Annotated in this window: 47 protein-coding genes and 2 pseudogenes; 32 read left to right on the plus strand and 17 right to left on the minus strand. The window is 71.3% G+C overall.

Annotation, left to right across the window (positions count from 1 at the left end):
• Positions 1–179: 179 nt before the first annotated feature.
• The 11 genes and pseudogenes from gatC (at position 180) to ACFV6X_RS07225 (ending at position 11702) form a co-directional block, all read left to right on the plus strand.
• Positions 180–476 (plus strand): Asp-tRNA(Asn)/Glu-tRNA(Gln) amidotransferase subunit GatC, encoded by a 297-nt coding sequence (gene gatC / locus ACFV6X_RS07175; RefSeq protein ID WP_004925108.1) that lies wholly within the window; start codon positions 180–182, stop codon positions 474–476.
• 5 nt (positions 477–481) lie between these two features.
• A complete protein-coding gene (gene gatA, locus ACFV6X_RS07180; RefSeq protein WP_385378878.1) occupies positions 482–1978 on the plus strand; it encodes an Asp-tRNA(Asn)/Glu-tRNA(Gln) amidotransferase subunit GatA in 1497 nt (498 codons plus the stop codon).
• Positions 1975–2214, plus strand: coding sequence for a hypothetical protein (locus tag ACFV6X_RS07185; protein ID WP_365452781.1), 240 nt, complete (start codon positions 1975–1977; stop codon positions 2212–2214). Before gatA ends, ACFV6X_RS07185 begins: the two co-directional genes overlap by 4 nt.
• Positions 2215–2230: 16 nt before the next feature.
• Positions 2231–3745, plus strand: a complete 1515-nt coding sequence (gatB, locus tag ACFV6X_RS07190) for an Asp-tRNA(Asn)/Glu-tRNA(Gln) amidotransferase subunit GatB (RefSeq protein WP_385378881.1) — start codon at positions 2231–2233, stop codon at positions 3743–3745.
• 84 nt (positions 3746–3829) lie between these two features.
• Positions 3830–4222: a hypothetical protein gene (locus ACFV6X_RS07195; RefSeq protein ID WP_385378884.1), complete on the plus strand. Its 393-nt coding sequence runs from the start codon at positions 3830–3832 to the stop codon at positions 4220–4222.
• Positions 4223–4415: 193 nt separating this feature from the next.
• Positions 4416–6674, plus strand: coding sequence for an MMPL family transporter (locus ACFV6X_RS07200; RefSeq protein ID WP_385378887.1), 2259 nt, complete (start codon positions 4416–4418; stop codon positions 6672–6674).
• Positions 6652–7227, plus strand: coding sequence for a GNAT family N-acetyltransferase (locus ACFV6X_RS07205; protein ID WP_385378890.1), 576 nt, complete (start codon positions 6652–6654; stop codon positions 7225–7227). Before ACFV6X_RS07200 ends, ACFV6X_RS07205 begins: the two co-directional genes overlap by 23 nt.
• A gap of 35 nt (positions 7228–7262) precedes the next feature.
• Positions 7263–7844 carry a hypothetical protein gene (locus tag ACFV6X_RS07210; RefSeq protein WP_385378893.1) on the plus strand — a complete coding sequence of 194 codons (582 nt, stop codon included), beginning with the start codon at positions 7263–7265 and terminating at the stop codon, positions 7842–7844.
• A gap of 194 nt (positions 7845–8038) precedes the next feature.
• On the plus strand, positions 8039–8224 hold the full coding sequence (locus ACFV6X_RS07215; RefSeq protein WP_385378896.1) for a hypothetical protein: 186 nt from the start codon (positions 8039–8041) through the stop codon (positions 8222–8224).
• A gap of 193 nt (positions 8225–8417) precedes the next feature.
• Entirely contained in the window at positions 8418–11468 is a 3051-nt protein-coding gene (locus ACFV6X_RS07220; RefSeq protein ID WP_385379299.1) for an AAA family ATPase, read from the plus strand.
• A 37-nt stretch (positions 11469–11505) separates the two neighbouring features.
• Positions 11506–11702 (plus strand): annotated as a pseudogene (locus ACFV6X_RS07225) (DUF6191 domain-containing protein).
• Here ACFV6X_RS07225 and ACFV6X_RS07230 read toward each other — a convergent pair.
• Both ACFV6X_RS07230 and ACFV6X_RS07235 read right to left on the minus strand, forming a co-directional pair.
• A complete protein-coding gene (locus ACFV6X_RS07230) occupies positions 11699–12868 on the minus strand; it encodes a PQQ-dependent sugar dehydrogenase (protein WP_385378899.1) in 1170 nt (389 codons plus the stop codon). The pseudogene ACFV6X_RS07225 and the gene ACFV6X_RS07230 sit on opposite strands and share 4 nt — an antisense overlap.
• A 209-nt stretch (positions 12869–13077) precedes the next feature.
• On the minus strand, positions 13078–14076 hold the full coding sequence (locus ACFV6X_RS07235; protein WP_385378902.1) for an aldo/keto reductase: 999 nt from the start codon (positions 14074–14076) through the stop codon (positions 13078–13080).
• 76 nt (positions 14077–14152) lie between these two features.
• Here ACFV6X_RS07235 and ACFV6X_RS07240 point away from each other — a divergent pair, with 76 nt between their 5' ends.
• The 6 genes from ACFV6X_RS07240 (at position 14153) to serA (ending at position 24150) form a co-directional block, all read left to right on the plus strand.
• Positions 14153–15103 carry a 2-hydroxyacid dehydrogenase gene (locus tag ACFV6X_RS07240; protein WP_385378905.1) on the plus strand — a complete coding sequence of 317 codons (951 nt, stop codon included), beginning with the start codon at positions 14153–14155 and terminating at the stop codon, positions 15101–15103.
• 408 nt (positions 15104–15511) lie between these two features.
• A complete protein-coding gene (locus tag ACFV6X_RS07245; protein ID WP_385378908.1) occupies positions 15512–18577 on the plus strand; it encodes a putative bifunctional diguanylate cyclase/phosphodiesterase in 3066 nt (1021 codons plus the stop codon).
• Between the two features lie 237 nt (positions 18578–18814).
• A complete protein-coding gene (locus ACFV6X_RS07250; protein WP_385378911.1) occupies positions 18815–20665 on the plus strand; it encodes an acetolactate synthase large subunit in 1851 nt (616 codons plus the stop codon).
• A 21-nt stretch (positions 20666–20686) separates the two neighbouring features.
• Complete coding sequence (gene ilvN, locus ACFV6X_RS07255; protein ID WP_385378914.1) at positions 20687–21211, plus strand: acetolactate synthase small subunit; 525 nt, start codon at positions 20687–20689, stop codon at positions 21209–21211.
• 120 nt (positions 21212–21331) lie between these two features.
• On the plus strand, positions 21332–22330 hold the full coding sequence (gene ilvC, locus ACFV6X_RS07260) for a ketol-acid reductoisomerase (RefSeq protein WP_385378917.1): 999 nt from the start codon (positions 21332–21334) through the stop codon (positions 22328–22330).
• Positions 22331–22560: 230 nt separating this feature from the next.
• Positions 22561–24150, plus strand: a complete 1590-nt coding sequence (gene serA / locus ACFV6X_RS07265; protein ID WP_385378920.1) for a phosphoglycerate dehydrogenase — start codon at positions 22561–22563, stop codon at positions 24148–24150.
• A gap of 57 nt (positions 24151–24207) precedes the next feature.
• On the opposite strand, the gene ACFV6X_RS07270 is transcribed toward serA, so the two are convergent.
• A complete protein-coding gene (locus ACFV6X_RS07270) occupies positions 24208–25752 on the minus strand; it encodes an MFS transporter (RefSeq protein WP_385378922.1) in 1545 nt (514 codons plus the stop codon).
• A gap of 85 nt (positions 25753–25837) precedes the next feature.
• Between ACFV6X_RS07270 and ACFV6X_RS07275 the strand changes: the two genes are divergently transcribed.
• The gene (locus tag ACFV6X_RS07275; protein WP_385378925.1) at positions 25838–26422 is read left to right on the plus strand and encodes a TetR/AcrR family transcriptional regulator; all 585 of its coding nucleotides are present in this window, start codon (positions 25838–25840) and stop codon (positions 26420–26422) included.
• A gap of 257 nt (positions 26423–26679) precedes the next feature.
• Here the strand turns inward: ACFV6X_RS07275 and ACFV6X_RS07280 are convergent, their stop codons facing one another.
• Positions 26680–27858 carry a PucR family transcriptional regulator gene (locus tag ACFV6X_RS07280; RefSeq protein ID WP_385378928.1) on the minus strand — a complete coding sequence of 393 codons (1179 nt, stop codon included), beginning with the start codon at positions 27856–27858 and terminating at the stop codon, positions 26680–26682.
• A gap of 164 nt (positions 27859–28022) precedes the next feature.
• Between ACFV6X_RS07280 and ACFV6X_RS07285 the strand changes: the two genes are divergently transcribed.
• The gene (locus ACFV6X_RS07285) at positions 28023–28949 is read left to right on the plus strand and encodes a proline dehydrogenase family protein (RefSeq protein ID WP_385378931.1); all 927 of its coding nucleotides are present in this window, start codon (positions 28023–28025) and stop codon (positions 28947–28949) included.
• A 37-nt stretch (positions 28950–28986) separates the two neighbouring features.
• Complete coding sequence (pruA, locus tag ACFV6X_RS07290; RefSeq protein WP_385378934.1) at positions 28987–30618, plus strand: L-glutamate gamma-semialdehyde dehydrogenase; 1632 nt, start codon at positions 28987–28989, stop codon at positions 30616–30618.
• Between the two features lie 92 nt (positions 30619–30710).
• Here pruA and ACFV6X_RS07295 read toward each other — a convergent pair whose 3' ends face one another.
• Positions 30711–31265 carry a GNAT family N-acetyltransferase gene (locus ACFV6X_RS07295; RefSeq protein ID WP_385378937.1) on the minus strand — a complete coding sequence of 185 codons (555 nt, stop codon included), beginning with the start codon at positions 31263–31265 and terminating at the stop codon, positions 30711–30713.
• A gap of 62 nt (positions 31266–31327) precedes the next feature.
• On the opposite strand from ACFV6X_RS07295, the gene ACFV6X_RS07300 reads away from it, so the two are divergent.
• From ACFV6X_RS07300 to ACFV6X_RS07315, 4 genes are all read left to right on the plus strand, one after another.
• Positions 31328–31864 carry an aminoglycoside 2'-N-acetyltransferase gene (locus ACFV6X_RS07300; protein WP_385378940.1) on the plus strand — a complete coding sequence of 179 codons (537 nt, stop codon included), beginning with the start codon at positions 31328–31330 and terminating at the stop codon, positions 31862–31864.
• Positions 31865–32108: 244 nt separating this feature from the next.
• A complete protein-coding gene (locus ACFV6X_RS07305; protein WP_385378943.1) occupies positions 32109–32240 on the plus strand; it encodes a hypothetical protein in 132 nt (43 codons plus the stop codon).
• Between the two features lie 146 nt (positions 32241–32386).
• Complete coding sequence (locus tag ACFV6X_RS07310) at positions 32387–33430, plus strand: 3-isopropylmalate dehydrogenase (protein WP_385378946.1); 1044 nt, start codon at positions 32387–32389, stop codon at positions 33428–33430.
• A 271-nt stretch (positions 33431–33701) separates the two neighbouring features.
• Positions 33702–34790, plus strand: a complete 1089-nt coding sequence (locus ACFV6X_RS07315) for a branched-chain amino acid aminotransferase (protein WP_385378949.1) — start codon at positions 33702–33704, stop codon at positions 34788–34790.
• Positions 34791–35045: 255 nt separating this feature from the next.
• On the opposite strand, the gene ACFV6X_RS07320 is transcribed toward ACFV6X_RS07315, so the two are convergent.
• Entirely contained in the window at positions 35046–36434 is a 1389-nt protein-coding gene (locus ACFV6X_RS07320) for a cytosine permease (RefSeq protein ID WP_385378952.1), read from the minus strand.
• A 98-nt stretch (positions 36435–36532) separates the two neighbouring features.
• On the opposite strand from ACFV6X_RS07320, the gene ureA reads away from it, so the two are divergent.
• The 4 genes from ureA to ACFV6X_RS07340 are packed head-to-tail and all read left to right on the plus strand — an operon-like array spanning position 36533 to position 40615.
• Complete coding sequence (gene ureA, locus ACFV6X_RS07325; protein WP_385378955.1) at positions 36533–37237, plus strand: urease subunit gamma; 705 nt, start codon at positions 36533–36535, stop codon at positions 37235–37237.
• Positions 37234–38946 carry an urease subunit alpha gene (locus ACFV6X_RS07330; protein ID WP_385378958.1) on the plus strand — a complete coding sequence of 571 codons (1713 nt, stop codon included), beginning with the start codon at positions 37234–37236 and terminating at the stop codon, positions 38944–38946. The genes ureA and ACFV6X_RS07330 overlap by 4 nt, the downstream gene beginning before the upstream one ends.
• 11 nt (positions 38947–38957) lie before the next feature.
• Entirely contained in the window at positions 38958–39998 is a 1041-nt protein-coding gene (locus ACFV6X_RS07335; RefSeq protein ID WP_385378961.1) for an agmatine/peptidylarginine deiminase, read from the plus strand.
• 8 nt (positions 39999–40006) lie between these two features.
• A complete protein-coding gene (locus ACFV6X_RS07340) occupies positions 40007–40615 on the plus strand; it encodes a TetR/AcrR family transcriptional regulator (protein WP_385378964.1) in 609 nt (202 codons plus the stop codon).
• A 52-nt stretch (positions 40616–40667) separates the two neighbouring features.
• Here ACFV6X_RS07340 and ACFV6X_RS07345 read toward each other — a convergent pair whose 3' ends face one another.
• Positions 40668–41960 carry a CehA/McbA family metallohydrolase gene (locus ACFV6X_RS07345; protein ID WP_385378967.1) on the minus strand — a complete coding sequence of 431 codons (1293 nt, stop codon included), beginning with the start codon at positions 41958–41960 and terminating at the stop codon, positions 40668–40670.
• 391 nt (positions 41961–42351) lie between these two features.
• Between ACFV6X_RS07345 and cimA the strand changes: the two genes are divergently transcribed.
• Positions 42352–43956 carry a citramalate synthase gene (gene cimA, locus ACFV6X_RS07350; protein WP_385378970.1) on the plus strand — a complete coding sequence of 535 codons (1605 nt, stop codon included), beginning with the start codon at positions 42352–42354 and terminating at the stop codon, positions 43954–43956.
• A gap of 454 nt (positions 43957–44410) precedes the next feature.
• On the opposite strand, the gene ACFV6X_RS07355 is transcribed toward cimA, so the two are convergent.
• Positions 44411–45121, minus strand: a complete 711-nt coding sequence (locus ACFV6X_RS07355) for a GPP34 family phosphoprotein (RefSeq protein WP_385378973.1) — start codon at positions 45119–45121, stop codon at positions 44411–44413.
• Positions 45122–45408: 287 nt separating this feature from the next.
• Here ACFV6X_RS07355 and ACFV6X_RS07360 point away from each other — a divergent pair, with 287 nt between their 5' ends.
• Positions 45409–46755 (plus strand): hypothetical protein, encoded by a 1347-nt coding sequence (locus ACFV6X_RS07360; protein ID WP_385378976.1) that lies wholly within the window; start codon positions 45409–45411, stop codon positions 46753–46755.
• A gap of 84 nt (positions 46756–46839) precedes the next feature.
• Here the strand turns inward: ACFV6X_RS07360 and ACFV6X_RS07365 are convergent, their stop codons facing one another.
• The 3 genes and pseudogenes from ACFV6X_RS07365 to ACFV6X_RS07375 form a co-directional block, all read right to left on the minus strand.
• Positions 46840–47622, minus strand: coding sequence for a serine protease (locus ACFV6X_RS07365; RefSeq protein WP_385378979.1), 783 nt, complete (start codon positions 47620–47622; stop codon positions 46840–46842).
• A 171-nt stretch (positions 47623–47793) separates the two neighbouring features.
• Positions 47794–48291: pseudogene (locus tag ACFV6X_RS07370) on the minus strand (N-acetyltransferase).
• Positions 48292–48426: 135 nt separating this feature from the next.
• The gene (locus ACFV6X_RS07375) at positions 48427–49029 is read right to left on the minus strand and encodes a YceI family protein (protein ID WP_385378981.1); all 603 of its coding nucleotides are present in this window, start codon (positions 49027–49029) and stop codon (positions 48427–48429) included.
• Positions 49030–49428: 399 nt separating this feature from the next.
• On the opposite strand from ACFV6X_RS07375, the gene ACFV6X_RS07380 reads away from it, so the two are divergent.
• Together ACFV6X_RS07380 and ACFV6X_RS07385 are read left to right on the plus strand one after the other, a co-directional pair.
• Complete coding sequence (locus tag ACFV6X_RS07380) at positions 49429–50961, plus strand: acyl-CoA carboxylase subunit beta (protein WP_385379302.1); 1533 nt, start codon at positions 49429–49431, stop codon at positions 50959–50961.
• Positions 50962–51018: 57 nt separating this feature from the next.
• Positions 51019–51216, plus strand: a complete 198-nt coding sequence (locus ACFV6X_RS07385; RefSeq protein ID WP_385378984.1) for an acyl-CoA carboxylase subunit epsilon — start codon at positions 51019–51021, stop codon at positions 51214–51216.
• Positions 51217–51392: 176 nt separating this feature from the next.
• Here the strand turns inward: ACFV6X_RS07385 and ACFV6X_RS07390 are convergent, their stop codons facing one another.
• The 6 genes from ACFV6X_RS07390 to ACFV6X_RS07415 all read right to left on the minus strand — a co-directional run bounded on the left by ACFV6X_RS07390 (position 51393) and on the right by ACFV6X_RS07415 (position 57600).
• A complete protein-coding gene (locus tag ACFV6X_RS07390) occupies positions 51393–51974 on the minus strand; it encodes an ATP/GTP-binding protein (RefSeq protein WP_030216560.1) in 582 nt (193 codons plus the stop codon).
• Positions 51955–52527, minus strand: coding sequence for a DUF742 domain-containing protein (locus tag ACFV6X_RS07395; protein ID WP_365450648.1), 573 nt, complete (start codon positions 52525–52527; stop codon positions 51955–51957). The genes ACFV6X_RS07390 and ACFV6X_RS07395 overlap by 20 nt, the downstream gene beginning before the upstream one ends.
• Positions 52528–52621: 94 nt before the next feature.
• Complete coding sequence (locus tag ACFV6X_RS07400) at positions 52622–53035, minus strand: roadblock/LC7 domain-containing protein (protein ID WP_054219305.1); 414 nt, start codon at positions 53033–53035, stop codon at positions 52622–52624.
• A gap of 10 nt (positions 53036–53045) precedes the next feature.
• A complete protein-coding gene (locus ACFV6X_RS07405) occupies positions 53046–56255 on the minus strand; it encodes a nitrate- and nitrite sensing domain-containing protein (RefSeq protein ID WP_385378987.1) in 3210 nt (1069 codons plus the stop codon).
• Between the two features lie 390 nt (positions 56256–56645).
• Positions 56646–57221 (minus strand): ATP/GTP-binding protein, encoded by a 576-nt coding sequence (locus ACFV6X_RS07410; RefSeq protein ID WP_218515851.1) that lies wholly within the window; start codon positions 57219–57221, stop codon positions 56646–56648.
• Positions 57202–57600, minus strand: coding sequence for a DUF742 domain-containing protein (locus ACFV6X_RS07415; RefSeq protein ID WP_385378991.1), 399 nt, complete (start codon positions 57598–57600; stop codon positions 57202–57204). Before ACFV6X_RS07415 ends, ACFV6X_RS07410 begins: the two co-directional genes overlap by 20 nt.
• Between the last annotated feature and the right edge of the window lie 71 nt (positions 57601–57671).

The following is a 57671-nucleotide window of genomic DNA, read 5'->3' on the forward strand; positions in this document are numbered from 1 at the left end:
GGGGTCGCGGGGGTGGCCGGGCCCGGGGGGGGCCCGGCCGGGGGGGGCCTGGGACTTTTAGGGGGGGCCGGCCGGGGCGGCCGGCCGCCGGGGCCCCAGGGAAACCGTTTAACAGGTACGCGCCCCCGCCCCATAGGATTGGGCCCAAACCACTCACACTCACCCCAGAGGATCGCTGCATGCCTGGCATCACGCGCGAGGAGGTCGCCCACCTCGCCCGGCTGGCGCGTCTGGAGCTGAAGCCCGAAGAGCTCGACCACTTCGCCGGCCAGCTGGACGACATCATCGGCGCGGTCGCCCGCGTCAGCGAGGTCGCCGACCAAGACGTACCGCCGACCTCGCACCCGCTCCCGCTGACGAACGTCATGCGCCCGGACGAGGTCCGCCCCTCGCTCACCCCCGAGCAGGCGCTGTCCGGCGCCCCGGCCCAGGAGCAGCAGCGTTTCAAGGTGCCGCAGATCCTGGGGGAGGAGTAATCCGCATGACGGACGCAATCATCACCCTCACCGCCGCCGAGACCGCCGCGAGGATCGCCTCCGGCGCGCTCACGGCCGTCGAGGTCGCCGAGGCCCACCTGGCCCGCATCGAGGCCGTGGACGAGAAGGTCCACGCCTTCCTGCACATCGACCGCGAGGGTGCCCTCGCCCAGGCGCGTGCCGTCGACGCCAAGCGCGAGCGCGGCGAGAAGCTCGGCCCGCTGGCCGGCGTACCGCTGGCGCTGAAGGACATCTTCACCACCGAGGGCGTCCCGACCACGGTCGGCTCCAAGATCCTGGAGGGGTGGATCCCGCCGTACGACGCCACTCTCACCAAGCGTCTGAAGGACGCCGACGTCGTCATCCTCGGCAAGACCAACATGGACGAGTTCGCCATGGGGTCCTCGACCGAGAACAGCGCGTACGGACCCACCGGCAACCCCTGGGACCTGACCCGCATCCCCGGTGGCTCCGGCGGCGGCTCCTCCGCCGCGCTCGCCTCCTTCCAGGCCCCGCTCGCCATCGGCACCGACACCGGCGGCTCGATCCGCCAGCCGGCCGCCGTCACCGGCACGGTCGGCGTGAAGCCCACCTACGGGGCCGTCTCGCGCTACGGCATGGTGGCGTTCTCGTCCTCCCTCGACCAGGGCGGGCCCTGCGCCCGTACGGTCCTGGACGCGGCGCTGCTGCACGAGGTGATCGCCGGGCACGACCCGATGGACTCCACGTCGATCGACGCCCCGGTCCCGCCGGTCGTCGAGGCCGCCCGCAACGGCAGCGTCGAGGGCATGCGCGTCGGCGTCGTCAAGCAGTTCCGCGGCGAGGGCTACCAGGCCGGTGTCATCCAGCGGTTCGACGAGTCGATCGTGCTGCTCAAGGAACTGGGCGCCGAGATCGTCGAGCTGGACTGCCCGTCCTTCGACCTGGCCCTGTCGGCGTACTACCTGATCGCCCCGTCCGAGTGCTCCAGCAACCTCGCCCGCTTCGACGGTCTGCGCTACGGCCTGCGCTCCGGTGACGACGGCACGCGCTCGGCGGAGGAGGTCACCTCCCTGACCCGCGAGGCGGGCTTCGGCCCCGAGGTCAAGCGCCGCATCATGCTCGGCACGTACGCCCTGTCGAGCGGCTACTACGACGCCTACTACGGCAGCGCCCAGAAGGTCCGCACGCTGATCACGCAGGACTTCGAGAAGGCGTTCGAGCAGGTCGACGTGATCGTCTCCCCGACGACGCCGACCACCGCCTTCCCGATCGGCGAGCGCATCGACGACCCGATGGCGATGTACCTCAACGACGTCTGCACCATCCCGACGAACCTGGCGGGCAACGCGGCCATGTCGCTGCCCTGCGGTCTCGCCCCGGAGGACAACCTGCCGGTCGGGCTGCAGATCATCGCCCCCGCGATGAAGGACGACCGCCTTTACAAGGTGGGCGCCGCCGTCGAGGCCGCCCTCGTGGAAAAGTGGGGACACCCGCTTCTGGAGGAGGCTCCGTCGCTGTGAGTGCACTGACCAAGGCCAAGGGCTTCAAGAAGTCCAAGTCCGGTACGTACCTGTCCATGGCCGCCACCGCGTTCGGCGCGATCGGCGTGGCCAAGCAGATCAAGAAGGCCCGTGCCGAGAGCGACACGCTGCGGCTCGTCGACGCCGTCGTGACCGCCGCCGGTGTCGTGACCGGCCTCGCCATGCTCTACCGCGAGCTGAAGCGGCTGGGCGACGACGACGTCCTGCTGGGCTGAGAGGGAAGTTTTCACCGTGACCACCACGACCGACCTGGTGTCGTACGAGGACGCGCTGGCGTCGTACGACCCCGTCATGGGCCTTGAGGTCCATGTCGAACTCGGCACCAGGACCAAGATGTTCTGCGGCTGTTCGACCGCGCTCGGCGCCGACCCGAACACCCAGACCTGCCCCGTCTGCCTCGGCATGCCCGGCGCGCTGCCGGTCGTCAACGCGACCGGCGTCGAGTCCGCGATCAAGATCGGCCTCGCGCTGAACTGCGAGATCGCCGAGTGGTGCCGCTTCGCCCGGAAGAACTACTTCTATCCGGACATGCCGAAGAACTTCCAGACCTCCCAGTACGACGAGCCGATCGCCTTCAACGGCTACCTCGACGTGCAGCTGGAGGACGGCGAGACCTTCCGCGTGGAGATCGAGCGCGCGCACATGGAGGAGGACACCGGCAAGTCGACGCACGTCGGCGGCGCCACCGGCCGTATCCACGGCGCGTCCCACTCCCTGCTCGACTACAACCGCGCCGGCATCCCGCTGATCGAGATCGTCACCAAGCCGATCGTCGGCGCGGGCGAGCGCGCTCCCGAGGTCGCCCGTGCGTACGTCCGTGAGCTGCGCGAACTGATCCGTGCGCTCGGCGTCTCCGAGGCCCGCATGGAGATGGGCCAGATGCGCTGCGACGTCAACCTGTCGCTGATGCCCAAGGGCGCCGAGAAGTTCGGCACGCGCAGCGAGACGAAGAACGTCAACTCGCTGCGGTCCGTGGAGCGCGCGGCCCGCTTCGAGGTCCAGCGGCACGCGGCCGTGCTGTCGTCCGGCGGCACGATCGTGCAGGAGACCCGCCACTTCCACGAGGACACGGGGTCCACCACCTCGGGCCGCGTGAAGGAGGAGGCCGAGGACTACCGGTACTTCCCGGAGCCCGACCTGGTCCCGGTCGCGCCGTCCCGCGAGTGGGTCGAGGAGCTGCGTGGTGGGCTTCCCGAGCTGCCGCTGGTGCGCCGCAACCGGCTCCGCGACGACTGGGGCATCTCCGGCACCGAGATGCAGGCGATCCTCAACGCCGGTGCGCTGGACCTGATCGTCGCCACGATCGAGGCCGGCGCCGACGCGGCGTCCGCCCGTAAGTGGTGGATGGGGGAACTGGCCCGGAGCGCCAACGAGTCGGGCAAGGCCCTGGACGAGCTGGCGATCACGCCCGCTCAGGTCGCCCGTGTCACCGAGTTGGTGACCACCGGCGACCTGAACGACAAGCTGGCCCGCCAGGTCATCGAGGGCGTCCTCGCGGGCGAGGGCACTCCCGACGAGGTCGTCGACAAGCGTGGCCTGAAGGTCGTCTCCGACGAAGGCGCCCTCGGCACTGCCGTCGACGAGGCCATCGCCGGCAACCCGGCCATCGCGGACAAGATCCGCGGCGGCAAGGTGGCCGCGGCCGGCGCCCTGGTCGGCGCGGTCATGAAGGCCACCCGGGGGCAGGCCGACGCGGCCCGCGTCAAGGAGCTGATCCTTCAGAAGCTGGGCGTCGGCGAAGGCTGATCCACCGTGTTGATCGGGGGGCGTGGCGATCTTGCCGCGCCCCCCGTCATTTGCGCAGGTGCGAGCCCGCTACGCTCGCCCGCCATGAGTGGACGTGCTGATTCCGAGACGCCCCCCGAGACTGCCGAGGCCCCGGCCGAGGCCGAGCAGGCCGCCGAGGACGCCGAGGACACTGAAGACGCCGAGGCCGAGCAGGCCGCCGAGGACGCCGAGGACGCCGGTGATCCGGTGGGGGAGGCGCGGCGGGCCCGCTGGGCCGCCGCCGGAACGGGCGGGCTGCTGACGGTCGTAGGGGCGGCGGCGTCCGTACTGCGGGCCATGGACGCCGCACCGGCGCTCGTACCGGCCGCCTACGCCCTCGGGGCGGCCGTCTGCGCGGGTGCCGCGGCGCTCGGGTCGCGGGGGCGCACCCGGCGGGCGCTGTGGCTGCTGGTCGGTGGAGTGATGGTGATGGCGTTCGGAGACCAGGTCGACTGAGGGGCGACAGAGTTCAAGCGAGTGTCCTGTGAGCTGCCTCCCATTCCCGTGAATAAGCGCACGAAATCACCCAACGATCAATTCTCCCTGTAACAGTGGCTGTGCATTGCTCATGCGTTCTTTGCGGGCCGTTCAGTACATGGACGACTGTTCCCGGTCAAAGATCCACAAGTCATATCTTGGGAGCACGTTCGTGGCAGCCCTCGCCCGGTGGTGTGTTCGGAACCGTTTGGCCACGGTTCTCCTGTGGCTCCTCGCCTTCGGCGGGGTGACCGCGGCCGCCGCCGTGGCCGGAACGGCGTACTCGAACGACTACCAGGTCCCCGGCACCGAGTCGGACAGGGCAGGGCAGCTGCTGAAGGAGGGCTTCCCCGACCTGGGCGGCGCCGCCGGAACGGTCGTCTGGCACACGGGGTCCGGCACGGTCCGCGCCGCCGACGTCGAGCAGACGATGACCCGCGCGCTCCAGTCCATGGCCCAACTGCCCGGCGTGGCCACCGTGGTGAGCCCGTACGACGGTCAGGGCGCGGCCCAGATCAGCGAAGACGGCCGCACGGCGTACGCCGCCGTCGCCTTCGACGCCCAGCCCGAGAACATCGTCGAGTCCGAGGCCAGGGCCGTCGTGGACATCGCCGAGGACGCCGAGGCGGACGGGCTCCAGGTGGAGCTGGGCGGCACCGCCCTCGGGGTCACCGACACCTCCGGCGGGCATGTCGCCGAGATCGTCGGCGTGGCGGTCGCCGCGGTCGTGCTGTTCGTCGCCTTCGGCTCGCTGATCGCCTCCCTGCTGCCCATCGCCACCGCGCTGGTCGGCGTCGGCACCGCGTACGCCGGGATCGCGCTGCTCGGGCACGCCATGACCGTGGCCGACTTCGCGCCCGTGCTGGGCGTGCTGATCGGGCTCGGCGTGGGCATCGACTACGCGCTCTTCATCGTCACCCGGCACCGGCGCGGACTGAAACGCGGCCTGAGCGTGCCCGAGGCGGCCATCGCGGCCGTCACCACCACGGGACGGGCGGTGGTGTTCGCGGGCGCGACCGTTTGCATCGCGCTGCTGGGGATGCTGATACTCCAGCTCGGCTTCCTCAACGGCGTGGCCATAGCGGCCTCGCTGACCGTGCTGCTCACCGTCGCGGCCTCCGTCACCCTGCTGCCCGCACTGCTGTCCTTCGCCGGGATGCGCGCGCTCAGCCGCCGTGAACGCCGCCGGCTGGAGGAGCACGGCCCCGAACCCGAGCTGCCCACCGGGTCCGCCGCCCGCTGGTCCGCCTTCGTCGAACGGCACCCCAAGAAGCTCGGCGCCGTCGCGCTCGCGGTCATCACCCTGCTCGCCCTGCCCACCCTCTCGCTCCGCCTCGGCACCTCCGACCAGGGCAACAACCCCGAGTCGACGACGACCAGGCAGGCGTACGACCTCCTCGCCGAGGGCTTCGGACCCGGCGTCAACGGCCCCCTCACCCTCGTCACCAAGATCCACGGCGCCGAGGACCGGCTCGCCGCCGACAGCCTCGGCAGCGCCCTGCGCGACACCGAGGGCGTCGCCGCCGTGGCCCCGGTGATGTTCGACTCCGGCGGCCACACCGCGTACCTCACCGTCGTACCCGAGTCGTCCCCGCAGTCCGCGAGCACCAGTGAGCTCGTCGACCGGCTGCGCACCGAGGTGCTGCCACGTGCCGAGGCCGGCACCTCGCTCGACGTGCACGTCGGCGGCGTCACCGCCGGCTACGACGACTTCGCCGAGGTCATCGTCGACAAGCTGCCGCTGTTCATCGGCGTCGTCATCAGCCTCGGGTGTGTGCTGCTGCTGCTCGCCTTCCGGTCCGTCGGCATACCGCTGAAGGCCGCCGCGATGAACGTCGCCGCCGTCGCCGCCTCGTTCGGGGTGGTCGTCGCGATCTTCCAGTGGGGCTGGGGCAGCGATCTGCTCGGCCTCGGCCGCGCGGGCCCGATCGAGCCCTTCCTACCCGTGATCCTGGTGTCGGTGCTCTTCGGGCTCTCCATGGACTACCAGGTCTTCCTGGTCAGCCGAATGTACGAGGAGTGGCTGGAGACCGGTGACAACCGGCGGGCCGTCCGGATCGGCCTCGCCGAGACCGGCCGGGTGATCAACTCGGCCGCGGTCATCATGATCTCGGTCTTCCTCGCCTTCGTGCTCAGCGGCGACCGTGTGATCGCCATGTTCGGCATCGCCCTGGCCGCCGCCGTCGCCCTTGACGCCTTCGTGCTCCGCACCCTGCTCGTTCCCGCCCTCATGCACCTGCTCGGCGGCGCCAACTGGTGGCTGCCCCGCCGGCTCGACAAGTACCTGCCCCGGATCAGCATCGAGCCGCCCGAGTGCCGTGCCGCGCAGGAAAATCTCCCGGTCGTCGAGGCCGAACGTGAGAAGCTCACGGACGTCGTGGACGTACTGGAGAAGGAGCGGCGTTCGGATGTACGAGATATCCCTGGGTGACAACGGAGCCCGGCTGCGCCCCCTGGAGCCATGGCACGCCGAGGAGTTCCTCGCCCATCTCGACCGCGGGCGGGACTTCATCACCCAGCACATCCCGTTCGGCTCCAAGGTCACCGACCTCGACTCCGCCCGTGGGCTCCTCCAGTCGTACGCCGACAAGCGAGCCGCCGACACCGGCTCCCTGCACGGCGTCTGGCTGGACGGCAAGCTCGTCGGCGGCGTCCTCTTCCGCGTCTTCGACGCCGCCACCGGGGTCTGCGAGATCGGCTGCTGGCTGGAGCCGGCCGCCACCGGACGCGGCCTCGTCACGCGCGCGTCCCGGGTACTGATCGACTGGGCGTTCGGCGAGCGCGGAATGCACCGCGTGGAATGGCACGCGGCGTCCGGCAACACCGCCAGCATCAACGTGGCGCGACGGCTGGGCATGACCCGGGAGGGCGTGCTGCGCGAGACCTTCCCCTGGCGGGGCGTGCGGCAGGACTACGAGATCTGGGCGGTACTGGCGCCGGAGTGGGCCGGGGCACGCGCGCGTGACGCTCACAGCGATCATTAAGGAACCTCTCAGACAGCGTCCGTACGGTGCGGGGCATGGGAACCAAGACTGTGGACGAGACCCCCGCCGAGACCCCCGCCGAGACCGGCACCGAGGCCGGGGCGAAGACCGACGAGGAGCAGGTCGGGACGGCGGACGTCACCGCCACGGCGGACGGCACCAGCCCCGCCGCCGAGGACGGTGACGAGCGGCCCGAAGCGGTCCAGGCCGCGCAGAGCGGCCCCACGGGCGTCGGCCAGGGCGCCGGTGCCGTCGTCTCCGCCGCGCTCGGCGTCGTCTCGCTCACCGGCAGCTGGGTCGGCACCGTGGCCTCCGCGCGCGAGTCGCTGATCGGCCAGATGCAGACCTCGCAGTCCGCCGACGTCGCGACGATGGTCAAGGAGGGCTACGGCGACGCCTGGGCCGCCAACGCCCTGTGGGCCGGTGTCTTCGCGCTGGCCGCGCTGATCGCCGGTGTCGTGGTCCTGGCCCGCCCCGCGTTCGGCACCCCCGGCAGGCCGCAGGCGCCGTGGATCAAGTCGGTCGCCTGGGGCGGTGTCTCCCTCGGCGTGATCGGCCTGCTCCTGGCCGTCCTGAAGTACACCGGCGTCCTGCTCGGGCTGCCCGCAACGAGCTGAACCCCGCAGTTCCTGAGGGGTCTTAGGGCGCGCGTGAGGCACTTACACGCTCCCTGGGACCCCTCACACGCGTCTAAGGCCCCGCCCGCCTCGCAAGATGCGGAATTCTCCCGATGTGGCGGACCCCCCTGGGGAACGAAGGTGGAGGCATCGCGGCAAGCGATGACACCCACCGGATCTCCAGGGGAGACGAGATGTTCGAGTACGAGCTGTCCCAGGCGCGTTCCGCCGACCTGCTGCGCCGGGCGGCGCACGAGCGCAGGGCCCGGGAGGCCGTGCGCCTCGCCCGCGCAGCCCGCCACGAAACCGCGCCCCACACCGCGCAGAGCGAGTCGCATACCCGCAGCAAGCGACGGCACCGGCCGCCACGGGTCGCGTGAGCACGGGAGCTGGGGCCTCATGAGCGCGGCCGGGCACGGGGGGCCGCCGACGCGCGGGGCGGCGGGGGGCCGGGCGACCGGCGCCCGCCGCCCCGCAGTCGCGGCACGTGAGGAGACCGGCGCCCGCGAAAGGCGCCCGCGGGCGCCGCGTCCCCTGCCGAAAACCGGTGCCGGGTTGTCGGACCCCCGTGCGATGCTCGGGGGCGTGGAGACCAGGTCCGTCAGTCCGGTGTTCGTCGGCCGCGCCGAGGAATGGGACACGCTGAACGACGCGCTCGCCCGTGCCGCGGCGGGCGAGCCGCAGGCGTTGCTGCTGGGCGGTGAGGCCGGTGTCGGAAAGACCCGCCTCGTCGAGGAGTTCGCCACCGCGGCCGCCGGCAAGGGTGCCGTGGTCGCCCTCGGCGGCTGTGTCGAGATCGGCGCCGACGGGCTGCCCTTCGCCCCGTTCTCCACCGCGCTGCGCGCACTGCGCCGTGAGCTGCCCGCTGAGCTGGCCGCCGCGGCAGCCGGCCAGGAGGAGGAACTGGCCAGGCTGCTGCCCGAGTTGGGTGACTCGGGCGCGAGCCGCCACGACGAGGAGGGCATGGCCCGCCTCTTCGAGCTCACCGCCCGCCTCCTGGAGCGCGTGGCCGCGTGCCGTCCGGTCGTCGTGGCCCTGGAGGACCTGCACTGGGCCGACGCCTCCACCCGCCATCTGCTCGCCTATCTGTTCCGCACCCTGCGCACCGGCCGCCTCGTCGTCCTCGCCACCTACCGCTCCGACGACATCCACCGCCGCCACCCGCTGCGCCCCCTGCTCGCCGAACTCGACCGGCTGCGCACGGTCCGGCGCATCGAGCTGCCCCGCTTCAACCGCGAGGAAGTGGCCCGCCAGATCGCCGGCATCCACGCCGCCGAACCCGAACCCACCAGGGTCGAGGCGATCTTCCAACGCTCCGACGGCAACGCCTTCTTCGTCGAGGAACTCGCCGTCGCCGCCCACGAGGGCTCCTGCAACGGCCTCACCGACTCGCTGCGCGACCTGCTCCTGGTCCGTGTCGAGGCGCTGCCCGAGAGCGCTCAGCGGGTCGCCCGGATCGTCGCCGAGGGCGGCTCCACCGTCGAGTACCGGCTGCTGGCCGCCGTCGCCGGGCTCGCCGAGGACGACCTCATCGAGGCGCTGCGCGCGGCGGTGAACGCCAACATCCTGCTCGCCGCCCCCACCGGAGACGGGTACCGCTTCCGCCACTCCCTGGTCCGCGAGGCCGTCGGCGACGACCTGCTGCCCGGCGAGCGCTCCCGCCTCAACCGCCGCTATGCCGAAGCCCTGGAGGCCGACCCGAGCCTCGTCCCCGCCGACCAGCGCGTGACCCGCCTGGCCAGCTACTGGTACCAGGCGAACGACGCCGCCAAGGCCCTGCCCGCCGTCCTCGCCGCATCCGTCGCCGCCCGCCGCCGCGACGCCTACTCGGAGCAACTGCGGCTCCTGGAAAGGGCGATGGAGCTGTGGGACGCCGCCCCCGCGGACGTGCGTGCCGGGCTGCGCCCCGTCGACTACACCGCCTCCTACCCTCCCTGCGGCTGCGACACCGCGACCACCCCGCTGCGCTATCTCGACCTGATGGCCGAGGCCGCCGTCGCCGGCCGCTTCTGCGGCGAACGCGAACGCGCCCTGAAGATCATCCGGCGTGCGCTGAGCATCCTGGACGACGAGGACGACCCGCTGCGCGCCGCCTGGTTCTGGACCCAGCGCTCCCGGCTCGTCCAGGCACTGGCCCGGGGCGACGGCTGGCAGGAACTGGCCACCGCGCAGGACCTCCTGCGCGGCCTGCCGCCCTCCGAGGTGCACGCCGAGGTCCTCACCAACGTCGCCAACTGGTCGATGCTGCGCCAGCCCGGCCCCGAGGCGCTTGCCGCCGCCGAGCGGGCCGTGCAGTACGCGCGCATGGTCGGCACCCGCGAGATAGAGCTGAACGCCCGCCTCACCCTCGGCAGCCTCACCGCCGACGCGGGCAACACCGAGGCGGGACTCGCCGAGATGTACGAGATCAAGGAACGGGCCCTCGAGGAGGGCTTCCCCTATGTCGCCGGACGCGCGTACGTGAACCTGCCCGCCGGACTCGAAGCCGTCGGGCGCTCCCGGGAGGCCACGGCGATCCTGGAGGAGGGCACCGCCTTCGCCCGGCGGTTCGGCCTCCTCGACACCGAGGCCTGGGCGTGGTCCAACCTCTCCGAGTCGCTGGGCAACCTCGGCCGCTGGCAGGAGGCCGCGCAGGCCGCGCGGAACGTCTTCCGGCACGGACGCAGCGCCAAGCCCCAGGGCTCCGGCGCCATCTGCTTGGCGCAACTCGCTCTGGGTCGGGGCAAGGTGGCCGATGCGCAGCGCCAACTGGAGGCCGCCCACGCCGCGTTCGGCTCGCACGACCCCATGCCTCAGCAGTGGCTGCCCATGGCCGCCATAGCCGTCGGCATCGCCGCCTCGGAAGGCCGCCTCCTCGACGCCCGCGCCGAACTCAACGCCGCCCTGGACGCCGGCACCCCGCCCGGCACCCAGCAGTACGGCTGGCCCCTGCTGGTGGCCGCCGCCACCGCCGAGGCCGACGCCCGCACCCTGCCCGCCGCCGAGCAGGGCCGCGCCGAGACGCTCGACCGAATCCTCAACGCCGCCAAGACGCTCAGCACCAAGGCGCCCATCTGGCTCGCCCACGAGCAGTGGGTCCGCGCCGAACTCCAGCGTGTCGAGGGCAGCGCCACCGCCGACACCTGGACGCCGGTCGTCACCGCCTTCGAGCAGCTGGAGCGCCCCTACGACCTCGCGCGCGTCCGCCACCGCCTCGCCGAGGCGCTGCTCGCCACCGACGCCGCGGATCACCGCGACCGCGTCACCGAGCTGCTGCGCCTCGCCCACGCCGTCGCCGACCACCTCGGCGCCCGCCCCCTCACCGACGCCGTCGCCCTCCTCGCCCAGCGCGCCCGCCTCAGCCTGGCCCCGGCCCCCGGGCCGAAGTCGGCCGCCGACCCCGCCGAGACCCTCGGCCTCACCTCCCGCGAACGCGACGTGCTCCGCCTGGTCTCCGACGGCCTCACCAACCGCCAGATCGCCGAGGAACTCTTCATCTCCCCGAAAACGGCCAGCGTGCACGTCTCCAACATCCTGGCCAAACTCGGCGTCTCGGGCCGGGGCGAGGCAGCGGCGGTGGCGCACCGGCTGGGCCTGTTCCCCTCCGGGACGCGCATGGCGCGGACCACGCCGACGGCGGGCTGAGGCTTACGCTGAAAGCGACCCGGCCGAGGGAGGCCCCGTGTTCAACCTCTTCGAGGAACTGTTCGCACCCGGCCGTAAGCACACCCGGGACGAGCAGAACCGCCTGGAACTGACCCGGGAGGACGTCGGCGACAGTGACCCGGGCCGGGGCCCCAAATAGACCTCGCCTCCGGGAAGGTGGTCGTCCGGCCTCCGGAGCCCGCCGAGGACGAGGAGCCCCAGGGGCGGCCCTAGCTGACCTCCAGCTCCAGAATCCGGTCGTCCCCGGCCTCCGGGGACCCCCTGCCGTCGGTCTCGCTCGTCACCAGCCACAGCTTGTCGCCGCCCGCCGCGAGGACCGTGCGCAGACGGCCGTGCTCACCCTCCAGGAAGGCCTGGGGGTCGGCCGAGGCCTTCGTGCCGTCGAGGGGGATGCGCCACAGGCGCTCGCCGCGCAGGCCCGCCATCCAGACGGAGCCCTCGGCGTAGGCGATGCCGCTGGGGGAGGCCTCGTCGGTGCTCCACTCGGCTGTCGGGTTGCGGTACCGCGAGTCGTCGGTCCTGCCCTCCACCTCCGGCCAGCCGTAGTTGCCGCCGGGCTCGATCGCGTTCAGCTCGTCCCAGGTGTCCTGGCCGAACTCCGCGGCGAACAGGCGCTGCTTGCTGTCCCAGGCGAGGCCCTGCACATTGCGGTGGCCGTACGAGTACACAGTCGAGTCCGCGAACGCGTTCCCCGGGGCCGGCTCGCCCTCCGGGGTCATGCGCAGGATCTTGCCGCCGAGTGACTCCTTGTCCTGGGACAGGCCCTCCTCGCCGCTCTCGCCCGTGCCCGCGTAGAGCATCTTGTCCGGGCCGAAGGCGATCCGGCCGCCGTTGTGGATGAAGCCCTTGGGAATGCCCCGGAAGATCGTGTCGGGGGCGCCCAGCTGCTGGCCGGAGGGCTTGTCACCGTCGTACAGCATGCGCACGATGCGGTTGTCCGAGGCCGAGGTGTAGTACGCGTAGACCATGTGGTCCGAGGCGTGGTCCGGCGAGAGGGCGATGCCCAGCAGACCGCCCTCGCCCTCCGGCGAGACCCCGGGCACCTCGCCCAGCTCGGTCTTCTTTCCCGTCTCCGTGTCGACGCGCGTGATCGTGCCCTCGTCGCGGGAGGAGACCAGCAGGTCGCCGTCGGGCAGGGCGGCGAGGCCCCAGGGGCTCTTGAGGCTCTCGGCGACCGTGCGCACGACCTTGACCGTGCCCTTCGCCGGCGGGGTCTCCTCGGCGGGCTGTCCGGCGGGGGAGGACTGCGCCGCCGTACGACCCGGCGTCGCGGTCCCGTCCGGGGGGCCACCTGCCCCGTCGTCGGAGGAGCAGCCGGCCGTGAGCAGGAGGGTGGCCGTGGCCAGGACGGCCGTCACAGCTCGACGTTGCACGATCATGGTCCCTTCGACGCGGCGAGTTCTACCTGTCATACACCGCTCGCGCCTCACAGGTTCCCGGTCGGGCGATCCCGAACCGAGGACGACGCCGGCGGATCGCGAAGTCCCAGTTCAGTCGATCGTGCTGGGGAGAGCCGGACTCAGCGCTCGGGAAAGCTGGATTCAGTCCTCAGTCCTCGCCCGCAGTCCTCGCCCTCAGTCCTCAGCCGTCAGTCCCAGGACCCCTGTGCCCCCGGAAGCCCCGACACCTCCGCCAGATCCTCCGTCGTCAGGCGCACCCGCTCAGCCCCGGCGTTCTCCGTCACCCACCGTTCCCGCTTGGTCCCTGGCACCGGCACCACGTGCCGTCCCTGGGCCAGCACCCAGGCCAGAGCCACCTGGGCAGGGGTGACGTCCTCGCCGTGGCGGGCGGCGACGCGGCGCAGACCGGCCACTATCGGCTGGTTGGAGGCCATCATCTCCGCCGTGAAGCGCGGGTGGCGGGCGCGCATGTCGTCCGGTTCGAAGCCCTCGCCCGGGATGAGCGTGCCGGTCAGGAAGCCGTTGCCGAGAGGCATCGCGGCCAGGAAGCCGATGCCGCGGGCGTCGCACCACGGCAGCAGCGTGTCCAGTGCCTCCGGCGACCACACCGACAGCTCCGCCTCGACCGCGCTCACCGGAAAGACCTGCTGCACCCGCTGCAACTGGCGGATCGTCGCGTCGTGCAGCCGCGTCCCCAACCGGCGTCCGCCCCGCGCCCCCATGGCGCACAGCCCCAGGGCCCGCACCTTCCCCATCTGCACGAGTTCCGCCATCGCGCCCCACGTCTCCTCGACGGGGACCTCCGGGTCCGCCCGGTGGAGCTGGTAGAGGTCGATCACGTCCGTCTGCAGCCGCCGCAGGGAGGCGTCGCAGGCACGCTTCACATACCCGGGACGGCCGTTGGCCACGATGTGCTGCTCGCCCACCAGCAGCCCCACCTTGGTCGACACGAAGGCATCGGACCGCCGCTCCTTCAGCACCCGCCCCACCAGCAGCTCATTGGTGAAGGGGCCGTACATGTCGGCCGTGTCCAGGAGCGTCGAGCCCAGATCGAGCGCCCGGTGCACGGCCCTCAGCGACTCGTCGCCCCGCTGCCGTGACGTGCTGTACGCCCAGCTCATCGGCATGCACCCGAGTCCGACGGCCCCCACCGCGAGCGCCGCCGCGCCGATCGTCCTGCGCTCCACCTGCCCGTAACCCTCCCTCTCCTGGCCCCCCAACCTAACCTCCGCCCGGCCCCGCCCCTCACTTAGCCTCATGACCATGACTGCTGACGTGTGGCTGCCCATCCCGCCGGAGGACATCGAGGGACTCCCGGACGGGCCGACGTACCGCTTCTGGAACGGGGGCGAAACGTTCCCCGCGGACCCCGGCGACTGCTCCTTCTACGTCGTCCCCTACATGAAGCCCTCCGGGGTCGGCGTACGGCCGCTGTCCCGGATGACCTCCGTGGAGGTCGTGCAGACGCTCTCCGCCGGAATCGATCATGTCGAACCGGGGCTGGGAGACCTGCCCCCGGGGGTGCGCCTGTGCAACGCGCGCGGGGTGCACGAGGCGAGCACCGCGGAGCTCGCGCTCACCCTGATCCTCGCCTCACTGCGCGGGATTCCGGACTTCGTCCGGGCGCAGGACCGGGGCGAGTGGCTCAGCGGTTTCCGGCCGGCGCTCGCCGACCGGAATGTGCTCATCGTCGGCTACGGCTCGATCGGCGAGGCCATCGAGGACCGGCTCACGCCCTTCGAACTCGCGCGGGTGGCGCGCGTCGCGCGCTCAGGGCGCACCACGGCGCGCGGTCCCGTGCATCCGCTCACCGAACTGCCCGCACTTCTGCCCAAGGCGGATGTCGTGATCCTTTCCACGCCGCTGACCGAAACAAGCCGGGGGCTGGTGAACGCCGAGTTCCTGGAGCGGATGAAGGACGGCGCGCTGCTCGTGAACGTCGCCCGTGGGCCGGTCGTGGACTCCAAGGCGCTGCTCACGGAGCTGGAGAGCGGCCGGATCACCGCGGCCCTCGACGTCACCGACCCGGAGCCGCTCCCGGCCGGACATCCCTTGTGGCAGGCGCCCGGCCTGCTGATCAGCCCCCATGTCGGCGGTCCCACGTCCGCGTTCCTGCCGCGCGCCAAGCGGTTGCTCGTGGACCAGTTGCACCGTTTCGTGAACCGGGAGCCGTTGCGCAACGTGATCCTTACGACGGGCGCGGAGGATGCGTAGAGCGGTCGGCGTGGGCGACGTGTGACCTGACTCGGGCACCCTCCGCAATCGTCCGGACGCGGTCCGTTCCACGTTCGTGCTGGTGGTCACGGAGCGTAGAGAAGCTATGTCCCTGAGTGACGAGACTGGTGTATCGTCCCGACAGGGGCTGCGCCGTGCACCGTTCGGCGCCGGGGATGGACATTTCAGACTGCGAGGGGGGCGACGGGCGATGCACGGCCTATGGACGAACGATCCGACGAGGCGGGGCCGCCGACGGCGGCCCTGGCGCACGGCCACGCGAGGGCGAGGCCAGCACGCCAGCCACGGCGGGCACCACCAGCGCAGGCTCAACAGCCGCAGCCAGCAGGCACAACGCGCGCCCCGGGACCCACGGGGCCCGGGAGTGGTACGGACCGGGAGGCCTCGGTGAACTCGCCCTCGCCGACCACGACCACCCTCGACCAGGCGCTGCGACGGCCCTCCGCGCCGGGCGCCCTGCTGCCCCGGCCGCCGGCCACCCGCGGCGGGTCGAGCGTGTACCAGCAACTCGTCCTGGCCCTGCTCTGCGCGGGCTACGCCGTCGGCTCCGCGGTCGGCTGGGGCTCGCCCCATCTCGCCCTCGTCATGGGCGACTTCGGGCTGAGCGCCGCCGCCGCCGCGGCCGCCGTGTCGTGCTTCCTGTACGCGCACAGCCGGCGCGTCCGGTTCCGCTCCGCCTGGCTGCTGTTCGCCCTGTCCTCGGCGATGGCCGCCCTGGGCAACGGGGTCTGGGGCTGGTACGAGGTCGTCCTGGGACAGCCCGTGCCCAGCCCCAGCTACGCCGACCTGTTCTTCCTGTGCTTCGCGCCGCCCGCGATCGTGGGCCTGCTGGTCCTCGCCAAACGGCCGGTGACCAAGGCCGGCTGGGTCTGCCTCTCCCTGGACGCCTGGCTGATCGGCGGCTCCCTGGTCACCCTGTCGTGGAGCCTCGCGCTCGCCCAGGCGGCCCAGGGCCGCGGCCCCGGCGTGGCGCACGCCGCGCTGTCGCTGGCGTACCCGCTGCTGGACATCGCGCTGGTCAGCATGGTGCTCGCGCTGCACTTCAGGCGCTCCGGCGCCAACCGCTCCGCGGTGAACACCGCGATCGGCGCACTCGCCCTGACCGTGATGTGCGACGCCCTGTTCACCTCACCGCTGCTGCACGACAACTACCACTCGGGTCAGCTGCTGGACGCGGGATGGTTCGCCGGCTCGCTGCTTCTGGCGTACGCCCCCTGGACCACCCGGCGCCCCGGGCAACCCGGGGACGAGCCGCACGCGCGTGTGGTGCACGAGCACGTGCCGGGGCAGCGGGGGAGCGCCCCACCGCACCCGCCCGCGCAGCAGGGCGAGCACAGCCGGTATCCGGCCACCCGGCCGCTCACCGGCTCGCTGGCCGCCCTCACGCCGTACCTCGCCGCCGCCGTCTGCACGCTGGGGATCCTCTACAACGTTCTCAATGGCCGCAGCGTCGACCGCGTCGTGCTGCTCACCGGCGGCACGGTCGTGCTCGCGCTGGTGGTGCGCCAGGGGATCATGCTGCTCGACAACATCACCCTCACCCAGGAACTGGCGCAGAAGGAGAACCACTTCCGCTCCCTGGTGCAGGGCTCCAGCGACGTCATCATGATCGCCGCGCCCAACGGCATCCTCCGGTACGTCTCGCCGGCCGCCGCCGGGGTCTACGGACGCCCCGCGGAGGACCTGGTGGGGAGCGAACTGGCCGAGCTGATCCACCCGGAGGACCTGGGCTGCGTGGTGCACGAGGTGCGCCGCTTCCTCGCCGCCAGCCCCCAGGAGGAACCCACCACCCGCATCGAGTGCCGATTCCGGTCCGGCGATGGGGGCACCTCCCGCTCGAGCGAAGCCGAGAGTGGGGGAGGCTGGCTGAACGTCGAGTCGACGGTCAACCGGCACCACGGCGGCCTGATCTTCAACAGCCGGGACGTCACCGAGAGGGTCCGTCTGCAGGCGCAGTTGCAGCACAACGCCGAGCACGACCCGCTCACCGACCTGCCCAACCGCGCGCTGTTCACCCGGCGCGTCCAGCAGGCCCTGTCCGGCCGCCGCAGCACCGACCGCGGCGCCGCCCTGCGAGGCACGGCCGTGCTCTTCATCGACCTGGACGGGTTCAAGGCCGTCAACGACACGATCGGGCACCAGGCAGGGGACGAGCTGCTCGTCCAGGCCGCGCGCAGGCTGCAGGAGGCGGTCCGCAAGGGCGACACCGCGTCCCGGCTGGGCGGCGACGAGTTCGCGGCCCTGATCGTCGGCGACGGCGCCCGGGACCGGTCCGCCCGTGAACGGCACATCCTGGAGCTCGCCGACCGCCTCAGGGTGACGCTGTCACAGCCCTACCTCATCGACGGCAACGATGTGCGTGTCGCCGCGTCCATCGGCGTCGCCTTCGCCGAACCGGGCCTCGGCGCGGGCGAGCTGCTGCGCAACGCCGACCTTGCGATGTACCGCGCGAAGTCGGCCGGCAAGGGCCGCGTCGAGCTGTACAAGCCGCAGATGCAGCAGGACGTCGTACGCAAGGCCGAGCTGGCCACCCGGCTGCGGGCCGCGCTGCACGACGGCGAGTTCACGCTGCTGCACCAGCCGGTCGTGCGCCTGGAGGACGGCCGCATCACGTCGGTCGCCGCGCAGGCGCGTTGGCGGTCGTCGCAGGGGGTGCTGTTCACGCCCGCGGAGTTCCTGCGGGTGGCGGAGGACAGCGACAGGACGGCCGAGCTGGGGCGCTGGGTGCTGGAGGAGGCCGTGGAGCAGGCCGCCGAACGCGCCGCGACCGGCCACGCCGTACCGGTGACCGTCCGGATGGCCGCCCGCCGGCTGCTGGACCGGTCGCTGCCCCTCGGCTCCGTCGAGGCGCTGCTGACCCGGCACGGGCTGCCGTCCGGCGGGCTGGTCATCGAACTGTCCGACATCGATGCCAAGATCTGTCTGGAGGACCTGGAGCGTCGCCTGGGCACCCTCAGGAGGCTCGGGATCCGGATCGCGCTGGACGGCTTCGGCGGCGGCTGCCCGGCCATCACGGCGCTGCGCAGACTCCCGCTGGACGTGCTGAAGCTCGACCGGGGGCTGGTCGAGGGCGTCGTCGAGTCCGCACGGCTGCACAAGATCACCAGCGGGCTGCTGCGTATCGCCGGCGATCTCGGTCTGCAGTCCGTGGCGGACGGCGTGGATCTGCCGGAGCAGGTCGTCGCCCTGCGCGCGATGGGCTGCACGCACGGGCAGGGCATGGCCTTCTCCGGGCACCTCGACGAGTACCGGCTGCGCCGTGCGCTCACTTCCGGCCATTGTCCGGTGCCGAACGGGCCGGCCGAACCCGCCTTCGCGGGCGGCGCCGCGGGCGGGTACTCCGGCGGTGTGACCACCGTCTTCGGAGGTGGCGCACCCGTGACCACACCCGTCGGCCCACCCCTCGCCACTCCGTTGCGCTCACATGATGAGACTCCCGTCCCACCTACTTGACAGTGGGTGCGCGGCAGGGGGAGGGTCAGTGCCATGCGCACCCGAATTCTCGTACTTGGACAGCGCGTCGGCTGAGCTGGGACCCACCGGAGGACGATCCGGGACACCCAGCGACCACACCGGCGCGCTCCCCTCGCTTGCCTTACGGCACGAGGGGTTTTTTGTTGCACAGGCACCTGCCGTACTGCAGTCGTACACCGTACAAACCTCGCAAAAACCCTCAGCATCGAGAAGAGAATGCCGATGACCGAGCAGGCCACCGGGGCCCATCACCCGCAGCCGCGGCCCCGATCCGGAGGACAGTCCGCCCCCGAGCACGTCACGGGCGCGCAGTCCCTCATCCGCTCTCTCGAGGAGGTCGGCGCCGACACGGTATTCGGCATCCCCGGCGGTGCGATCCTCCCGGCGTACGACCCGCTGATGGACTCGGGCAAGGTCCGCCACGTGCTGGTGCGGCACGAGCAGGGCGCCGGTCACGCGGCCACCGGCTACGCGCAGGCCACCGGCCGGGTCGGCGTCTGCATGGCGACCTCCGGCCCCGGCGCCACCAACCTGGTCACGCCGATCGCCGACGCGCACATGGACTCCGTGCCGCTGGTCGCGATCACCGGCCAGGTCGCCTCCAAGGCGATCGGCACGGACGCCTTCCAGGAGGCGGACATCGTCGGCATCACCATGCCGATCACCAAGCACAACTTCCTGGTCACCAAGGCCGATGACATCCCCCGGGTGATCGCGCAGGCGTTCCACATCGCCTCCACCGGCCGCCCCGGACCGGTCCTGGTCGACATCGCCAAGGACGCCCTCCAGGCGCGGACCACGTTCTCCTGGCCTCCGATCATGGACCTGCCCGGCTACCGCCCGGTGACCAAGCCGCACGCCAAACAGATCCGTGAGGCCGCCAAGCTGATCACCTCCGCCAGGCGGCCGGTGCTGTACGTCGGCGGCGGCGTGCTCAAGGCCAAGGCCACCGCCGAGCTGAAGGTCCTCGCCGAGCTCACCGGCGCGCCCGTCACCACCACCCTGATGGCGCTCGGAGCGTTCCCCGACAGCCACCCGCTGCACGTGGGCATGCCCGGCATGCACGGTGCGGTCTCCGCCGTCACCGCCCTGCAGAAGGCCGACCTGATCGTCGCCCTCGGCGCCCGCTTCGACGATCGCGTCACCGGCAAGCTGGACAGCTTCGCCCCGTACGCCAAGATCGTGCACGCCGACATCGACCCGGCCGAGATCGGCAAGAACCGCGAAGCCGACGTGCCGATCGTGGGGGACGCGCGCGAGGTCATCGCCGATCTGATCCAGGCCGTGCAGAAGGAGCACAGCGAGGGCCACCGCGGCGACTACGAGGCCTGGTGGAAGGACCTCAGCCGCTGGCGTGACACCTACCCCCTCGGCTACGACCAGCCCGAGGACGGCTCGCTCTCCCCGCAGCAGGTCATCGAGCGCATCGGCCAACTCGCCCCCGAAGGCACGGTCTTCGCGGCCGGCGTGGGCCAGCACCAGATGTGGGCCGCGCACTTCATCCGGTACGAGAAGCCCGCCACGTGGCTGAACTCCGGCGGCGCCGGGACGATGGGGTACGCCGTCCCCGCAGCCATGGGCGCCAAGGCCGGCGCGCCCGACCGGGCCGTCTGGGCGATCGACGGCGACGGCTGCTTCCAGATGACCAATCAGGAGCTCACCACCTGCGCCTTGAACAACATCCCGATCAAGGTCGCCGTCATCAACAACGGCGCCCTCGGGATGGTCCGCCAGTGGCAGACCCTCTTCTACAACCAGCGGTACTCCAACACCGTGCTGCACTCCGGCCCCGACGACGTCAACCCGCAGGCCCGGGGCACCCGTGTCCCCGACTTCGTGAAGCTGTCGGAGGCCATGGGCTGCTACGCGATCCGCTGCGAGGACCCCGCCGACCTCGACAAGGTCATCGAGGAGGCGAACTCGATCAACGACCGCCCGGTCGTCGTCGACTTCATCGTCCACGAGGACGCGATGGTGTGGCCGATGGTCGCCGCCGGTACCTCCAACGACGAGATCATGGCCGCCCGGGACGTCCGCCCGGACTTCGGCGACAGCGAAGACGACTGAAGAGAGAGCTGAGTCAAGAACATGTCCAAGCACACGCTCTCGGTCCTGGTGGAGAACACGCCGGGCATCCTGGCCCGGATCGCCGCCCTGTTCTCCCGCCGCGGCTTCAACATCGACTCGCTCGCGGTCGGCGTCACCGAGCACCCCGACATCTCCCGCATCACGATCGTGGTGAGCGTCGCCGACCTGCCGCTGGAGCAGGTGACCAAACAGCTCAACAAGCTGGTCAACGTCCTGAAGATCGTCGAGCTGGAGCCGGCCCAGGCCGTGCAGCGCGAACTCGTCCTGGTGAAGGTGCGCGCCGACAACGAGACGCGCTCCCAGATCGTGGAGATCGTCCAGCTCTTCCGCGCCAAGACCGTCGACGTCTCCCCGGAGGCCGTCACCATCGAGGCCACCGGAAGCAGCGACAAGCTGTCCGCCATGCTCAAGATGCTGGAGCCGTACGGCATCAAGGAACTGGTCCAGTCCGGCACGATCGCGATCGGCCGCGGAGCGCGTTCGATCACGGACCGCTCGCTGCGCGCGCTGGACCGGTCGGCGTAACGAGGTGAGACGGGTGGCCCGCCCGACACGGGCCGCCCGTATGGCGAGACCCCGAACCTTCCCTTCCCTCCACCGTCATACGGTGGGACGCAACATCTGCACTCCAAGGAGAGACCCAAAGTGGCCGAGCTGTTCTACGACGCCGACGCCGACCTGTCCATCATCCAGGGCCGCAAGGTCGCGGTCATCGGTTACGGCAGCCAGGGCCACGCCCACGCCCTGTCGCTGCGTGACTCGGGTGTCGACGTCCGCGTCGGTCTGCACGAGGGCTCCAAGTCCAAGGCCAAGGCCGAGGAGCAGGGCCTGCGCGTGGTCACCCCGGCGGAGGCCGCCGCGGAGGCCGACGTCATCATGATCCTCGTTCCGGACCCGATCCAGTCCCAGGTCTACGAGGAGTCCATCAAGGACAACCTCAAGGACGGCGACGCGCTGTTCTTCGGCCACGGCTTCAACATCCGCTTCGGCTTCATCAAGCCCCCGGCCGGCGTCGACGTCTGCATGGTCGCCCCCAAGGGCCCGGGCCACCTGGTGCGCCGTCAGTACGAGGAGGGCCGCGGCGTTCCCTGCATCGCGGCCGTCGAGCAGGACGCCACGGGCAACGCCTTCGCGCTGGCCCTGTCGTACGCCAAGGGCATCGGCGGCACCCGCGCCGGCGTCATCAAGACGACCTTCACCGAGGAGACCGAGACCGACCTGTTCGGTGAGCAGGCCGTCCTCTGCGGTGGCACGGCCGCCCTGGTGAAGGCCGGTTTCGAGACGCTGACCGAGGCCGGCTACCAGCCGGAGATCGCGTACTTCGAGTGCCTGCACGAGCTGAAGCTGATCGTCGACCTCATGTACGAGGGCGGCCTGGAGAAGATGCGCTGGTCGATCTCCGAGACCGCCGAGTGGGGCGACTACGTCACCGGCCCCCGGATCATCACCGACGCCACCAAGGCCGAGATGAAGAAGGTCCTCGCCGAGATCCAGGACGGGTCCTTCGCCCAGGCCTGGATGGACGAGTACCACGGCGGTCTGAAGAAGTACAACGAGTACAAGCAGCAGGACTCCGAGCACCTGCTGGAGACCACGGGCAAGGAGCTGCGCAAGCTGATGTCCTGGGTCGACGAAGACGCGTGAGCCCCGGACGACGGGGCCGGAGCACAGCCCTTCGGCCCCGTTGTCCAACCCGTCGAACCACGGACGGGTGATCCTTCCGCAGAGGCGCAGGACGACCCAGGCGGCGCCACTACACTGCCGTATACATACGCGTCAGGCCCACAGCGTCGTGCGTCTTCCACGCGGCTAGCACCCCTCCACCGCCTGCGGCCGTCGGGACGGCCGTCCGCATTGGACTTGTGAGGACTCACGTGAGCTCGAAACCCGTCGTACTCATCGCTGAAGAGCTGTCGCCCGCCACCGTGGACGCACTGGGGCCGGACTTCGAGATCCGGCACTGCAACGGAGCGGACCGGGCCGAGCTGCTCCCCGCCATCGCCGACGTCGACGCGATCCTGATCCGCTCCGCCACCAAGGTCGACGCCGAGGCCGTCGCCGCCGCGCACAAGCTCAAGGTCGTCGCACGAGCCGGCGTCGGCCTGGACAACGTCGACGTCTCCGCCGCCACCAAGGCCGGCGTGATGGTCGTCAACGCTCCCACCTCGAACATCGTGACCGCCGCCGAGCTGGCCTGCGGTCTCCTGCTGGCCACCGCGCGCAACATCCCGCAGGCCAACGCCGCGCTGAAGAACGGCGAGTGGAAGCGCAGCAAGTACACCGGCGTCGAGCTGGCCGAGAAGACCCTCGGTGTGGTGGGCCTCGGTCGTATCGGCGCGCTCGTCGCCCAGCGGATGTCCGCCTTCGGCATGAAGGTCGTCGCCTACGACCCCTACGTGCAGCCCGCGCGGGCCGCGCAGATGGGCGTCAAGGTGCTGTCGCTGGACGAGCTCCTCCAGGTCTCCGACTTCATCACCGTCCACCTGCCCAAGACACCCGAGACGCTCGGCCTGATCGGCGCCGAGGCGCTGCGCAAGGTCAAGCCGAGCGTGCGGATCGTCAACGCCGCGCGCGGCGGGATCGTGGACGAGGAGGCGCTGTACTCGGCGCTGAAGGAGGGCCGCGTCGCCGGCGCCGGCCTCGACGTGTACGCCAAGGAGCCCTGCACGGACTCACCGCTGTTCGAGTTCGACCAGGTGGTCTCCACCCCGCACCTCGGTGCCTCCACCGACGAGGCGCAGGAGAAGGCCGGTATCGCCGTCGCCAGGTCGGTGCGGCTCGCCCTCGCCGGTGAGCTGGTCCCGGACGCGGTCAACGTGCAGGGCGGCGTGATCGCCGAGGACGTCAAGCCGGGCCTGCCGCTGGCCGAGCGGCTCGGCCGGATCTTCACCGCGCTCGCCGGTGAGGTGGCCGTACGACTGGACGTCGAGGTGTACGGCGAGATCACCCAGCACGACGTGAAGGTGCTGGAGCTCTCCGCGCTGAAGGGTGTCTTCGAGGACGTCGTCGACGAGACGGTGTCCTACGTCAACGCCCCGCTGTTCGCCCAGGAGCGCGGCGTCGAGGTGCGGCTGACCACCAGCTCGGAGTCGCCGGACCACCGCAACGTCGTGACCGTGCGCGGCACGCTCGGCGACGGCGAGGAGGTGTCGGTGTCCGGCACGCTCGCCGGTCCCAAGCACCTGCAGAAGATCGTCGCGGTCGGCGAGTACGACGTGGACCTCGCGCTCGCCGACCACATGGTCGTCCTGCGGTACGAGGACCGCCCGGGTGTCGTCGGCACGGTCGGCCGGATCATCGGCGAGGCCGGCATCAACATCGCCGGGATGCAGGTGGCGCGGGCGGCGGTCGGTGGCGAGGCGCTCGCCGTCCTGACCGTCGACGACACGGTGCCCTCCGGCGTGCTCGCCGAGGTCGCCGAGGAGATCGGGGCCACCTCGGCCCGGTCGGTGAACCTGGTCTGAGGCCCGGCGGGGGACCGAGGGCCGCCGCCCCTGGGCCCCCCGCTTCGGCACACGCCGTCAGACGCCGGACGGGCTGAGCTGGTCAGCCTGTCCGGCGTCTTCGTGTGTCCGCGCCCGGATCCGCCGCAGGCTCACCGCGGCCAGCACCGCCGCTCCCGACAACAGCACGGCTCCGGCGATCCCCGCCGCCTGCATCCCGTCGGTGAACGCCGCCCGCGCCGCCGTCGCCAGCGCGTCTCCCGTGCGCTCCGGCATCCGGCCGGCGACGGCCAGCGCGCCGCCCAGCGTCTCGTGGGCCGCGTCAGGGGCCGAGGACGGGATCCCGTGCCGGTACACGGCCGTACCGATGGAGCCGAGGACCGCCATGCCGAGGGCGCCGCCGAACTCCGCGCCGGTCTCCATGAGCGAGGAAGCCGAGCCGGCCCGCTCCACCGGGACGCCGCTCAGGGCGAGGTCCATGATCTGGGACATGACCATCACCAGTCCGGACGCCAGCACGCCGCACGCCACGAGCACCAGCGCCATCGTGTCCGTGCCGGCGAAGGCCAGCAGCGTGTAGCCGCTCGCCGCGATCGCGAACCCGGCGGCGACGACGTACGCGCGGTTCACGCCTTGTTGCACCAGGCGGGCCGCCAGCGGGGCGGCGAGGCCGATCGGCAGCGACGGCAGCAGTGCCCACAGGGCTGCCTCCAGCGCGCTGCTGCCGAGCACCGACTGCAGGTACTGCGTGGTGAAGTACGCGGAGCCCATCACCCCGAAGGCCGAGATCAGGTTGAGGGCGACGGCGGGGGTGAAGCCGGGGCCACGGAAGAGGGCGGGGGAGATCATCGGGGACCTGGCCGTGCGCTGGCGTTGGACGAAGAGGGCCGCGAAGAGCAGGCCGACCGTGATCGAGACGACGTAGCGGACGTTCCAGCCCTGCGAGGGGAGCTCCTTCAGGCCGTAGACGACGGGCAGTACCGCCGCCATCGACAGCGGGACGCTCAGCCAGTCGAAGCGGCCGGGGGCCGGGTCCCGTGACTCGGGCAGCAGCAGGGGGCCGAGGAGCAGCAGCAGGGCCATCGCGGGCAGGTTGACCAGGAAGACCGAGCCCCACCAGAAGAACTCCACCAGCAATCCGCTCAGCACCGAGCCCAGCGCGACGCCCGCCGTCATCACGCCGGACCACACCGCGATCGCTTTCGCCCGCTGGGCCGCGTCGGTGAACATCGTCCGGACCAGGGCCAGCGTCGAGGGCATCAGGGTCGCCCCGCCGATGCCGAGCACCGCACGGGCCGCGATCAGCGTCTCGGCGCTGTTCGCGTACGCCGCCACCAGTGAGGCCGCCCCGAACGCGGCCGCGCCGATCAGCAGGAGTCTGCGGCGGCCGACGCGGTCGCCGACCGAGCCCATCGTCATCAGCAGGCCGGCCAGCACGAAGGCGTAGATGTCGAAGATCCACAGCTGCTGGGTGCCGGTGGGTTCCAGGTCCGCGCCGATCGCCGGGACGGCGAAGTAGAGGACCGAGACGTCCATCGAGACCAGCAGCAGCGGCAGCATCAGGACGCCGAGCGCGGTCCACTCCCGGCGCCCGGCGCGGGAGGTCGTCGGATTCGTTGTCATGGCTCGGGACTGTACGACCGTATTAAACGCTTGTCTAGTACGGGCGTTTAAGACGGTTGTTTATGAACCGCGCTACGATGACGCCATGGGACACCGCGAGGATCTGCTCGAAGGCGCCAAGCGCTGCCTGCTGGAGAAGGGCTTCGCCCGCACCACCGCGCGCGACATCGTCAAGGAGTCGGGGACCAACCTCGCCTCCATCGGCTACCACTACGGCTCCAAGGACGCCCTGCTCGCCCAGGCCTACGTCTCCCTGGTGGAGGGGATGGGCGACGAGTTCGAGGAGGGCGAGGGGCGGATCACCGGTGCCCCCGGCTCCCTGGAGCGGTTCGGCCAGGTGTGGGCGAACATCATCGCCACCATGCGCGAGCCCGGTTCGCTGTGGCGGCTCAGCATGGAGATCGTCGTCATGGGCGACCAACTGCCCGAGGTGCGCGAGCATCTGGCGCAGGCCCAGCGGGAGGCCGGGCGCGGGCTCATCCCGCTGCTCATGGGCGGGCGCGAGGAGGACGTGCCGGACGAGGCCGTGGACAGCCTGGGCAAGTTCTACATCACCGTGATGACCGGGCTCATCGCCCTGTGGACCTTCGACCCCAAGACGGCACCGACGGCGGAGGAACTCACCGAAGGGCTGCGCCGGGTGATCGCCGCGGAGGCGCGGCAGGGCTGAGCGGCCGCGGCGCCCGGTCCCCGGGGCCGGCAGGGCGGCCACCAGGCAGAAGGCTCCACTTGATCCGGCGGGACCTCGGCACGACCGTCGCGGGCACCGTCGTGCCGCCGCACCGGGAGGGCGGTCAGGTGCGGTACGTGCGCCGTCCGCGGCCGCCAACCCGCGCCGGCACTTCCACGCCACGGTGGGAACGTCGCCGAGCGCCTACGGGGCGAGGTTCTGGGGGAACGGGGAGGCGGGGTGAAGGCCTCCACGGCTCACAGCCGCGTCCCCTTCAGCACCATGTGCAGCAACAGCCGGTCCTCCCCGTCGTCCAGGTCGAGTCCCGTCAGCTGTTCCACCCGGGAGAGCCGGTAGTACAGCGTCTGCCGGTGGATGCCCAGCTCGGCGGCCGTGCGGGCGGCCTGGCCCGCACAGTCAAGGTAGACCTCCGCCGTGCGGGCGAGTTCGTGGTGGCCGGGGGACAGGAGCGGGGCGATAGCGGGGTCGTGGGCCGTCTCCGGGGGGAGGGCGGTCAGCAGGCGGTACGGGCCGATGCGGGACCACTCGGCGACCGGGCCGAGGTGGGGCTGGGCGAGGGCCGCGCGGGCGGCGGCCGCCGCCTCCTGCCAGGCCGTGCCCAGGTCGGCGAGGCCGGTCAGCGGATCGCCCACGCCCGCCCGCGCGCCCTCCCTCAGCAGCCGGTTCGCCGCCGTCAGGGCAGGAGTGCGGACGTCCGTGGAGCGCAGCCGGACCAGCACCGCGAGGCTCTGGCCCGTCGTACCCCAGGGGATCGTGCACAGCGCCGTCGTGTGCGGCACCGCGCGGGCCGACGGGGCGTCCTCCGGGTCGGCCGACGGCCAGGGCGCCACGCACACCACCGCGTGCGGGCCCTCCCCGCGCGTGCCGAGGGCCGTGCGCAGGGCGGCCACCGCCATGTCGCGCTGCCAGCCGCGCTCCGCCGTCAGCACGGCCCGGAACTCCCTGGTGAGATCGGCGCCCGCCTGCGCCTCGTCGGCGAGCAGCGCGCCGATCCGGCCGGTCACCTCCATGGCCGCCGCGAGCTGGGCATCGGTGGGGCCGGGCTCGCCGTCGAGCAGCCAGACGTAACCGAGGACGACCCCCCGATGCCTGACCGGAAGGCAGATACGGCCCCGGTGGACCCCGGCCTCGGGGGTGCGCGGGATGCGTACCGGCCCGGTCGCGCGGGTGATGCCGAAGCCCTCGAACCAGGCGCGGACCGTGGCCGTGGAGCGGCGGGTCAGGATCGAGCGGGTGCGGACCGGGTCCAGGGCGGACGGATCGAGGTCGTCCTCGCTGTCGTACGCGCCGAAGGCGATGAGCTCGAAGTCGCGGTTCTCCAGGGTCGCGGGGGCGCCCAGGAGCTCGGAGATCTCGTCGACCAGCTCCTGGTAGTCGTCCCGGTGATCGGCTGTCACCCGGGCATTCTCCCCCATTTTCCGAGGGCCTTCATACATCTGTCTGAGATCCTCGGCGCGGATGCGTGACAGCTGTCGATGGCCCACGATCGAAGGGATCCATAGCTTTCACGGTGGTTCTCCGTGCCGTACCCGGACCGTCGGGTACCGGCCTTGTGTTGGTTGTGTTCTGGAGGTGCCCCGTGCTGGGTCCCGTGATTCTGGCCGCGTCGCGCAGCGACCGGATGCGACGCCTCGTGACGGCGGCCCCGGTGACGAAACAGGTCGTCGACCGCTTCATCCCGGGTGAGCGGGTGGACGACGTCGTCCCGATCATCGAGGGCCTCACCGGCCGGGGCCTGGAGCTGACGATGGACGTCGTCGGCGAGGACATCACCACCCGCGAGCAGGCCGCCGCCGCCCGGGACGCCTACCTGGAGCTGATCGACCGGCTCAAGCCGCTGGAGCTGGGCGAGCGGGCCGAGATGTCCGTGAAGCTGTCGATGTTCGGGCAGGCCCTGGAGGGCGGTCACGACCTGGCGCTCGCCAACGTCCGCCCTGTCGTCGAGGCCGCCGCCGAGATCGGCACGACGGTGACGCTGGACGCGGAGGACCACACCACCCTCGACTCGATGTTCGCCATCCACGAGGAGCTGCGGAAGGACCACCCGCGGACCGGCTGCGTCATCCAGGCCTACCTCTTCCGGACCGAGGCCGACGCCCGCCGCCTCGCCGCGGACGGCAGCCGCGTCCGGCTGGTGAAGGGGGCGTACAAGGAGCCCGCCGAGGTCGCGTACCAGCAGAAGCACGAGATCGACAAGGCGTACGTACGGATCCTGCGCACCCTGATGGAGGGCGAGGGGTACCCGATGATCGGGTCCCACGACCCGCGCCTGATCTCCATCGCCCAGGAGCTCGCGCACCGCGCCGGGCGCAAGCTGGACGAGTACGAGTTCCAGATGCTGTACGGCATCCGGAGCGAGGAGCACCTCCGGCTCGCCGCCGAAGGTCACCGCATGCGCGTCTACACCGCGTACGGCACCGACTGGTACGGCTACTTCATGCGAAGGCTCGCGGAAAAGCCCGCCAACCTGCGGTTCTTCGCGCGCTCCATGGTCACCAAGGGCTGAACCCGAAACACCCGCTCATTAAGGAGTTACGGAACACATGGACGCTGTGACCCAGGTCCCCACCCCCGTCAACGAGCCGGTGCACGGCTACGCCCCCGGCTCGCCCGAGCGCGCCCGCCTGGAGGTCAAGCTCAAGGAGCTGGCCGAGAACTCCATCGACCTGACCTGCACCATCGGCGGTGAGCGCCGGATGGGCGGTGGCGAGGAGTTCCAGGTCGTGCAGCCGCACAACCACAAGTCCGTGCTCGGCACCTACCGCAACGCCACCCAGCAGGACGCGCGGGACGCCATCGACGCCGCCCTCGCCGCCGCGCCGGCCTGGCGCGCCATGTCCTTCGACGACCGCGCCGCGATCATCCTGCGCGCCGCCGAGCTGCTGGCCGGCCCCTGGCGCGAGACGCTGGCCGCCTCCACCATGCTCGGCCAGTCCAAGACCGCCCAGCAGGCGGAGATCGACACCCCCTGCGAGCTGGTCGACTTCTGGCGCTTCAACGTCGCCTACGCCCGCCGGCTGCTGGCCGAGCAGCCCCCGGCCAACTCCCCGGGCGTCTGGAACCGTCTCGACCACCGCCCGCTGGAGGGCTTCGTCTACGCGATCACGCCGTTCAACTTCACGGCCATCGCGGGCAACCTGCCCACCGCGCCCGCCCTCATGGGCAACGTCGTGGTCTGGAAGCCGAGCCCGACGCAGACCCACGCCGCCGTGCTGCTGATGCGGCTGCTGGAGGAGGCCGGTCTGCCCAAGGGCGTCATCAACCTCGTCACCGGCGACGGCATCGAGGTCTCCGAGGTCGCCCTGAACCACCGCGACCTCGCCGGCATCCACTTCACCGGCTCGACCAAGACCTTCCAGTACCTGTGGAAGACGGTCGGCAACAACATCGAGAAGTACCGCACCTACCCGCGTCTGGTCGGTGAGACCGGCGGCAAGGACTTCGTGGTCGCCCACCCGAGCGCCGACCGTGCCGTCCTCAAGACCGCGCTGACCCGGGGTGCCTTCGAGTACCAGGGCCAGAAGTGCTCCGCGACCTCCCGCGCCTACGTCCCGGCGTCCATCTGGAACTCCGGCTTCAAGGAGGAGTTCGCCGCCGAGGTCGACTACATCACCATGGGTGACGTCACCGACCTGTCGAACTTCGTCGGCGCCGTGATCGACGAGCGTGCCTTCGCCAAGAACAAGGCCGCGATCGACCGGGCCAAGGCCGACCCGAGCTGCACCATCGTCGCGGGCGGCTCCTACGACGACTCGGTCGGCTACTTCGTCCGCCCGACGGTCATCGAGTGCACCGACCCGGAGAACGAGGTCTTCACCACCGAGTACTTCGGCCCGATCCTCGCCGTGCACGTCTACGAGGACGACAAGTACGACGAGATGCTCACGCAGATGGAGTCGGCGTCGGACTACGCGCTGACCGGCTCGGTGATCTCGGGTGACCGCGCCGCCACCGCGTACACCATGGACAAGCTGCGCTACGCGGCCGGCAACTTCTACATCAACGACAAGTCGACCGGCGCCGTCGTCGGCCAGCAGCCCTTCGGCGGCGGCCGCGCGTCCGGCACCAACGACAAGGCGGGCGCCCCGCAGAACCTGATGCGCTGGACCCTGACCCGCGCCATCAAGGAGACCCTGGTCGCGCCGACCGACTACACCTACCCCCACATGGGCTGACATTTCGTCACCCCACCACCGGGCCAGGGCGCCTCTTCCCCCGGGAGGCACCCTGGCCCGCGTGCGTCACCCGTCCTCCCGGAGGACGGCCCTCAGCCCTGGGGCAGGGCCCAGCGGGCTTTCGGCAGGCGGTACACGACGTTCTCGCGCAGGGGGCTGTCCTCGGGGACGGTGGGGTCGGGGAAGTCCGCGGTCGGGTCGTGGGTCATGGTCAGGCGGGTCATCACGGCGCGGGAGCGGTCGTTGGCCTTCGTGGTGACGGCGAGGATCTCCGGCAGGTCCAGGTGCGTGAAGCCGAAGTGCAGGGCGGCCCGGGCGGCCTCCGTGGCGTAGCCGTGACCCCACGCGGTGCGTGCCAGGCGCCAGCCGGCCTCCACGCCGGTGAAGGACTGTCCCTCGTCCACCGGATCCAGGCCGGTGAAGCCGATGAACTCGCCGGTGCCGCGCACCTCCACCGCCCAGAACCCCCAGCCCCGCCCGTCCAGTTCGGCCTGGAAGCGGGCCACGGCCGCGTCGCACTGTTCCCGGGTGGGCATGCCCGGCAGATGGCGGCGGACCTCCGGGTCGGCGTTGATCGCGGCCCAGGGAGTGAGGTCGGACTCCCGCCACTCGCGGAGCAGCAGGCGTTCGGTGCGGAGTCGGGGCATCGCGCCAACGTAACGAGGGCGGGGCGGGCCGGCCACCGAATTACCCCCGCGATACTGGTCCCATGACCACCCGTACCGTCCACACCGCGGACCTCGGCCCCGCCGAACTGCGCGCCGTCCGGGGTTTTCTGTACGACGCCTTCGACGCCGACTTCGGTGACTCCGACTGGGATCACGCGCTGGGCGGCATGCACGCCCTGGTGCACGACGAGCGCGGGCTCGCCGCACACGGCGCGGTCGTCATGCGGCGGGTACGGCACGGGCCGCGGTGGCTGCGGGTGGGGTACGTCGAGGCGGTCGCCGTACGGCACGATGTGCGGCGCACGGGACTCGGGGGACGGGTCATGGCGGCTCTGGAGGGGATCATCACCCGCGCCTACGCGATGGGCGCCCTGTCCGCCAGCGACGACGGAGCCCGGCTGTACGAGGCCCGGGGCTGGCAGGCGTGGGGCGGGCGGGTCTGCGCGCTCGGCCCGGACGGCGTGGTCCGGCTGCCCGAGGAGGAGGGCTCCACCTATGTGTGGCCGGTGGCGACCGAACGGGTGACCGGTGCCGAAGGTGAACTGGTCTTCGATTGGCGCGACGGCGACGTCCTCTAGCAAAGGCGCAGGTCAGTGCCGTGTGACGTCATACGGCGTCTCAGATAGTAGGAAGTCCGAGTAATTGTGGAGACAGATGCTCCGTCCTCGCCTAGCTTTGTAGGAGCCGAACGTCTCGCCAGATCCAGCGAATGGCGGTCGTGAGCCGGGCCCCGTGCAGGCAACCCCTGCGGCCCGCTCCCCGCCCACCCGGCGTCTCGAAAACCCCTGCCGCACTCCACGCATTCGAAGGAGTCGATTTCCCATGGCCGAGACGACCGTCCGCCGCCGAATCCGTCACGTCTCCCGTACGAGTGACTCCGACCGCAAGAACGCCGCGGCCGCCCTCCAGCGAGCCCTCGACCGCCGGGACAACGGCGGCGAGACCGGCCACTGAGGCCGGCTGCGAGTCCCTGCGGGAGCCGGGTCAGAAGGGGCGCGGCGCGGACACGCCCGCGCCGACCGCCGTCGTCCGGGGGACCGCGCATGTCCATATCGCGGACACCGCATGTCATCCCATGGGACGAGGAGTAGGGTGCCCGCATGTCTCGCAGCATCAATCTCGCAGTGATCCCCGGTGACGGCATCGGCCAGGAGGTCGTGACCGAAGGCCTGAAGGTCCTCTCCGCCGCGCTCCCGCAGGATGTGAAGCTGGAGACAAAGGAGTACGACTTCGGCGCCCGGCGCTACCACGCCACCGGTGAGACCCTCACCGACGCCGACCTCGACGCCCTCAAGCAGCACGACGCCATCCTGCTGGGCGCCATCGGTGACCCCGGCGTCCCCTCCGGCGTCCTGGAGCGCGGCTTCCTGCTCAAGCTCCGCTTCGCCTTCGACCACCACGTCAACCTGCGTCCGTCGAAGCTGCTGCCCGGCGTCGCCACCCCGCTCGCCGGGGAGCCGCGGATCGACTTCGTGGTCGTCCGTGAGGGCACCGAGGGCCCCTACACCGGCAACGGCGGCACCATCCGCAAGGGCACCGAGCACGAGGTCGCCACCGAGGTGTCCGTCAACACGGCCTACGGCGTCGAGCGCGTCGTCCGCGACGCCTTCGCCCGCGCACAGGCCCGTCCGCGCAAGAAGCTCACGCTGGTCCACAAGAACAACGTGCTCACCTTCGCGGGCCACCTGTGGACGAACATCTTCAACAAGGTGGCCGAGGAGTACCCCGAGGTCACCACCGAGTACATCCACGTCGACGCCGCGACCATCTACCTGGTCACCCAGCCCGAGCGGTTCGACGTCGTCGTCACGGACAACCTCTTCGGCGACATCATCACCGACCTCGCCGCGGCCGTCTCCGGCGGCATCGGCGTCGCCGCGAGCGGGAACATCAACCCGTCCGGCGAGTTCCCCTCGATGTTCGAGCCCGTGCACGGTTCCGCGCCCGACATCGCCGGCCAGGGCAAGGCCGACCCCACCGCCACGATCCTGTCCGTCGCGCTGCTGCTCCGCCACCTGGGCCTGGAGGCCGAGGCGACCGGCATCGAGGAGGCGGTCGCCGCCGACCTCGCCGAGCGGGTCGGCAAGCCGGAGCGCGGCACCTCCGAGATCGGCGACGCGCTCGCCGTACGAGTAGCCGGCTGACCCGCGCCACTCGAAACGCCGCTGCAGAGTACCTGCAGACTTCGAAGCCGCCGGGTCGCAATCCGCACCCGGCGGCTTTTCACTGTCCCCGTCGGGTGCGACCATCAACCCCTGGGCCGCATTCATGCCGTTTTCCGTCCACGGCCACCCGCGCGCGATAATCGAACGCGGAGCCGCGGAATGAGGGAATGTTCGGACGTCCTAGCACTGGCCACTGGCAGTACGGGCGTGAGCGCGGCCCGTCACTACCAACGGTGAAGGACAACCACTGATGACGACGCCCACGATCGAGCTCAAGCCCTCCGCCAGCCCGCTCTCCGACGCGGAGCGCGAGGCAATCCTCGCCAGCCCCGGCTTCGGCCGCCACTTCACCGACCACATGGTCACCATCAAGTGGACCGAGGGCCGCGGCTGGCACGACGGACAGCTCGTCCCGTACGCGCCGATCTCCCTCGACCCCGCCACCCACGTCCTGCACTACGCGCAGGAGATCTTCGAGGGCCTGAAGGCCTACCGCCGTCCCGACGGCTCGGTCGCCACCTTCCGGCCCGACCAGAACGCCCTGCGCTTCCAGCGCTCCGCCCGCCGGCTCGCGATGCCCGAGCTGCCGGTCGAGACGTTCATCGAGGCCTGTGACGCGCTGGTCCGCCAGGACAAGGCGTGGGTGCCGGCGCACGGCGGCGAGGAATCCCTCTACCTGCGTCCCTTCATGATCGGCACCGAGGTCGGGCTGGGCGTGAAGCCCGCCAACGAGTACCTCTTCCTCGTCATCGCCTCCCCGGCCGGCGCCTACTTCCCGGGCGGCGTCAGGCCGGTCTCCATCTGGGTCTCCGACGACCGCGTCCGCGCCGTCCCCGGCGGCATGGGCGACGCCAAGACCGGCGGCAACTACGCGGCCTCCCTGCTCGCCCAGGCCGAGGCCGCGGCCAAGGGCTGCGACCAGGTCTGCTACCTCGACGCCGTCGAGCACAAGTGGGTCGAGGAACTGGGCGGCATGAATCTGTACTTCGTGTACGGCGACCGAATCGTCACGCCGTCGCTCACCGGCTCCATCCTGGAGGGCGTCACCCGCGACAGCCTCCTCGCCGTCGCCCGCGACCTGGGCTACACGGCCGAGGAGGGCCGGATCTCCGTCGAGCAGTGGCAGGGCGACGCGGAGAACGGCACCCTCACCGAGGTCTTCGCCTGCGGTACGGCCGCCGTGATCACGCCGGTCGGCACGGTCAAGCGCGCGTCCGGCGAGTGGCAGCAGTCGGGCGGCGAGCCCGGTGAGGTCACCATGCGCCTGCGCCGTGCCCTCCTGGACATCCAGCGCGGCACGGCAGAGGACGCGCACGGCTGGATGCACCAGCTGGCCTGAGCAAGCGGGGGCGCCTCCGGCGCCGAGTCGACCCCCGGCGCCGGTGCGCACCGCGCCGGGGCCAGGGCCCCGGCTTCAGCCCGACCAGCCTCGTCCTCAACCGCCGGACGGGCTGAGCACGCCGGCGCCGGGCTCGGCCGCCCACGGAGCCCGGCTCCCGGCTCCGGACCCGGCTCCCGGCCTGTCCCTTGGCCCCGGCTCCCGGGGGCCCGGCCCTGAGCCCGGGCCCCCGCCTCTGCCTGACCAGCCTCGTCCTCAATCGCCGGACGGGCTGAGCACGCCGGTGCCGGGGGCGGCCGGGACGGAGTGCGGCCGGGGTGGCCGTCCGGCAGGTCCGGGCTGGGGGATCAGGACGTAGGCCAGGCCGCCCACCGCCCCCGACAGGAGGAAGCTGCAGTCCACCCCGCCGGTCAGGGACAGCAGGGGGCCCTCGTACGACGGCAGGGACACCGCCAGTAGGCCCACTCCCGCCCCCAGCGCCCACGACACCGTGGCCGGTATGTTCCAGCCGGACCGGTACCAGTACGCCCCGCCCCGTGCCCGGCGGTTGTAGACCTGGAGCGCCTGCGCCTCGTACGCCCCGCCGCAGCGGACGAAACCGATCAGGGTGATCACCGCCCAGGGCGTGCCGATCGCCGTCAGCAGCAGGACGAACGACGTCATCGCGGCCTGCGCCTCCCAGGCGTGATGGCCGGCGAAGACACAGGCGGTGGCGACGACCGCGACCGCGCAGGTGGCCCGGGCGCGGGAGGCGCGCGGCAGGATGGCGTCCAGGTCGAGGCCCATCGAGTAGAGCATCAGCCCGGCGTTGCCGACCGAGCCCGCGGAGGCGGCGAGCAGCAGCGGGACCAGGTACCAGGCCGGCGAGGCCGTGACCAGCGGCCCGGCGTAGTCGAGGGCCGCGCGGGCGGCGTACGAGGTGAAGGTGCCGAAGAGCTGGGGGACCAGCAGCCCGAGCAGCAGGCCCAGCCAGGTGGCACGCAGCACCCGGCGGGAGGAGTGGCGGGCCGGGGAGATGTAGCGCGTGTAGTCGCCGAGGAGCGTGATGAACGCGATCGGGCCGGACAGGCCGGCGGCCACCGTGGCGAGCGCCCACGTAGGCCAGAAGCCGCCGAGCAGATGGCCGCCCGCCTGCGGGAGCGCGCGGGTGGTGAAGTCGGGGGCGTAGGCGATGAGTCCGAGGACCAGCAGGCCGGTCATGCCGATCGCGAGGACGCGCGACAGGGCGAGCAGCAGGCGGTAGCCGTAGACCGCGGCGGCGACGGTGGCCGCGGCGAGCAGCGCGTAGACCAGGCCGTACGACACCCCGCCGGCCGACAGCCCGAAGAGCCGCTCCAGGACGCGCACCGTCACGTCACCGCCGATCCACACGGTCAGCGCGGTGTAGCCGAGGGCCAGCAGCAGCCCGACGACCGAACCGACCAGCCGGCCGCGCACGCCGAACTGGGCGCCCGAGGACGTCGACAGGTTGGTGGCGGTGCGCAGGGAGATCAGGGCGAGTGGGGCCGTGACCGCCGTGCCGACGACCGTACCGACCAGGATCGCGCTCACCGAACCCCACCAGTCCAGCCCGAAGGACGGCGGCAGCCAGCCGAAGACGATCACTCCGAGGCAGAGGTTGGAGCCCGTTTGAGCGGTGTTCAATGTGACGTCCCCCGTGTCGATCCGTCAATGTTTCCATTCCGGGACCTGGTGTTTAGAGTGATGTTCTAAATCGAAGACGACAAGGAGGTGCCCGCGTCGTGAGACTGACCCCTACGGAACGTGACCGGCTGTTGCTCTTCTCGGCGGCCGAGCTGGCCCGGTCCCGGAAGTCCCGCGGCCTGAGACTGAACGTGCCGGAGGCCACCGCGCTGATCGCGGACACCGTCTGCGAGGCGGCCCGCGACGGCGCCCGGCTCGCCGAGGCCGTCGAGCGCGCCCGCGCGGCGCTCGGCCCGGACGACGTCCTGCCGGGCGTCGCCGACGTCGTCACCGAGGTGCACGTCGAGGCCGTCTTCGACGACGGTTCACGGCTCGCGGTCGTGTCCGCGCCGATCGGCGGCAGGCTGGGGGAGCGGGCGCCGGGCGCACTGCTGCCGGGGCCCGAGCACGCCGAGCCCGAGGCCGTGGTGCGGCTGACCGTCACCAACACCGCGACCGTGCCCGTCTCCGTGACCTCGCACTTCCACTTCTTCGAGGCCAACCCGCGGCTGGACTTCGCACGGGCCGACGCCTACGGGATGCGGCTCGCGGTGCCCGCCGGGTCGTCCGTGCGCTTCGGGCCGGGGGAGAGCCGCGACGTCGGGCTCGTGCCGATCGGCGGCGAGCGGGTCGCGATCGGATTCGCCGGGCTGGTCGACGGGCCGCTGGACGCGCCGGGAGCGAAGGACGAGGCCCTGCGACGGGCCGCGGCCTGCGGCTATCTGGGGGCCACGGGAACCACACCGGAAGGAGGCGAGCGATGAGCCGCTCGAAGGGACGGGAGATCAGCGAGTCGATCCACGTCGACCCGCACGCCTACGCGGCCACGCACGGCCCGCGCGCCGGCGACCGGATCCGCCTCGGCGACTCCGGCCTGACGATCCGTGTGGAGTCCGACTCCCAGCGCTACGGCGACGAGTTCCTCGCCGGTTTCGGCAAGACCGCCCGCGACGGGCTGCACCTCAAGGCCGCCGCCGTCCGCGACACCTGTGACGTCGTGATCAGCAACGTCGTCGTGATCGACGCGGTGCAGGGGATCCGGAAGGTCTCCATCGGCATCCGCGAGGGCCGGATCTGCTCGATCGGGCGGGCCGGGAACCCCGACACCCTCGACGGGGTCGACGTCGTGGTCGGCACGGGCACGTCGATCGTCTCCGGAGAGGGGCTGATCGCCACCGCCGGGGCCGTGGACACCCACGTCCATCTGCTGTCGCCGCGGATCATGGAGGCCTCGCTGGCGTCCGGCGTGACCACCCTCATCGGCCAGGAGTTCGGCCCGGTGTGGGGGGTCGGCGTCAACTCGCCCTGGGCGCTGAGGCACGCGTTCGGCGCCTTCGACGCCTGGCCGGTCAACATCGGCTTCCTCGGCCGGGGTTCGTCCTCCCACGACGCCCCGCTGATCGAGGCGCTTGCCGAGGGCGGGGCGAGCGGCTTCAAGGTGCACGAGGACATGGGCGCCCACACCCGCGCCCTCGACACCGCGCTGCGCGTCGCCGAGGAACACGACGTCCAGGTCGCCCTGCACAGCGACGGCCTGAACGAATGCCTCTCGGTGGAGGACACCCTCCGCGTCCTGGAGGGCCGCACGATCCACGCCTTCCACATCGAGGGCTGCGGCGGCGGACACGTCCCCAACGTGCTGAAGATGGCCGGGGTGCCCAACGTCATCGGCTCCTCCACCAACCCCACCCTGCCCTTCGGCCGGGACGCGGTCGCCGAGCACTACGGCATGATCGTCTCCGTCCACGATCTCAAGACCGACCTGCCCGGCGACGCCGCCATGGCCCGCGACCGCATCCGCGCCGGCACGATGGGCGCCGAGGACGTGCTGCACGACCTGGGCGCCATCGGCATCACCTCGTCGGACGCGCAGGGCATGGGGCGCGCGGGCGAGACGGTGCGCCGTACGTTCGCCATGGCCGGGAAGATGAAGGCCGAGTTCGGCGCCCCGGACGAGCACGACAACGAGCGCGTTCTGCGGTACATGGCCAAGCTGACCATCAACCCGGCCATCGCGCACGGCCTGGCGCACGAGGTCGGGTCGATCGAGGTCGGCAAGCTCGCCGACCTCGTGCTGTGGCGACCGGAGTACTTCGGCGCCAAGCCGCAGCTCGTGCTGAAGGCCGGCTTCCCGGCGTACGGCGTGGTCGGCGACCCCAACGCGGCCACCGACACCTGCGAACCCCTCGTGCTGGGCCCGCAGTTCGGCGCGCACGGCGCGACCCCCGCCGACATCTCCGTCGCGTTCGTCGCCCAGGCCGCCCTCGACCAGGGCCACGACACCATGCCGACCCGCCGACGCAGGGTCGCCGTGCGCGGCACCCGCGGGATCGGCCCGGCCGACCTGCGCCTGAACTCCCGCACCGGACAGGTCGACGTCGACGGGCGCACCGGACTGGTCACCCTCGACGGCGACCCGCTGCGCTCCGAACCGGCCGAGTCCGTCTCCCTCAACCGTCTGTACTTCCTCTAAGGACCCGCGACATGATCACCCCCGCAGCCGACGGCTTCCGCATGCCCGCCGAGTGGACCCCGCACGAGCGCACCTGGATGGCGTGGCCGGGCCCGAACCCCACCTTCGACGACCCCGAGGACCTCGCCGCCGCCCGGCACGCCTGGGCCTCGGTGGCCCGCGCGGTCCGCCGCTTCGAGCCGGTGACGGTGGTGTGCGGCCCCGGTCAGTCGGAGCAGGCCCGCGCCCTGCTGGGCGAGAGCGTCGACACCGTCGAACGCGACCTCGACGACGCCTGGATGCGGGACATCGGCCCCACGTTCCTGACCAACCAGGCCGGCGGACTCGCCGCCGTCGACTGGACGTTCAACGGCTGGGGCGCCCAGGAGTGGGCCCGCTGGGAGCACGACGCGAAGATCGGCGGGTACGTCTCGGACCTCGCGGGCGCGAAGACGTACGCCTCGCAGCTCGTCAACGAGGGCGGCGCGATCCATGTCGACGGCGAGGGCACGGTGCTGCTGACCGAGACGGTCCAGCTCGGCCCCGAGCGCAACCCGGGCTGGACGCGCGAGCAGGTCGAGGCCGAGATCCACGCCCACCTCGGCACCCGCAAGGCCGTCTGGCTGCCCCGCGGCCTCACCGGCGACTACCCGCCCCACGGCTTCGGCACCCTCGGCCACGTCGACATCGTCGCCGCCTTCGCCCGCCCCGGCGTCGTGGTCGCCCACCACCAGCCCGACCCCGCGCACCCCGACCACGAGGTCACCAAGGAGGTCATCGGCCGCCTCCGGTCGGCCACCGACGCCCGCGGCCGTGCCCTCGAGGTCGTCGAGGTGCCCGCCCCGACCGTCCTGGAGGCCGACGGCCACTGGGCCGACTACTCCTACATCAACCACTACCTCTGCAACGGCGGCGTCGTCCTGTGCGCCTTCGACGACCCGCGCGACGAGCTGGCCGCGGGCGTCTTCCGCCGCCTGTTCCCGGAGCGGACGGTGACCCTGGTGGACGCCCGTACGATCTTCGCGGGGGGTGGAGGAATCCACTGCATCACCCAGCAGCAGCCGAAGATCTAGGAGCAGCGATGGCAGGTGGGCGCAGACAGGCACCGCCGCGTGAGGAAGTCCTCGCCGCCGCCATGGAGATGATCGCCGAGCGCGGTCTCGAGAAGCTCACCATGGCGGCGCTGGGGCGGGAGGTGGGGATGAGCAGTGGGCATCTTCTGTACTACTTCCGCAGCAAGGACGAGTTGCTGCTGCGGACCCTGGAGTGGAGCGAGGGGCAGCTGGGTGCCGAGCGCGGACGGCTGCTCAGCCGTGGTGGGGGCGCGCGGGAGCGGCTCGACGCGTACGTCGATCTCTACGTGCCCGACGGGCACCGCGACCCGCGCTGGACGCTCTGGCTGGAGGTCTGGAACCGCTCGCAGAACGCCGACGAGGACGCCCGCGCCCGGCAGGCCGCCATCGAGGGCGCCTGGCACCGCGACCTGGTCGCGCTGATCGCTGAGGGGGTGTCGCGGGGCGAGTTCCGCGCCGTGGACCCGGACCGGTTCGCGGCCCGGCTGCGCGCGCTGCTCGACGGCTTCTCCATCCACGTGGCGATCGGGCTGCGGGGGACCGACCGCGCGCAGATCCTCGGCCATGTACGGGAGTTCCTGGACGACGGGCTGGCAGGGGGCGGCGACGGGGCGTAGGCCGTGTGCCGGTCCCGCGCACCACGACCCCGCGCCGCCCCCGGCTGCCGGCTCAGCCCTGGAGCCACCAGGGGCTGCTGTAGGCCACGCCCCAGTCGTTGCACGGGTGACCGGCCGGGCCCGGGGAGCCGTTGGCCTGGGTCGGATCGGAGACCCGCAGCACCACCCAGGCGCCGTCCACGGAGTTCAGCGGCACGGTGAAGGAGGTGATCCGGCCGGACGTCGTCTCGATGACGTCGACCACCTCCGGGGCGCGGCTGCCCGGGCGCAGCACCTGGATGTGCAGCGGCCTGCCCGCCCACTCCGCACCCCGGTCGAGGTCGACCTGGAAGGTCACGTCACCCGCCGGGAAGGGCAGCTGACCGCCCATCCGCACCCCCGCGGCCGTGGCGTCCAGCCGCAGCCCGGAGACCCGGGTGGCGAAGAACCGGCGGGCCCGCATCGCCTCCAGCACGCCCGCGCGGGTGTTCTCGGTGACCCACAGACCGCTGCGGCCCTTGCCCTCGGGGAACCCCCAGTCGGTGCCGTGCTCGTCGGTCACGCCGGTCAGGCCGGTGCGCCAGCCCGCGTTCAGACAGGCCACCAGGGGCGAGGACTTGCCCGAGGACCAGCCCTCGAAGAGGTAGTCGTCGGTGCGGTTGAACATCTCCAGGCTGACCATGCGGTCGTGCACCGCGGCGTTGTACCCGAACTCGTTGAACCGCAGCTCCTCCCGGCCGGGATGGTTGAAGCCGGCCACCGCGTCCTTGTCGTCAAGCCAGTCGAAGAACGCGCTCATGCCCGGCGCCGCCGACATGTCGACGTGGCTGTCGGAGAACCAGACGTTGGCGTGGCCGAGCAGCGCGTGGGTCCACTCGAAGCCGCGGATGGCGGTGTAGACGCCGGGCACGTTCGCCGCGTCGGCCAGCTGAGCGGTGCGTCGCCACTCCGAGGAGCTGAGGCCCCCGATGGTGAAGACGCCGCTGTGGTCGGTGAGCGCGGCCACGTCCAGACCCGCGTCGCGCATCGAGCCGAACGCCAGCGCCGGGTCGCCGTCGCCGTCCGACATGGCCGTGTGGTTGTGCAGGTCGGCGTGGACCAGTGTGGTGCCCTGCGTGATCAGCGAGGCACGGCCGGCACCGCTGCGGGTGGCCGCCGCGAGCGCCCTGCCGTCCCGCGCGGTCCGGGTCGTGGCGGCCTGCGCGGTGCCCGGCGCCGCGGCCAGGAACAGGAGGCCACCCGCGGCGCCGAGCAGTGCCCGGCGGCTGGTGCCGGACGACGACTGCCCGTGGTCGTGGCCGTGGGCGGCCTGGTGCGGGTCCGAGTGTCCGTGGATGTGGTCGTGGTGGTGTCCCAGATCTCCCATGCCCCTACCTCACGGTGTTGGCAGGAACATGGCCAGACTGGGCGCCGTGCGAGGGGTTAACGGTGGATGAGCAGGACGGCGGGACCCCGCCGACCGCATCCTGAGACATCGGTGAGACGAGGGGCGCCTTGTGCCAGACTGCCCCCGTGCTCTCGTTCGCCACGATGATTATTGGCAGCAGGCGCGCCGGTCCGCAGTGACCGCCACGTACGACCAGGTACGGGCGGCCACCGTCGTCCTCGACCCGCGCGCAGACCTCTCGCACCCGCGAGGGGTTTTTCGCTTTTCTGGCCCACCATCAGCCGGGAGTCCAGCGCGAGGGATCATAGGGGACGGTGGAGCCGGTCATTCCGGTACAGACCGAGATTCATACCTCAGGAGCCTTCAGACCATGACGGAAACCAGCGAGCTCGACGACTCGTTCCACGTCTTCGACACCACCCTGCGCGACGGCGCCCAGCGGGAGGGCATCAACCTCACCGTCGCGGACAAGCTGGCCATCGCACGGCACCTGGACGACTTCGGCGTGGGCTTCATCGAGGGCGGCTGGCCGGGCGCCAACCCGCGGGACACGGAGTTCTTCGCCCGCGCCCAGCAGGAGATCAGGTTCCGCCACGCCCAACTGGTCGCCTTCGGCGCCACCCGCCGCCCCGGGGTCAGGGCGAGCGAGGACCCGCAGGTCAAGGCGCTCCTGGCGGCCGGCGCCCCGGTGATCACCCTGGTCGCCAAGTCGCACGACCGGCACGTCGAGCTCGCCCTGCGCACCACCCTGGACGAGAACCTGGAGATGGTCCGCGACACGGTGTCCTTCCTGAAGGAACAGGGCCGCCGCGTCTTCGTCGACTGCGAGCACTTCTTCGACGGCTACCGCGCCAACCCCGAGTACGCCAAGGCCGTCGTCCGTGCCGCCTCCGAGGCGGGCGCCGACGTCGTGGTCCTCTGCGACACCAACGGCGGCATGCTCCCCGCCCAGGTCCAGGCGGTCGTCTCGACGGTCCTCGCCGACACCGGCGCCCGGCTCGGCATCCACGCCCAGGACGACACGGGCTGCGCCGTCGCCAACACCCTTGCCGCGGTCGACGCGGGCGCGACGCATGTCCAGTGCACGGCGAACGGCTACGGGGAGCGCGTCGGCAACGCCAACCTCTTCCCCGTGGTCGCCGCCCTGGAACTGAAGTACGGCAAGAAGGTCCTGCCCGAGGGCCACCTCCGCGAGATGACCCGCATCTCGCACGCCATCGCCGAGGTCGTCAACCTGACGCCCTCTACCCACCAGCCGTACGTCGGTGTCTCCGCCTTCGCGCACAAGGCCGGCCTGCACGCCTCCGCCATCAAGGTCGACCCGGACCTGTACCAGCACATCGCCCCCGAGCAGGTCGGCAACACCATGCGGATGCTGGTCTCCGACATGGCGGGCCGCGCCTCCATCGAGCTCAAGGGCAAGGAGCTCGGCATCGACCTCGGCGGCGACCGTGAGCTGGTCGGGCGGGTCGTGGAGCGGGTGAAGGAGCACGAGCTCAGGGGCTACACCTACGAGGCCGCCGACGCCAGCTTCGAGCTGCTGCTGCGCACCGAGGTCGAGGGCAGGCCGCTGAAGTACTTCGAGGTCGAGTCCTGGCGCGCGATCGTCGAGGACCGCCCCGACGGCAGCCACGCCAACGAGGCCACGGTGAAGCTGTGGGCCAAGAGCGAGCGGATCGTCGCGACCGCCGAGGGCAACGGCCCGGTCAACGCCCTGGACCGGGCGCTGCGGGTCGCGCTGGAGAAGATCTACCCGCAGCTGGCCAAGCTGGAGCTGGTGGACTACAAGGTCCGCATCCTGGAGGGCAAGCACGGCACCCAGTCCACGACCCGCGTCCTGATCGCCACCTCCGACGGCACGGGCGAGTGGTCCACGGTGGGCGTCGCGGAAAACGTCATCGCCGCCTCCTGGCAGGCCCTGGAGGACGCCTACACCTACGGCCTCCTCCGCGCGGGGGTGGAGCCGGCGTCGTAAGGGGCCATGAGGGACCACCGCGCCCCGCCTCCGGCGGGCGGACGGCGGGGCGATGCGGGCGCGGACAGGCCCGGTGCACGGGGGCGTCCTCGCGGCGCGGCCTGGCCGCGACCGGCCGGGGGCTCCCGCCGATCCCGAAGACCCGACCGCGGCCCGCCGTCCCGGCCGGGGATGGGCTCCCTTGTGCGGAGCCGAGAGCGCGGGGCGGCGGGCGATATGGCGATGCGGGCCTGGATCGGCCCGGTGCCCGGTCCTCGCGACGCGACCGCGACCGGGGGAGGGGTGCCGCCGGATCCCTGGGGACTCGGCTGCCCGCTGCCCAAGTCCCGCTGCCACGTCCTGGTCCGGGCGGTCCCGGACTTGGTGCGGAGCCGAGGAGGTGCGGGCGCCGTGGGCCGGACCGGCCCGGTGCCTGTGGCCGTACCGAGCGCTGGGGCGGCTGGTTCGGGGAAGGTCAGGGAGCTCGCCACACGTTGTCGAAGGCGTCCTCCTCGATACGGCGGCGCTGGCGGACTGCCTCCAGTTCCGTCAGCGCGTCGCCGAGGGCGGCGAGGACCGTCACCACGGGCCCGTCGCCGCCACCGGTGAAGGCGGTGTCGGTGGCGAGCTCGTCGGCCTCAACGGTCCCGGCGGGGTCGGTCGTGACGTCGTCGGAGGCGGCGTCGTCCGTGGCCCCGGTGTCGTTCGCCCCGTTCCCCGACCGCTCCCCGATGCCCAGCGAGTTCGCCAGGCCCACCAGGACCGGCTCCTGGTCGGCCCAGCGCTCGTTGGCGTGGTGGCGTGAGGGCGAGTCGATCGCCGCCGGGGCCGGCTCGCTCCGCCGGCGCAGCCAGTGACGGCGTCCCGCGTCCGCCGTCGGCGTCTCCGCCTCGAGCGCGGCGACATAGGCCTCGGCCAGCCCGCGCCCCCGGCGCCACAGCCACTCCTCGATCGTCTCGTACGGCTGCTGCCGGACCAGCGCCGCCTCGGCCTCGTCCAGCAGGCGGTCCCCCGTGGCGCGCTCGGCGCCGGGTACGAGGCGGTCGCCCTCCAGGGTGAGGGCCCCGGCAGCCACGAGGTCGAGCACTTCCGCGCCGGCCAGGGCGAGCGACAGATCGCCCTGACCCAGGTCATGGCTGGAGGGGATGTTGAGGGTGACGATCAGCAGATCCTGCGGTGTGGTCATCTCGAGCTCCAGGTCACGGGCGTCGATACGGCCCCTCGGCTGCTGCGACCGGTGAGGTCCGGGACGGGCCCGCGGGCCTGTTCCGCCACCGGCACGGCTACCCGTATCTCCACGATGGGGCGCGGGAAGCCTATCCGCAGTACGGCGACCGGCTCGCGTGGCTGCCCGCAGCCGGTCGCCGCCCCGCCCCACGGCGACCGCCACCGCGGCGGGCGTCGTTCCTGGGAGGGAATTTCTCTCCCGGGACCGATGTCCGTTTCTGTACCTGTTCAGGTAGCTTCGAACATATGAAGGCCGCGCTCGTACAAAGGCTCCTACGCCTGCTGATCGTGCCTGTCGCCGCCGTGCTGGCGGTACTGGTGGCCGGTGCGCCGGGCGCGCACGCGGCCACCGATCTGTCCAAGGTCGCCGCGGCCCTGCGCGAGAGCCCGGTCTACGTGGACCCGGCCGCGTCCGGCCTGCTGTCCGCGTCGGACGCCGAAGCGCTCGCCGACAAGATCAGGGACGCCGACAAACCCGTCTTCGTGGCGGTCCTCCCGGACGGTTACCCCACGCAGAACCTCTTCCAGAACCTGCGTACCCAGACCGGCGTCACCGGTCTGTACGGCATCCGGCTCGGCGACGCCTTCGACGCCCGCGCCGACAGCCGCGTACTGAGCCGCTCGGCCGTGTCCAACCTGGTGACGTCCGTGCAGAGCGCGGGCGACGTCAAGGCGCAGCTGAACGACTTCGTCGACGGCGCCCTGCGCAACGTCGGCGGCGCGGCCCCGAGCAGTTGGGGCCAGAGCACCGGTGACGGCGTCCCGACCACCGGCCTGATCACCCTCGGCGCGGTGCTGGCCGCCGGCGGCGCGGGCGCCTACGGGCTCGTCCGCCGCAACCGCCGCCGCCAGGAGGAGGAGCGGCGGGCGGCGCTGGCAAAGCTGCGGGTGGTGGTCGACGAGGACATCACCGCCTTCGGCGAGGAACTGGACCGCCTGGACTTCCACCCCGGCGAACCCGGCGCCGACGACGCCATGCGCGCGGACTACGAACACGCGCTGGACGCCTACGAGAAGGCCAAGTCGCAGATGGCGGCGGCCGGCAGGCCCGAGGACGTACGGCCGGTCACGCAGTCCCTGGAGGACGGCCGCTTCGCGCTGGCGGCGCTCGCCGCCCGCCGCGAGGGGCGCCAACTCCCCGAACGCCGTCCGCCGTGCTTCTTCGATCCGCGCCACGGCCCCTCGGTCGCCGATGTCACCTGGACACCCGCGGAGGGCGCGACCCGCCAGGTGCCGGTCTGCGCGGCCGACCAGGCCCGCCTGTCCGACGGCCAGGACCCGATGATCCGCGAGGTCGACACGGCCTCCGGCCGCCGCCCGTACTGGGACGCGGGCCCGGCCTACGGCCCCTGGGCCGGCGGCTACTTCGGCGGCGGCATCCTTCCCGGCCTGCTCGTCGGCACCCTGCTCGGCAGCGCCATGGCCACCCCGTCCTACGCCGCCGACTACGGCTCCGGCTACGGCGACTTCGGCGGCTACCAGGGCGGCGAAGTCTCCGGCGCGGACTTCAACACGGACGACTTCAGCGGCGGCTTCGGCGGTTTCGGCGGCGGCGACTTCGGCGGGGGAGGGGACTTCGGAGGCGGGTTCTGAGGTCCGTACGCGGACACGGGACGGGCCCGGTGCCGATACGGCACCGGGCCCGAACGTCTGTGGAGCGCAGGGCGGTTGTCCGGCCTAGAGCGTGGCCGCCGCCGAGGCGATCGCCGAGGCGAAGGTGGAGACCTCGGTGTACACGCCGGGGGCGTTCGGGCGGGCGCAGCCGATGCCCCAGCTGGTTATGCCGACCTGGACCCAGGCGCCGGCCGCGTCACGGCGGAACATGGGGCCGCCGGAGTCGCCCTGGCAGGTGTCCACACCGCCCGCGGTGTACCCGGCGCAGATCTCCTCGTTGGCGATGAGGCCGCTGTAGCCGCTGTACGAACGGCAGGTGGCGTCACTGACGAACGGCACGTCCGCCTTGAGCAGGTAACGCTGCTGGGCGCCGCCCTCGCGGGCCGCACCCCAGCCGGCGATGGTGAAGGTGCCGGTGTTGTACTGCGCGGTGGTGGCGAGCTTCAGGGTAGGCAGGTTGATCGGCTGGGCGAGCTTGATGAGCGCCCAGTCCTTGCCGTTGCCGTTGTAGCCGGGGGCTCGGTGGACCTTGGTGGAGCGGACCTGGACCCGGCCGCTGGTGGACTGCAGGTCCACCACACCGGCGGTCGCGGTGATGCCGGTGTTGTTGCCGCTGGCGCCCACACAGTGCGCGGCGGTCAGCACGATCTGCTGGGAGTACAGCGCGCCGCCACAGCCCATCGACAGCCGGACCATGAACGGGAACTCGCCCTGCGCGGCACGGGTGCCGCCGACCACCGGCGAGGGGGCCGCCTGCGCGGCCGACACTGGCTGAAGGCTGACGACCGCGAGCGTGGCGGCGGCGGCGACCGCGCATCTCTTGAGGGCCTTGAGGAAAGTCTTCACCTTGACGCCTTCCGTGGGGGGTCCGGGGGAAACGGGAATGTCAGGCGCATGTCAATTCCCGTTGGAGGATTATGAGAACGCTGTGACCCCGCACACAAGCACCACAATCCGGCCAACCCGCGGTGGCTGACGGGCGCCCCTGCGCCCGTCCCGGCCGTCGGATCGGCGGGCTCACCGGTCGGGCAGCGCCAGCCACTCGTCCCACGTCGGATCCCGGCCCACGCACCGCGGCCGCTCGACGGGCCACCCCTCGGCGATCCACCGCGGCACGAACAGGTCCAGCGCCCGCTCCAGTCGGCCGCCGACCTCGCCGTCCACCACCCAGCGGGAGATCTCGGCGTCCGCCCCGGCCTTCTCCGGCGGATCGATGGAGACGCACCCGCGCGGCGCCGTCCCGTCCGCGTTCTCCACGGTGTGGGTGAAGGACTCGTGCGCGTCGATCTCGGCGGCGTGCCGCTCCAGGTCGGCCTGATTCGCCTCGTACGACATCGTGGCCGACGGGCCATCCCCTGGCCTTGCCGAACATCGACCACAGCCGCTCCCGTGACCCCGTCACGGCGGGTCAGTCGAGTGGCGCGTCGGCCCCGCTGATCGGCCGCAGGTGATGGCCGTCCCCTCGGGGATCGCGACGCGCGGGGGATGTACGAAGTCGGGTGGCAACCAGGTCATCGGCGCGGCATGCCTCAGCCTGGTCGGCATGCACCCGCCCCGGGTGGACGAGCCGGAACGACGAGCGCCCGCCCCCTCCTCGGGGGAGTGGAGGGCGGGCGCGCTCGGCAGACGTCAAGGGCGGGCGTCCCGCCGTCAGGCGTTCTTGATCGCCGAGATGTCGAAGTTGAGCTTGATCTTGTCGGAGACCAGGACGCCGCCCGTCTCCAGCGCGGCGTTCCAGGTCAGGCCCCACTCGGAGCGCAGGATCTCCGCCTTGCCCTCGAAGCCGACGCGGTCGTTGCCGAAGGGGTCCTTCGCGGTGCCGTTGAACTCCAGGTCGATCGTGATCGGCTTGGTGACACCGAGGATCGAGAGGTCACCGGTGATGCGGTAGTCGTCGCCACCGAGCGCCTCGGCCTTGGTGGAGCGGAACGTCATCGTCGGGAACTGCTCGGTCTGGAAGAAGTCGGCGCTCTTCAGGTGGCCGTCACGGTCGTCGCTGCCGGTGCTGATGCTGTCCATCTTGACGTCGAGGGTGGCCGTGGACCGCGACGGGTCGGAGCCGTCCAGGTGCAGCGCGCCGGTGAAGTCGAGGAACTTGCCCTTCACGTTCGTCACCATGGCGTGCCGGGCGACGAAGCCGATCGAGGTGTGCGAGGGGTCGATCGTGTAGTCGCCGGTCAGGGCGGCCAGCTCCGGGTTCACGCCGGTGGCCTTGGTTGTGGTGCCGCTGTTCCTGCTGCCGAAGATACCCATGATGTGCTCCTTGGGGACGGGGCTGTTGAATGTTCAACCATGCCAACGACAGTGACCGTAGACTTATTCCGTTCAATTTTCAACCTCATCGCCGGAGTGTCGCGATAGGCTCACGTGTCACTCCACGGATGGCATCGGCCGGACATGAATCTTGCGTGGCTCACAGCTGGCCAGTTTGTGTGACCTCTACAACGCCGAGGCCCTCTGAGCAGTCGGAACGCGTACATGCCGCCTCGGTTCTGTTCAGGGGTACCAGGAAAACGACCCGGAGACTGTACGGAGTCGACGGCTCGCTTTCCTTGCTCCTCTTCGTAAGGTCGCTACATGACCGTTTTGGATGAGGCGACGGGTGAGTCGACGAGCGAGCCGACCGGCGAGCCGACGGACGCTCGCGGGCGAGTGGCCGAACTGCACGAGATCCGCACGCAGGCGGTGGCCGGCCCCAGCGAGCGGGCGACCGAGGCACAGCACGCCAAGGGCAAGCTGACCGCCCGCGAGCGCATTGAGCTGCTGCTCGACCCGGACTCCTTCCGAGAGGTCGAGCAGCTGCGCCGGCACCGGGCGACCGGCTTCGGCCTGGAGACCAAGAAGCCGTACACCGACGGTGTCATCACCGGCTGGGGCACGGTGGAGGGCCGCACGGTCTTCGTCTACGCCCACGACTTCCGCATCTTCGGCGGTGCCCTCGGCGAGGCCCACGCGACGAAGATCCACAAGATCATGGACATGGCCATTGCGGCCGGTGCCCCGCTGGTCTCGCTCAACGACGGCGCCGGTGCCCGGATCCAGGAGGGTGTCAGCGCCCTCGCCGGCTACGGCGGCATCTTCCAGCGCAACACCAAGGCGTCCGGTGTCATCCCGCAGATCAGCGTCATGCTCGGCCCGTGCGCCGGCGGCGCGGCGTACTCGCCCGCCCTCACCGACTTCGTCTTCATGGTCCGCGAGACCTCGCAGATGTTCATCACCGGCCCCGACGTGGTCAAGGCGGTGACCGGCGAGGAGATCACCCAGAACGGCCTCGGCGGCGCCGATGTGCACGCCGAGACCTCCGGCGTCTGCCACTTCGCGTACGACGACGAGGAGACCTGCATCGCCGAGGTGCGCTACCTCCTCTCCCTGCTCCCGCAGAACAACCGGGAGAACCCGCCCCGGGTCGACTCCTCCGACGCCCCCGAGCGCCGCTCCGACGTCCTGCTGGACCTGGTCCCGGCGGACGGGAACCGGCCGTACGACATGACGAAGGTCATCGAGGAGATCGTCGACGACGGCGACTACCTGGAGGTCCACGAGCGCTGGGCGCGCAACATCATCTGCGCGCTGGCCCGGCTGGACGGCCAGGTCGTCGGCATCATCGCCAACCAGCCACAGGTGCTGGCGGGTGTCCTGGACATCGAGGCCAGCGAAAAAGCTGCACGCTTTGTCCAGATGTGTGACGCTTTTAACATCCCGATCGTCACTTTCCTGGACGTCCCCGGGTTCCTTCCCGGCGTCGACCAGGAGCACGGCGGAATCATCCGCCACGGGGCGAAGCTGCTGTACGCGTACTGCAACGCGACCGTGCCCCGTATCTCCCTGATCCTGCGCAAGGCGTACGGAGGTGCCTACATCGTCATGGACAGCCAGTCCATCGGTGCGGACCTCACCTACGCCTGGCCGACTAACGAGATCGCCGTGATGGGCGCGGAGGGTGCCGCCAACGTCATCTTCCGCCGCCAGATCGCCGACGCCGAGGACCCCGAGGTCATGCGGCAGAAGATGGTCAAGGAGTACAAGTCCGAGCTCATGCACCCGTACTACGCGGCCGAGCGCGGTCTCGTGGACGACGTCATCGACCCGGCGGAGACCCGCGAGGTACTGGTCCGGTCCCTGGCGATGCTGCACACCAAGCACGCCGACCTGCCCTCGCGCAAGCACGGCAACCCCCCGCAGTAACCCAGCGGACCCTCCGCGGCACCCTCGCGGAAACCTCATCCACGGAGACTGACTGCCATGAGCACCCCTGACATCCGCGTCGAGAAGGGCCACGCCGAGCCCGAGGAAGTCGCCGCCATCACGGCCATCCTCCTGGCCCGCGCCGCGGCCCACACGTCCACGGCGGCCCCGGCGCACAGCGGCCGCGCCAAGGCCGGCTGGCGCCGCCTGGAGCGCGAGCCCGGTTTCCGCGCCCCGCACAGCTGGCACGGCTAGGCAGCGCCGACCGGCCGGTTCCCACAGCGCCGGGAACCGGTTCCATGACGCCAAGAGGGGCCCCTCCGCATCGGAGGGGCCCCTCTTGGCGTCGTGACGGGGAAACCCGGGGCGAGTGCGCCCGTGCGAAGGGCCCCCTCCGATGCGGAGAGGGCCCTTCGGAGTCGTACGGCTGCTTACCGCAGGCGCGCCATGAGCGCGTGCTCGACCAGCGTGATCAGCGCCGACTTGGCGTCCGCGCGGTGCCGGGCGTCCGTCGTGATGATCGGGGTGTCAGGGCCGATCTGGAGCGCCTCACGCACCTCGTCGGGCTGGTACGGCTGCTGGCCGTCGAAGCCGTTGAGGGCGATGACGAACGGCAGACCCGAGTTCTCGAAGTAGTCGACCGCGGGGAAGCAGTCGGCCAGGCGGCGGGTGTCCACGAGGACGATCGCGCCGATGGCGCCGCGCACCAGGTCGTCCCACATGAACCAGAAACGGTCCTGGCCGGGGGTGCCGAACAGGTACAGGATCAGGTCCTGGTCCAGCGTGATGCGGCCGAAGTCCATGGCGACCGTGGTGGTCGTCTTGTCCCCGGTGTGGGTGAGGTCGTCGATGCCGGCCGAAGCTGACGTCATGACGGCCTCGGTACGCAGCGGGTTGATCTCCGAGACGGCCCCGACGAACGTGGTCTTGCCCACGCCGAAGCCACCCGCCACCACGATCTTCGCCGAGGTGGTGGAGCGGGAAGGACCGCCGCTAGAGCTTGCGAAGTCCACTGAGCACCCTTTCGAGCAGTGTCACGTCTGGCTGGCCGCCGGCGTTCTCGTCGCCGCCGGGCTGATGGATGGCGACCAGGCCCGCCTCCGCCAAGTCGGCGACGAGGATCCTGGCCACGCCGAGAGGGATCGTCAGCAAGGCCGAGATTTCGGCCACCGACTTGATCTCCCGGCAGAGGTTGCAGATCCGCTGATGCTCGGGCAACTGGCCCTGCATCTGGTGCGGCTGCGCGGTGGTGTGCACCAGTGCCTCGATGGCGAGCTGGTACCGCGGCCTGGTGCGGCCGCCCGTCATCGCGTACGGGCGCACCAGGGGATTGTTCGACGCCCCGGCGGGCGCCGGCTCAGGGGTGCGGCGTTGCGGCTGCACCGGCTGGATGCGCGGTGCGTTCGGCTGGTCGTACGGCGAGGGACCAGGGCCCTGTGGCGCGTACGGCTGCCGGTGGCTCGGTGTGGAGGGGAAGTTGTACCGGTTCCGGGAACCGTCGTTCTGCCCCTGGCCAGGGCCGTACGACCAGTTGCCCGATGATGAACCGCTTGGGGGTGTTGCCACTTTCTCCTCCTCCGACTGTGCCGGGCACCCATCGCTGCGGAGCCGCGTCCCGAAACCTTACGGCCACGGGACGCGAAATCGCACCGTCTGTCTCTTAGTTGAGAAGGCTTCCTTGGAGCTCCGCACGAAGATCCGGAGTCAGGACCGTGCCCGCGCGGTCCACCAGAAGCGCCATCTCGTACCCAATGAGGCCGATGTCCGCTTCAGGGTGCGCAAGAACCGCGAGGGAAGACCCGTCGGAAACGGACATGATGAAGAGGAATCCTCGCTCCATCTCCACAACTGTCTGATTCACGTGGCCGCCCTCGAAGATGCGCGAGGCGCCGGCGGTCAGTGAGGTCAGACCGGAGGCGACGGCCGCGAGCTGGTCGGCACGGTCGCGGGGGAAGCCTTCGGACATCGCCAGAAGGAGTCCGTCGGCGGAGACCACCACCGTGTGGGACACCCCAGGGGTGTTGTCCACGAAGTTGGTGATCAACCAGTTCAGGTTCTGTGCCGCCTGGCTCATCGGGCTCACACTAACGCTCCTGGTTGTAGGTGCTGTCAGGACCGAAGCCCTGGCCGTTCGTTTCACTTCCTGCGCTGCGTCCCCGCTGGACTCCCCGGCGCAGGTTGCTCAACCTGCCCCGGACGTCCTCGGGAGCGCGGGAGACCTGGGGGCCGCCCTGCGGGGTCGACTCCGCGGTGCCCTCGACCAGATTGGCCTTGGGTACCCGCCGCGGCAGGCCGGAGGAGGTGACCCCGCCCGCCTTGGGCTTGCGCAGCTGCGAGGCCTGCTGCCAGCGCTCGTCGTTGGCCGAGCGCCAGCTGTCGTCGGCGTCGCCGTCCGCCGAAGGGGCCGGTGTGTCCTGGTTCGCGGACCGGCCGGCCGCCTGGCCGCCACCGGTGGCTCCCCGGCGGGGAAGCCCGGCGTCGGTCAGCGCGTGCGGAGCGGAGTGGCCCGGCCCCGGACGCTCGAAGCCTACGCGGTCCCGCTCACCGGCGTCAGCGGCCTGCGTGGGTTCCGCTTCGGGAGCGTACTGGTTGCCGTAGCCGTTCTGGTAGCCGTCACGCTGTGGCCAGTCGCCCTGGTAGGACGGCTCTTCGAAGGCTGAGAAGGAGTCCGGGGAAGCGGCCGGTGCGGCCGAGGGCTTCGCCTGGACCGGCTCCGCATAACCCGGCTCCGGGTAGCCGCCGTTGGTCGGGAAACCATCGCTCTGCGGCATCCCGTTCGGCGCGAAATACTGCTCGTCGTACGACTGCTGCTGCTGGTTCTCGTACGACGTCTGCTCCTGGTACCCCGGCTGCTGACCGTAGGCCGCGGCCTGCTCGGGGTAGGCGTTCCCGCCGTTGTCGTAGGTCGCCTGGCCGGCTGCGCCGTCGTAGCCGCCGTCGCCGTAGCCCTGCCCCTCCTGCTCCGGGCCGCCGGCCTGGGCCTCCAGGGCCGCGCGGCGCTCCTCGCGCATCAGGGAGCGGCCCACCGGGTCCAGGTCGCGGATGTCGTCCGGGACCTCGGTGTAGCGGCTGTCGTCGAAGCCGAGCTCGGCGGCCGTGAGCATCGGCTGGCCGAAGTTCTCACCCTGGAACTGCTGCTCCGGGATGATCTGCGAGACGGTGAACTCGTCGCGGTCCGGGGCGTGTTCACCGCCACCGCCGTGGGTGATGGCGTCGGGGAGCATGACCAGCGAGGTGGTGCCCGCCTGCTCGCCCGAGGGGCGAAGCTGGACGCGGATGCCGTGCCGGTCGGACAGCCGGCCGACCACGAACAGACCCATGCGCTGGGAGATCGCGGCGTCCACGGTCGGCGGGTTGGCCAGCTTGTGGTTGATGTCCGCGAAGTCCTCGGCGGTCAGGCCGATGCCCTTGTCGTGGATCTCGATCATCACGCGGCCGTCGGGCAGCCGGGTCGCGGTGACACGGACCTTGGTCTGCGGGGAGGAGAACGTGGTGGCGTTCTCCAGCAGCTCGGCCAGCAGGTGCACGAGGTCGGTCACGGCACGGCCGTGGATCTCGGCCTCGGGCACACCGGATATCTCGATGCGCTCGTACTGCTCCACCTCGGAGGAGGCGGCGCGCACCACGTCGACCAGCGGGACCGGCTGGTCCCAGCGGCGGCCGGGCTCCTCGCCCGCGAGCACCAGGAGGTTCTCGCCGTTGCGGCGCATACGGGTGGCCAGGTGGTCCAGCCTGAAGAGGTTCTCCAGCTGGTCCGGGTCGGCCTCGTTGTTCTCCAGGTCGGTGATCAGGGTCAGCTGGCCCTCGATCAGCGACTGGTTGCGGCGCGAGAGGTTGGTGAAGATCGCGTTGATGTTGCCCCGGAGCAGAGCCTGCTCGGCGGCGAGCCGGACGGCCTCGCGGTGGACCTGGTCGAAGGCCCGGGCGACCTCGCCGATCTCGTCCGTGGAGGAGATCGGGATGGGCGAGACACGGGTGTCGACACGACCGGGGTCGGTGCGCGAGAGCTGGTCGACCAGCATCGGCAGCCGCTGCTCGGCGATGCCGAAGGCGGCGTTGCGCAGCTGGCGCATCGAGCGGCTCATCTGGCGGGCCACCATGCCGGCCAGGATGAACGCGGCGAGCAGGGCGATCACGACGATGGCGCCGGTGATGATCGCGTCCTGCTTGGCGCCGTCGGCGATGCTCGCGGCCTCGTTCACCGCGGTGTCGGCCATGTCCGACTCGATCTGCCGGTACGCGTCGTACTTGAGGGTGTTGACCGCCCACCAGTTCTCCGCGGTGATGCCCTGCTGGGCGAGCGCCTCGCGGGCGGCGGGGTCGGTGGTGGTCAGACCCGCCATGGCACCGACCATCACGGCCGGGTCCGACGGCGGCGGCTGGTAGTCCGGGTTCTTGGCCAGGGCTTCCTTGGCCTGCTGCTGGGCGTCCGCCTGGATCCGCTTCTTGGCGTCCTCCAGCTTCTGCGCGTCGGCCTCGGTGCCACCGCCGATGTACTCCTCGACGGCGATGCCCTCCAGGTAGGCGTACGAGGAGAGCGCCACGCGCTGCTTGGCCAGGTCCGCGTCCTTGGGACCCGGCTTGACCAGGATGTGCGTGCCGATGGACCGCTCCAACGACAGCGCGGCCTTGGTCAGCGAGATCGCGTAGACGGTACGGCCGTAGCTGGTGATGTTTCCGGTGCCCAGACCCAGCTCGTTGGCGAACTCCATCAGGGGGTGGGCGACCTCTACGTAGCCCTCCTCCGTCTTCACGCCGTCGAGCCGGGAGGTGTACGCGACCTGGCGCAGCTGCTGGAGCTTGGGCTCCGCCTCACGGAACAGGCTCAGCCGGCGCTCCAGGCCCGGCTTCTGTGGCATGTTCCGGGCGGCCTCGTCGAACGAGTCCGCGGCGGCGTCGGTCTTCTTGCGCGCCTGCGTGACCGTGGCCTGGTCGCGGCCCAGCAGCAGCGGGGCCGTGGTGAGGTCACGCTCGGTGTAGAGGGCGTCCGCGTAGGTCAGGGATGCCCGGACCAGACGCGCGGTGCTCTCCGCGTCCTCGGCCTCCTGCCAGGTGTCGATCGAGCTCTTCACCTGGAAGCCGCCCATGACCAGTCCGACCATCACGGGGATGAGCAGGATCGCGTTCAGCCGGGTCGCCACGCGCCAGTTGCGCGGGGAGAAACGGCCGCCGCTCGAAGCGGGCGCGGCCACCTGCTCCGAACCGGGCACAGCGGGGGCGGGCGCCGCTCCGCGCGGCGGCGGGGTGAAGTTGCCCCGGGCGGGCGGCTCGGGACCTTTGTTGCTTCGCCTCACTCGACCAACAACCTCTCGGCGGCGGGCACCTACGTCGTGCCGCAGTGTCTCAGAGCCCAGTTCGCCATCGACCACTGAGTACGTCTTTGACCTTTGGGCAGTCCAGGCATTCCAGCACGTCGACCTGCGCTCTTCCAAACATGGGAAAGGGCTGATTCGCGCTGACGCAAGCCCTAGATAAAACGGTCATAAAGAGCGAGCCCCGTCAAATGACGGGGCTTTCGTGCGCGCAGCGACACCACATGACCGCGACGCGTGGCGGGACTCCTCGATTCCTCTGCCGAAACGTTATGAACACCGAAGCCGACCGTGTCAAAGGCCACAGCCGGCTCCGCCGCCACGATGATGACGCCTACGGCAACTGCCGTACGGCGCAGATCATTTGAGTCGCTACTTCAGCCGCGCCATCAACGCGTGCTCCACCAGCGTGATCAGCGCGGACTTGGCGTCGGCCCGGTGCCGGGCGTCGGTGGTGATGATGGGGGTGTCCGGTCCGATCTGCAGTGCCTCGCGGACCTCCTCCGGAGCGTACGGCTGCTGACCGTCGAAGCCGTTGAGGGCGACGACGAACGGCAGGCCGCTGTTCTCGAAGTAGTCCACCGCCGGGAAGCAGTCCGCCAGCCGGCGGGTGTCCACGAGCACCACCGCGCCGATGGCGCCACGGACCAGGTCGTCCCACATGAACCAGAAGCGGTCCTGCCCCGGCGTACCGAAGAGGTACAGGATCAGGTCCTGGTCCAGCGTGATGCGGCCGAAGTCCATCGCCACCGTGGTGGTGGTCTTGTCCCCGGTGTGCGTGAGGTCGTCGATGCCCGCGCTCGCGGACGTCATGACGGCTTCGGTGCGCAGCGGGTTGATCTCCGAGACGGCGCCCACGAACGTGGTCTTGCCCACGCCGAAGCCGCCGGCCACCACGATCTTGGCAGAGGTGGTGGCACCTCTCGGTTCAGAGCTTGCGAAGGCCACTGAGCACCCTTTCGAGCAGTGTCACGTCGGGCGCACCGCCGTTGCTCTCGTCGCCGCCCGGCTGGTGGACGGCGACGAGTCCGGCCTCGGCGAGGTCCGCGACGAGGATGCGGGCCACCCCGAGCGGCATGGCGAGCAGCGCCGAGACCTCGGCGACCGACTTCACCTCGCGGCACAGGTGGCAGATGCGCTGGTGCTCCGGGAGCAGCCCCATGAGCGCTGCCGGGTCGGCCGTGGTGCTGATCAGCGCCTCGAGGGCGAGCTGGTAGCGCGGCCGGGTCCGGCCGCCGGTCATCGCGTACGGACGAACCAGCGGCTGGTCGCCCTCGTCCCCGTACGGATCTGTGTACGGATCATGAGAGGCGGTGGGCGGGGTCATGAATCCTCCGGGCGGGACAGCAAGTTGGTCAGTCGTGCCGTCTGACGGGGGCCGGTGGGGGGATTGTGTCG

This window comes from Streptomyces sp. NPDC059861, assembly GCF_042731435.1.
Lineage (GTDB): Bacteria > Actinomycetota > Actinomycetes > Streptomycetales > Streptomycetaceae > Streptomyces.

Excerpts from the sequence above, each read along its gene's own strand:
- gatC (WP_004925108.1), top strand. The coding sequence starts at position 180 with ATGCCTGGCATCACGCGCGAGGAGGTCGCCCACCTCGCCCGGCTGGCG.
- gatA (WP_385378878.1), top strand. The coding sequence starts at position 482 with ATGACGGACGCAATCATCACCCTCACCGCCGCCGAGACCGCCGCGAGG.
- ACFV6X_RS07195 (WP_385378884.1), top strand. The coding sequence starts at position 3,830 with ATGAGTGGACGTGCTGATTCCGAGACGCCCCCCGAGACTGCCGAGGCC.
- ACFV6X_RS07205 (WP_385378890.1), top strand. The coding sequence starts at position 6,652 with ATGTACGAGATATCCCTGGGTGACAACGGAGCCCGGCTGCGCCCCCTG.
- ACFV6X_RS07210 (WP_385378893.1), top strand. The coding sequence starts at position 7,263 with ATGGGAACCAAGACTGTGGACGAGACCCCCGCCGAGACCCCCGCCGAG.
- ACFV6X_RS07215 (WP_385378896.1), top strand. The coding sequence starts at position 8,039 with ATGTTCGAGTACGAGCTGTCCCAGGCGCGTTCCGCCGACCTGCTGCGC.
- ACFV6X_RS07220 (WP_385379299.1), top strand. The coding sequence starts at position 8,418 with ATGCTCGGGGGCGTGGAGACCAGGTCCGTCAGTCCGGTGTTCGTCGGC.
- ACFV6X_RS07230 (WP_385378899.1), bottom strand. The coding sequence starts at position 12,868 with ATGATCGTGCAACGTCGAGCTGTGACGGCCGTCCTGGCCACGGCCACC.
- ACFV6X_RS07240 (WP_385378905.1), top strand. The coding sequence starts at position 14,153 with ATGACTGCTGACGTGTGGCTGCCCATCCCGCCGGAGGACATCGAGGGA.
- ACFV6X_RS07250 (WP_385378911.1), top strand. The coding sequence starts at position 18,815 with ATGCCGATGACCGAGCAGGCCACCGGGGCCCATCACCCGCAGCCGCGG.
- ilvN (WP_385378914.1), top strand. The coding sequence starts at position 20,687 with ATGTCCAAGCACACGCTCTCGGTCCTGGTGGAGAACACGCCGGGCATC.
- ACFV6X_RS07270 (WP_385378922.1), bottom strand. The coding sequence starts at position 25,752 with ATGACAACGAATCCGACGACCTCCCGCGCCGGGCGCCGGGAGTGGACC.
- ACFV6X_RS07275 (WP_385378925.1), top strand. The coding sequence starts at position 25,838 with ATGGGACACCGCGAGGATCTGCTCGAAGGCGCCAAGCGCTGCCTGCTG.
- ACFV6X_RS07280 (WP_385378928.1), bottom strand. The coding sequence starts at position 27,858 with ATGGGGGAGAATGCCCGGGTGACAGCCGATCACCGGGACGACTACCAG.
- pruA (WP_385378934.1), top strand. The coding sequence starts at position 28,987 with ATGGACGCTGTGACCCAGGTCCCCACCCCCGTCAACGAGCCGGTGCAC.
- ACFV6X_RS07295 (WP_385378937.1), bottom strand. The coding sequence starts at position 31,265 with ATGCCCCGACTCCGCACCGAACGCCTGCTGCTCCGCGAGTGGCGGGAG.
- ACFV6X_RS07300 (WP_385378940.1), top strand. The coding sequence starts at position 31,328 with ATGACCACCCGTACCGTCCACACCGCGGACCTCGGCCCCGCCGAACTG.
- ACFV6X_RS07305 (WP_385378943.1), top strand. The coding sequence starts at position 32,109 with ATGGCCGAGACGACCGTCCGCCGCCGAATCCGTCACGTCTCCCGTACG.
- ACFV6X_RS07310 (WP_385378946.1), top strand. The coding sequence starts at position 32,387 with ATGTCTCGCAGCATCAATCTCGCAGTGATCCCCGGTGACGGCATCGGC.
- ACFV6X_RS07315 (WP_385378949.1), top strand. The coding sequence starts at position 33,702 with ATGACGACGCCCACGATCGAGCTCAAGCCCTCCGCCAGCCCGCTCTCC.
- ACFV6X_RS07330 (WP_385378958.1), top strand. The coding sequence starts at position 37,234 with ATGAGCCGCTCGAAGGGACGGGAGATCAGCGAGTCGATCCACGTCGAC.
- ACFV6X_RS07335 (WP_385378961.1), top strand. The coding sequence starts at position 38,958 with ATGATCACCCCCGCAGCCGACGGCTTCCGCATGCCCGCCGAGTGGACC.
- ACFV6X_RS07340 (WP_385378964.1), top strand. The coding sequence starts at position 40,007 with ATGGCAGGTGGGCGCAGACAGGCACCGCCGCGTGAGGAAGTCCTCGCC.
- ACFV6X_RS07345 (WP_385378967.1), bottom strand. The coding sequence starts at position 41,960 with ATGGGAGATCTGGGACACCACCACGACCACATCCACGGACACTCGGAC.
- cimA (WP_385378970.1), top strand. The coding sequence starts at position 42,352 with ATGACGGAAACCAGCGAGCTCGACGACTCGTTCCACGTCTTCGACACC.
- ACFV6X_RS07355 (WP_385378973.1), bottom strand. The coding sequence starts at position 45,121 with ATGACCACACCGCAGGATCTGCTGATCGTCACCCTCAACATCCCCTCC.
- ACFV6X_RS07360 (WP_385378976.1), top strand. The coding sequence starts at position 45,409 with ATGAAGGCCGCGCTCGTACAAAGGCTCCTACGCCTGCTGATCGTGCCT.
- ACFV6X_RS07375 (WP_385378981.1), bottom strand. The coding sequence starts at position 49,029 with ATGGGTATCTTCGGCAGCAGGAACAGCGGCACCACAACCAAGGCCACC.
- ACFV6X_RS07385 (WP_385378984.1), top strand. The coding sequence starts at position 51,019 with ATGAGCACCCCTGACATCCGCGTCGAGAAGGGCCACGCCGAGCCCGAG.
- ACFV6X_RS07400 (WP_054219305.1), bottom strand. The coding sequence starts at position 53,035 with ATGAGCCAGGCGGCACAGAACCTGAACTGGTTGATCACCAACTTCGTG.
- ACFV6X_RS07415 (WP_385378991.1), bottom strand. The coding sequence starts at position 57,600 with ATGACCCCGCCCACCGCCTCTCATGATCCGTACACAGATCCGTACGGG.